The sequence below is a fragment of the Bacillaceae bacterium S4-13-56 genome (assembly GCA_040191315.1).
Lineage (GTDB): Bacteria > Bacillota > Bacilli > Bacillales > JAWJLM01 > JAWJLM01.
The window spans coordinates 1-57,671 of the sequence record JAWJLM010000017.1 but is presented as its reverse complement, the minus strand read 5'-3'; the positions used below and the strand labels follow the sequence as shown (position 1 = coordinate 57,671).

At 38.5% G+C, this 57,671-nt stretch carries 41 protein-coding genes (1 of these 41 running past the window's edge); 13 read left to right on the top strand and 28 right to left on the bottom strand.

Features of this window, described 5'->3' with window-relative positions; genetic code table 11:
• Positions 1 to 889, bottom strand: the 5' portion of a protein-coding gene (locus RZN25_07000; GenBank protein MEQ6376575.1) for a 2-oxoacid:acceptor oxidoreductase subunit alpha. Its footprint begins 875 nt before the window's first position; only the first 889 of its 1,764 coding nucleotides appear in the window; its start codon is at positions 887 to 889; the stop codon falls past the left edge of the window.
• 879 nt (positions 890 to 1,768) lie between these two features.
• On the opposite strand from RZN25_07000, the gene RZN25_06995 reads away from it, so the two are divergent.
• Entirely contained in the window at positions 1,769 to 2,170 is a 402-nt protein-coding gene (locus RZN25_06995) for a collagen-like protein (protein ID MEQ6376574.1), read from the top strand.
• 39 nt (positions 2,171 to 2,209) lie between these two features.
• On the opposite strand, the gene RZN25_06990 is transcribed toward RZN25_06995, so the two are convergent.
• The 3 genes from RZN25_06990 to RZN25_06980 all read right to left on the bottom strand — a co-directional run bounded on the left by RZN25_06990 (position 2,210) and on the right by RZN25_06980 (position 7,037).
• Entirely contained in the window at positions 2,210 to 4,456 is a 2,247-nt protein-coding gene (locus RZN25_06990; protein MEQ6376573.1) for an EAL domain-containing protein, read from the bottom strand.
• A 387-nt stretch (positions 4,457 to 4,843) separates the two neighbouring features.
• Entirely contained in the window at positions 4,844 to 5,896 is a 1,053-nt protein-coding gene (locus RZN25_06985) for an LLM class flavin-dependent oxidoreductase (GenBank protein MEQ6376572.1), read from the bottom strand.
• Positions 5,897 to 5,999: 103 nt separating this feature from the next.
• Positions 6,000 to 7,037, bottom strand: a complete 1,038-nt coding sequence (locus RZN25_06980; protein ID MEQ6376571.1) for a lactonase family protein — start codon at positions 7,035 to 7,037, stop codon at positions 6,000 to 6,002.
• 202 nt (positions 7,038 to 7,239) lie between these two features.
• Here RZN25_06980 and RZN25_06975 point away from each other — a divergent pair, with 202 nt between their 5' ends.
• The 3 genes from RZN25_06975 (at position 7,240) to RZN25_06965 (ending at position 10,900) form a co-directional block, all read left to right on the top strand.
• Complete coding sequence (locus tag RZN25_06975) at positions 7,240 to 8,160, top strand: DUF4349 domain-containing protein (GenBank protein MEQ6376570.1); 921 nt, start codon at positions 7,240 to 7,242, stop codon at positions 8,158 to 8,160.
• A 641-nt stretch (positions 8,161 to 8,801) separates the two neighbouring features.
• Positions 8,802 to 9,956 carry a thiolase family protein gene (locus RZN25_06970; GenBank protein ID MEQ6376569.1) on the top strand — a complete coding sequence of 385 codons (1,155 nt, stop codon included), beginning with the start codon at positions 8,802 to 8,804 and terminating at the stop codon, positions 9,954 to 9,956.
• 176 nt (positions 9,957 to 10,132) lie between these two features.
• Positions 10,133 to 10,900, top strand: a complete 768-nt coding sequence (locus RZN25_06965; protein MEQ6376568.1) for a 3-hydroxyacyl-CoA dehydrogenase — start codon at positions 10,133 to 10,135, stop codon at positions 10,898 to 10,900.
• Between the two features lie 286 nt (positions 10,901 to 11,186).
• Here the strand turns inward: RZN25_06965 and RZN25_06960 are convergent, their stop codons facing one another.
• The 5 genes from RZN25_06960 to RZN25_06940 all read right to left on the bottom strand — a co-directional run bounded on the left by RZN25_06960 (position 11,187) and on the right by RZN25_06940 (position 19,642).
• Complete coding sequence (locus RZN25_06960; protein ID MEQ6376567.1) at positions 11,187 to 12,800, bottom strand: long-chain fatty acid--CoA ligase; 1,614 nt, start codon at positions 12,798 to 12,800, stop codon at positions 11,187 to 11,189.
• Between the two features lie 150 nt (positions 12,801 to 12,950).
• Positions 12,951 to 14,612 carry a class I adenylate-forming enzyme family protein gene (locus tag RZN25_06955; protein ID MEQ6376566.1) on the bottom strand — a complete coding sequence of 554 codons (1,662 nt, stop codon included), beginning with the start codon at positions 14,610 to 14,612 and terminating at the stop codon, positions 12,951 to 12,953.
• An 83-nt stretch (positions 14,613 to 14,695) separates the two neighbouring features.
• On the bottom strand, positions 14,696 to 15,853 hold the full coding sequence (locus RZN25_06950; protein MEQ6376565.1) for a CaiB/BaiF CoA-transferase family protein: 1,158 nt from the start codon (positions 15,851 to 15,853) through the stop codon (positions 14,696 to 14,698).
• A 29-nt stretch (positions 15,854 to 15,882) separates the two neighbouring features.
• Positions 15,883 to 17,028, bottom strand: coding sequence for an acyl-CoA dehydrogenase family protein (locus RZN25_06945; protein ID MEQ6376564.1), 1,146 nt, complete (start codon positions 17,026 to 17,028; stop codon positions 15,883 to 15,885).
• Positions 17,029 to 17,632: 604 nt separating this feature from the next.
• Positions 17,633 to 19,642, bottom strand: coding sequence for a M4 family metallopeptidase (locus RZN25_06940; GenBank protein ID MEQ6376563.1), 2,010 nt, complete (start codon positions 19,640 to 19,642; stop codon positions 17,633 to 17,635).
• A gap of 426 nt (positions 19,643 to 20,068) precedes the next feature.
• On the opposite strand from RZN25_06940, the gene RZN25_06935 reads away from it, so the two are divergent.
• From RZN25_06935 to RZN25_06925, 3 genes are all read left to right on the top strand, one after another.
• Entirely contained in the window at positions 20,069 to 20,353 is a 285-nt protein-coding gene (locus RZN25_06935; GenBank protein MEQ6376562.1) for a helix-turn-helix transcriptional regulator, read from the top strand.
• 893 nt (positions 20,354 to 21,246) lie between these two features.
• Positions 21,247 to 22,374, top strand: a complete 1,128-nt coding sequence (gene proB, locus RZN25_06930) for a glutamate 5-kinase (protein MEQ6376561.1) — start codon at positions 21,247 to 21,249, stop codon at positions 22,372 to 22,374.
• A complete protein-coding gene (locus RZN25_06925; GenBank protein ID MEQ6376560.1) occupies positions 22,367 to 23,611 on the top strand; it encodes a glutamate-5-semialdehyde dehydrogenase in 1,245 nt (414 codons plus the stop codon). The genes proB and RZN25_06925 overlap by 8 nt, the downstream gene beginning before the upstream one ends.
• Positions 23,612 to 23,754: 143 nt before the next feature.
• Here the strand turns inward: RZN25_06925 and RZN25_06920 are convergent, their stop codons facing one another.
• Both RZN25_06920 and RZN25_06915 read right to left on the bottom strand, forming a co-directional pair.
• Complete coding sequence (locus RZN25_06920) at positions 23,755 to 24,402, bottom strand: M23 family metallopeptidase (protein ID MEQ6376559.1); 648 nt, start codon at positions 24,400 to 24,402, stop codon at positions 23,755 to 23,757.
• 219 nt (positions 24,403 to 24,621) lie between these two features.
• The gene (locus tag RZN25_06915) at positions 24,622 to 25,467 is read right to left on the bottom strand and encodes a DegV family protein (GenBank protein ID MEQ6376558.1); all 846 of its coding nucleotides are present in this window, start codon (positions 25,465 to 25,467) and stop codon (positions 24,622 to 24,624) included.
• 189 nt (positions 25,468 to 25,656) lie between these two features.
• On the opposite strand from RZN25_06915, the gene RZN25_06910 reads away from it, so the two are divergent.
• Entirely contained in the window at positions 25,657 to 26,316 is a 660-nt protein-coding gene (locus tag RZN25_06910) for an HAD family hydrolase (protein MEQ6376557.1), read from the top strand.
• 89 nt (positions 26,317 to 26,405) lie between these two features.
• Here RZN25_06910 and RZN25_06905 read toward each other — a convergent pair whose 3' ends face one another.
• Positions 26,406 to 27,158, bottom strand: a complete 753-nt coding sequence (locus RZN25_06905) for a MerR family transcriptional regulator (GenBank protein MEQ6376556.1) — start codon at positions 27,156 to 27,158, stop codon at positions 26,406 to 26,408.
• Positions 27,159 to 27,243: 85 nt separating this feature from the next.
• The gene (locus tag RZN25_06900) at positions 27,244 to 27,810 is read right to left on the bottom strand and encodes a hypothetical protein (protein ID MEQ6376555.1); all 567 of its coding nucleotides are present in this window, start codon (positions 27,808 to 27,810) and stop codon (positions 27,244 to 27,246) included.
• Positions 27,811 to 28,148: 338 nt separating this feature from the next.
• Between RZN25_06900 and RZN25_06895 the strand changes: the two genes are divergently transcribed.
• Positions 28,149 to 29,147, top strand: coding sequence for an SEC-C domain-containing protein (locus RZN25_06895; GenBank protein MEQ6376554.1), 999 nt, complete (start codon positions 28,149 to 28,151; stop codon positions 29,145 to 29,147).
• A gap of 230 nt (positions 29,148 to 29,377) precedes the next feature.
• On the opposite strand, the gene RZN25_06890 is transcribed toward RZN25_06895, so the two are convergent.
• From RZN25_06890 to RZN25_06880, 3 genes are all read right to left on the bottom strand, one after another.
• Complete coding sequence (locus tag RZN25_06890; protein MEQ6376553.1) at positions 29,378 to 31,114, bottom strand: phospho-sugar mutase; 1,737 nt, start codon at positions 31,112 to 31,114, stop codon at positions 29,378 to 29,380.
• A gap of 557 nt (positions 31,115 to 31,671) precedes the next feature.
• Entirely contained in the window at positions 31,672 to 33,153 is a 1,482-nt protein-coding gene (locus RZN25_06885; GenBank protein ID MEQ6376552.1) for a methyl-accepting chemotaxis protein, read from the bottom strand.
• Between the two features lie 187 nt (positions 33,154 to 33,340).
• Positions 33,341 to 33,613 carry a hypothetical protein gene (locus RZN25_06880; protein ID MEQ6376551.1) on the bottom strand — a complete coding sequence of 91 codons (273 nt, stop codon included), beginning with the start codon at positions 33,611 to 33,613 and terminating at the stop codon, positions 33,341 to 33,343.
• A 294-nt stretch (positions 33,614 to 33,907) separates the two neighbouring features.
• Between RZN25_06880 and RZN25_06875 the strand changes: the two genes are divergently transcribed.
• A complete protein-coding gene (locus tag RZN25_06875) occupies positions 33,908 to 34,690 on the top strand; it encodes a DUF1643 domain-containing protein (protein ID MEQ6376550.1) in 783 nt (260 codons plus the stop codon).
• A 241-nt stretch (positions 34,691 to 34,931) separates the two neighbouring features.
• Here RZN25_06875 and RZN25_06870 read toward each other — a convergent pair whose 3' ends face one another.
• The 8 genes from RZN25_06870 to RZN25_06835 all read right to left on the bottom strand — a co-directional run bounded on the left by RZN25_06870 (position 34,932) and on the right by RZN25_06835 (position 45,115).
• Entirely contained in the window at positions 34,932 to 35,534 is a 603-nt protein-coding gene (locus RZN25_06870) for a glucosaminidase domain-containing protein (GenBank protein ID MEQ6376549.1), read from the bottom strand.
• A gap of 211 nt (positions 35,535 to 35,745) precedes the next feature.
• Positions 35,746 to 36,921 carry a sugar ABC transporter permease gene (locus RZN25_06865; GenBank protein MEQ6376548.1) on the bottom strand — a complete coding sequence of 392 codons (1,176 nt, stop codon included), beginning with the start codon at positions 36,919 to 36,921 and terminating at the stop codon, positions 35,746 to 35,748.
• A gap of 12 nt (positions 36,922 to 36,933) precedes the next feature.
• Complete coding sequence (locus RZN25_06860; GenBank protein ID MEQ6376547.1) at positions 36,934 to 38,454, bottom strand: sugar ABC transporter ATP-binding protein; 1,521 nt, start codon at positions 38,452 to 38,454, stop codon at positions 36,934 to 36,936.
• A gap of 102 nt (positions 38,455 to 38,556) precedes the next feature.
• Positions 38,557 to 39,672: a sugar-binding protein gene (locus tag RZN25_06855; protein MEQ6376546.1), complete on the bottom strand. Its 1,116-nt coding sequence runs from the start codon at positions 39,670 to 39,672 to the stop codon at positions 38,557 to 38,559.
• Positions 39,673 to 40,030: 358 nt separating this feature from the next.
• The gene (gene xylF, locus RZN25_06850; protein MEQ6376545.1) at positions 40,031 to 41,119 is read right to left on the bottom strand and encodes a D-xylose ABC transporter substrate-binding protein; all 1,089 of its coding nucleotides are present in this window, start codon (positions 41,117 to 41,119) and stop codon (positions 40,031 to 40,033) included.
• Between the two features lie 18 nt (positions 41,120 to 41,137).
• Complete coding sequence (locus tag RZN25_06845; GenBank protein MEQ6376544.1) at positions 41,138 to 42,700, bottom strand: response regulator; 1,563 nt, start codon at positions 42,698 to 42,700, stop codon at positions 41,138 to 41,140.
• Complete coding sequence (locus RZN25_06840; GenBank protein MEQ6376543.1) at positions 42,693 to 44,141, bottom strand: sensor histidine kinase; 1,449 nt, start codon at positions 44,139 to 44,141, stop codon at positions 42,693 to 42,695. Before RZN25_06840 ends, RZN25_06845 begins: the two co-directional genes overlap by 8 nt.
• Entirely contained in the window at positions 44,141 to 45,115 is a 975-nt protein-coding gene (locus RZN25_06835) for a substrate-binding domain-containing protein (protein ID MEQ6376542.1), read from the bottom strand. Before RZN25_06835 ends, RZN25_06840 begins: the two co-directional genes overlap by 1 nt.
• Before the next feature lie 165 nt (positions 45,116 to 45,280).
• On the opposite strand from RZN25_06835, the gene RZN25_06830 reads away from it, so the two are divergent.
• Positions 45,281 to 46,333: an aldose epimerase family protein gene (locus RZN25_06830; protein ID MEQ6376541.1), complete on the top strand. Its 1,053-nt coding sequence runs from the start codon at positions 45,281 to 45,283 to the stop codon at positions 46,331 to 46,333.
• Positions 46,334 to 46,387: 54 nt separating this feature from the next.
• Here the strand turns inward: RZN25_06830 and xylB are convergent, their stop codons facing one another.
• Together xylB and xylA are read right to left on the bottom strand one after the other, a co-directional pair.
• Positions 46,388 to 47,887, bottom strand: coding sequence for a xylulokinase (xylB, locus tag RZN25_06825; GenBank protein ID MEQ6376540.1), 1,500 nt, complete (start codon positions 47,885 to 47,887; stop codon positions 46,388 to 46,390).
• 36 nt (positions 47,888 to 47,923) lie between these two features.
• Positions 47,924 to 49,249, bottom strand: coding sequence for a xylose isomerase (gene xylA, locus RZN25_06820; GenBank protein MEQ6376539.1), 1,326 nt, complete (start codon positions 49,247 to 49,249; stop codon positions 47,924 to 47,926).
• A gap of 133 nt (positions 49,250 to 49,382) precedes the next feature.
• Here xylA and RZN25_06815 point away from each other — a divergent pair, with 133 nt between their 5' ends.
• On the top strand, positions 49,383 to 50,564 hold the full coding sequence (locus RZN25_06815; protein ID MEQ6376538.1) for an ROK family transcriptional regulator: 1,182 nt from the start codon (positions 49,383 to 49,385) through the stop codon (positions 50,562 to 50,564).
• A gap of 275 nt (positions 50,565 to 50,839) precedes the next feature.
• Here RZN25_06815 and RZN25_06810 read toward each other — a convergent pair whose 3' ends face one another.
• Positions 50,840 to 52,654: a 5'-nucleotidase C-terminal domain-containing protein gene (locus RZN25_06810; GenBank protein ID MEQ6376537.1), complete on the bottom strand. Its 1,815-nt coding sequence runs from the start codon at positions 52,652 to 52,654 to the stop codon at positions 50,840 to 50,842.
• A gap of 664 nt (positions 52,655 to 53,318) precedes the next feature.
• Positions 53,319 to 56,405, bottom strand: coding sequence for an efflux RND transporter permease subunit (locus RZN25_06805; protein ID MEQ6376536.1), 3,087 nt, complete (start codon positions 56,403 to 56,405; stop codon positions 53,319 to 53,321).
• 99 nt (positions 56,406 to 56,504) lie between these two features.
• Between RZN25_06805 and RZN25_06800 the strand changes: the two genes are divergently transcribed.
• Positions 56,505 to 57,344: a TetR/AcrR family transcriptional regulator gene (locus tag RZN25_06800; GenBank protein ID MEQ6376535.1), complete on the top strand. Its 840-nt coding sequence runs from the start codon at positions 56,505 to 56,507 to the stop codon at positions 57,342 to 57,344.
• Positions 57,345 to 57,671 lie beyond the last annotated feature (327 nt).

Sequence of the window (57,671 nt, the reverse complement as noted above, 5' to 3'; positions counted from 1 at the left end):
CGATCGGCACTTCACTCATACCTGCCAGGCCCATAGCCTCAGTTTTTAGGCTTAGTCCGGGTCCTGAAGTAGAGGTCATGGCTCTTGTTCCTGAGTAGCTTGCTCCAATTGCAAAACAAATTCCTGCGATTTCATCTTCGACTTGCATGACGGTTCCGCCTACCTTTGGGAGTTCTGCGGACAGCCATTCCATGATTTCACTAGCTGGTGTAATCGGATAAGCACTAAGGAATCGACATCCGGCCATTAAACTCCCAAATCCTGTTGCTTCGTTACCAGACATGAAGAGCTGTTTTTCTAAGACTGGAGGAACAACTCCTTCCACCTTATCGGCTACATTTTCGTTAGTAATCTCAAAACCTTTCCCTACGGCTTTCTGGTTGGAGTTAATGACTTCGGCTCCCTTTTTACCGAAAATGTCTTCAATTAAACTATTAAAGGATTGTTGTGGGAGATCGACTAAAGCTGCGCTAATTCCGAGCGCGATCATGTTTTTCGCTAAAGGATTTCCAAGGTCGGTTGCTATTTTTTTCAAAGGTACGGTAAAAATGGTATAAGGTATCCCTTCTTGATTTTGGGCTTGCTCAACTGCGATTTCTTTTCCTTCTTGGATCACGATGGCTCCTTTGTTAAGAGTTGACTCGTTGCGCGGAAGAGTTTCCTTATCTAGACATAACAAAATATCGATACCGTCACCGGAATAATAATTTCGTTCTGCAGTCGCTTTGATTTTATAGTTCGTATTCCCACCCTTTATTCGGGACATGAACTGTTTATAAGTTGATACCGAGTATCCATGTCTCACTAGAGTTTTTGCAAATAATTCTCCTGTAGAATCGACCCCTTCCCCTTGTTGTCCACCAACCATCCATTCGAGTGATTTTCTCATCTAATTAGATAACCTCCTTAAAAGAGTCATAGAATTGTTTTTTTGCTATGTGATACAGTCTAGTGTTTTATGTTTAGTTCCCTCCTTTCAATTTTTCGTTCTGAGGTTCATATTAAGCTATTAACTGTCTCAATTTTCCGAATGTTGTATATAGTCTATTTTACGAGCAAATTCTAGAAAAGACAACACTTTTTTACAACTGTATCACTGGTTGATTTTATCTGTAATAGTCTAAAAAGAGATTTGTAATGATTAATCTTATTCAAAATAGGTGGTTTAATCGCATAATACAGAAAGCGCTTACACTATATTTTTTTATTAATACAGTTTTATATAGTTTTGGCTGGTTCGTGATCATAAAGTGAAACTTCAATCAGTGGCCATCCCCCACTGATTGTTAGTGCCCAAGGGTATGGCCTAAAGGGCTTGAACCAATCGGACATTTTCGGGCAGTTTATCCCCCACCTACTCTTTGCGTTTCCCTTAAGACTTGATGTGGGGGGTATTGCTCCCATGAAAATAAAACATTAAATTTTTCATTCTTGTTGGTGAAGCTTGCTTCTTGGTTGGCTGACGGTTGAGGCAGGATAAATACTAGATACTAAAAACAGTATGTTGAAAGGGCATTGTAAGATGGTCTTTAACTATCACCCCGTTAGGCTATTAGCCATACATTAAAATGAGCACCTTCCTATTTCAGGGAAAGGTCTTAGAAAAGAATGAGGAGGAGAAATATTGCACAGTCCGTTTTCTTATTACCCATTGTTCAACGGGAATAATCTGAGTGCGCCAACTGGTAATTCTTTTGAGGATTATGGAGATTTTACGGATCATTATGGCCGAGTTACAAATTTTCCGGGTTGGGGCAATTTTCAAGGGTTGCCTGGCAATCAAGGAGGGTTCCCTGAATTTCCAGAGTTCCCTGAATTTCCAGGAGGAGGATTCCTAGGAAACCCACCATTTAATCCACCTGGATTGCCACCAAGCGGACCCTCACCTGGTGGGCAAGGTCAAGGACAACCTCCAACGACTCCACCACCTTCATTTGTGCCTCAAAGCCAGCCACAAGGTCAAGTGCAACTTTATGCAGTAGATCCTGGTGCCATACGGAGATGCTTGTTTAAATTTACCTATGTGTGGTTAGAGAGAGGCAGACGAGCATTCTGGTTTTACCCGACATATGTAGGCCGTCGATCTATAGCAGGTTATCGTTGGACTGGATTCATGTGGGTATATTACGGCATTGACTTAGACCGGATTGAGTCTTTTCAGTGCTACTAGATTATAAATAAAAGATAAAGACCTCGTGGAAAGAGGTCTTTATCTTTTATCAGTGTTGCTAGTGCTGACAAGAACCGTCCCCATCAACACGTCTATTTCATCAGGCGGGGCTGGTCTAGCTAACAGAAAGCCTTGACCAATTTGACATTGATTTTGGGTTAGAATGTGTATTTGATCTTCGTTCTCTATCCCTTCGGCAATGACCCTGAGATTCAAGTTGGTCCCAATAGCTATGATCGTTTTGAGCATGGATAGATTCGTTTGATTAGACAGATCAGTAATAAAACTTTTATCCATCTTAATAGTATTTATGGGGAGATCTTTTAAAATAGATAAAGAGGAGTATCCCGTGCCAAAATCATCTAATGAAGTGCTTACCCCAAATTCCCGCAATTCTCTTAATACTTTTGCTGATTCCTCTTTATTTTGAAGAATCGATTCTGTAATTTCTAAATCAAGCAATTTAGGGTTTAAACCCGTATCTTCCAAAACTCTTTTTACAACGTGGACAAATCTATTATTATGAAGCTGACGAGCAGAGACATTGACTGAAATTGAAAAAGTTCCGTTCCATTTCATCAATTGCGAACAGGCTTCCCTCAAAACCCATTCTCCAATGGAAACAATTTGTCCAGTTTCCTCAGCAATCGGAATAAATTCAGCTGGTGAAATCGACCCTAAAACCGGATGTTCCCATCTCAATAAAGCCTCCATCCCTACAATACTGCCATCCTGAAGATTATACTGGGGCTGATAGTGAATCCTTAGTTGGTGATTTGATAAAGCCTTACCTAACTCAATTTCTATATTCATTTTTCTCGTTTGCTTTTCATTTAACTCTAAAGAAAAAAGTTGGAAGGCATTTTTTCCTTTCTCTTTAGCTAAATACATCGCAGCATCAGCATTTTTTAATAAAGCATCCCCATTTTCACCATCTAGAGGAAAAAAGCTAACTCCAATACTTGCAGTTATTAAAATTTCATGATTTGAAATAAAGAAGGATTGATTAAATCTATTAAGGATCAATTGGGCACATTCAATACATTTCTGTTGGTCGGCATTAGGCAGTAAAATGACGAATTCATCTCCACCTAATCGATAAATCCTATCTTTTTCAATAATTGCACACAATCGAGAAGTCGCTTCCTTGAGTAAAATGTCTCCTGAATGATGCCCTAAATTATCATTAACATTTTTAAATCGATCTAAATCAATTAAGAGAAGACCAAACGTTTCACTTTTCTGATTAGCAGAACGCGTGATATTTGCTAAATCTTGCGTAAAACTGCTTCTATTTTTCAGTCCTGTTAACGGATCATGAAAGGCTAAATAGATATATTCATCCATTATTTTTTCATTTTTTCGCAAAATGAAAACCTGCCTACTTATAAGCAGAAGAAAAACAGTAACCAGTCCTATACTTAGAGAATTAAAGTCCAATTCATAAACTTGCATAGCTAAGAGAAGAAGAATAAAAACGGCTATATATGGAAACAAATTCCTCCGATTTTTTAGCGCTTCTCCAAAATGGAGGTGACTTTTAATTGAATCCTTTTCAGAGAACTGACTGGAGAAACCAATCAATAGAATGGATAAAATCCATAATGGATCAAGAAAGCCTGCTAATTCATACGTTTCTAGTAAGGACTGAAAAATAAATATAGAATCTGCTGAAACCTGAATGAAAAAAGCTGTGTTCAACCAATAGTAGACTTGTGCGCCCTTTTTATTCTGTATCAAGTAAAAATTAGTGATAATCAGCAGGAATATACTTAAGCTCAGCATAGAATACACCAATGATAAGTAAGCTGCAGTCCAGTTATTGTCTAATAGTTCTAGAATAGGTTTGATTAAAAAGTAATAACTAGTACTTGCACTAACTATAATAAAAATTCCAATATTATATAGAAGATCATTAGTAAACTGACGGTGACCCATCTTTCTCATTTCTTGGATAAGTCCCAAAGCAAAAAAAACATACCCTATGGTCCAAAGAAGATTGGATAGGTCAGGGAAAGATGCATTACCCTGTTTAGTTATTGATATAAACCAAATTACACTACCAATGATAAATAAACTAATGCCAAATCCTAAAAAGATCCAAATTTTATTTTTATGTTTTCGATACCCGTTCCATAACAATAAAAGGCTGGCTAGTCCCCCTAAAGTATAAAATAAAGAAGTTCCGGTTGCCCTCACTTGATAATTATCCCAGAAAATCCATATCAATAAATAAAACAAGCTAACAAAAAGCCCAATTCCCAGTAACAAGAATCGTTTATTCATGTCTAGAGCCCCCAGCCTATTCACAAATGATTTCCCCTAATTTTTTCATAAAAGATGTTCGACACACTATTTTTGATAAAATATCACATTTTTCTCATGATTAGTTCTATTTTACCATATACGCCTATTGAAAATGAAAAATAAGCGCACTTTTTGAAAAAACATACAAGATTTTACACTTACACATTGCATGAAATTTAATGAAATACTAGAAGTTTTTATTTTAATTTTTGCTCAATTTTCCAACTTGAAAAAGGTTATTGAAAAAGGTTGTGATTTTTTTAATATGGGGGCACGCGCAAAAAAAAATATGCGATTCAACTCCCGCCTAAACACTGTCGTGATTGAGGAAGGAGTCTTCTCGCATAAGACCGATAAATCCAAGACTTATTCAGCCTCGGATTCCAATCTTTTTATTTCCTTTTTCACTCGAGGAGCTACTTCTGTTCCTAACAATTCAATGGCTCTCAAGATTTGATCATGGGGCATTGAACCAACCGGAACGTGGAGCATGAAACGCTCAACTCCTACATTTTTTCTTAAATGAATAATTTTATCTGCAACTGTTTGAGGATCTCCTACATATAAAGCCCCCTCGAAGCTGCGCATAGCATCAAAAGTAGAACGGTCATAATACCCCCAACCACGTTCCCTACCAATAACATTCATAGCATATTGTGTGGAAGGGAAAAATTTATCAGCCGCATCCTCTTTGTTTTCGGCAATAAACCCATGAGAATGGGAGGCAACCGTAAGTTTGGATGGATCATGACCCGCTTGTTCCGCTGCTCTTTTATAAAGTTTTACAAGTGGCGCAAACTGAGTCGGTTGGCCTCCAATGATAGCAAGTACTAATGGTAGTCCGAGGGTCCCCGCACGAGCTACAGACTCTGGGTTCCCTCCGCTCCCAATCCAGACAGGTAGAGGATTTTGTACTGGACGGGGGTACACTCCTAAATTGTTAATGGCTGGGCGATGTTTCCCCTGCCAGGTAACTCTTTCAGATTCCCGAATTTTGAGCAAAAGGTCTAATTTTTCTTCAAAAAGCTCGTCATAGTCCTGAAGGTCATAACCAAATAGCGGGAAGGATTCTATGAAAGATCCACGTCCAGCCATAATCTCAGCTCGACCATTCGATACAGCATCGAGTGTTGAAAACTCTTGAAAAACTCGAACTGGATCCGCTGACGACAAAACTGTAACTGCGCTTGTCAGACGAATATTTTCCGTTTGAGGTGCTGCAGCTGCCAGGAGGGTTGCTGGGGAACTAGCCGCATAATCCTTTCTATGATGCTCCCCTACCCCAAACACATCAAGACCCACTTTATCCGCTAACACAATTTCCTCAACCACCTCACGGATCCGCTCAGAATGACTCTTCACCTCACCAGTCTTCACATCTGGAGTCGTCTCAACAAATGTACTTATCCCAATTTCCATTTAAAAATACCCCCTTGTTTGGTGTGTTGGTAGGGACGGTTCTTGGCAACACGGTACTATATTGCAAAGTACCGTGCAGGTGAGAACCGTCCCTACTAACCCACTATCTAAATTTCACACAGACAGGTTCTGGTACATAAACATCTGATTGTAATAATGTTAGTGATCCTTTTGTTTTGTCTCGTTGGAAGAGTGTTAGACTATTTGATTTTTGGTTGCTTGCCACAAGAAATTCTTCGGATGGATCAAGCGAGAAATCTCGCGGCCAGTCCCCTTCTGTTGATGTCCACTCAACAAAGTTTAAGAAGCCACTTTCTTCATCTACTTTAAATACGGCAATGCTGTTATGCCCTCTGTTTCCTGCGTATATGAAATTTCCGTCTGAACTGATCTGGATAGCACTTCCATCATTGACTTCGTTAAAATCGTTGGGAATCGTAGGTATGGCCTGAATCTCGTTAAATCTGCCATCCATCTGATTGTATTCAAAAACAAGAACTTCTGAACTAAGCTCGGTCATCACGTAAGCAAAATTCCCATTGGGATGAAAGACTATATGCCGAGGTCCTGAACCAGGACTTGTTTGGAAAACATTTTTCCGCTGAAGTTTTCCCCCATTTACTTCATAAGTAATGATGCGGTCACTTCCTAAGTCCACGACAACGGCATATTTTTCATCTGGAGAAAAACCCGCAAAATGTAGGTGGGGCTTTTCTTGCCTCTCATGCGGGCCGAAACCTTCATGTTTAATTATCTCTTCTGGTGTTTGCAAGGACCCATCTTCATTTGTCAGATAAGAAGCGATTACCGTGGTATGGTAATTCGCAGTTAAAATGTTGTGGCTATCATTACTGATACTTAAATGGCATGGAGGTGAACCTGGCATCATTTGGTCATTTAATTTGATAAGATTCCCTTTTTCTCCAATAGAAAAAGCAACAATGCCTCCACTGTCCCCCTCCTTAGCAACAGAATAGAGAAAATCCCCGTGATTACCCAGTGTAAGATATGTAGGATTATCCAACTCGGCTGCAAGAGTTACCTCTGTAATCCTCTGTTTCTCCGTGTCAAGTGTAAATTTATAAACCCCTTTACTTTTTTCTTTCGTATATGTTCCTATGTATCCTGTAAACTCTGTCATAATGCACCCCTAATTCAGTAAAAGTCTTGAACCACTCAACCAAAAAACCACTTAGAAAACAACAGACTATTGATTTCCCACCATTATACTAAAAAACAATCTAATAACAAAAAGTCTTGATTGGAATGATTTTGTTAGACGTTTTGAAACGAATCAGCAATTGGTTTCGTCTACATGGCAAAGACAGGAAAGGGTGGTTCGATTGAAAAAGTGGTTTTTAGGTATTTTAATAGTTCTGATTACTTTTCTTGTGGCTTGTAGTAGTGAAGATACTAACGAATCTGCTGGCAATGATGCTGCTAATAGAGATGTTGCATACAATGAATCAGAAGAGAACACTGGTAGCAAAGGTATGGACGGTGGCGAAGCTGAGCAAGCCGAAAAAGAAAATGGAAGTGCGAATACTGATTCTAACCTCTCAGCACAGGATTCAAACAGAAAAATCATCTATGAAGCAAATGTAAGGATTGAAGTAAACGATTTTGCCAAAGCTGAAAATGACATTCAATCTGAAATTGATAAAGTAGGGGGCTACATGGTCGAATCTCAAATCTACGGAGGCGGAGAGGATTCCCTTAAAGAGGGAAGAATCAAAGCGAGAATTCCAGTGGAGAAATTTGATGAATTTCTGGCAATAGTTGAAAACGGAGGATGGAAACTAATTGAGAAGCACGTAGACAGCGACGATGTAACCGAAGAATACGTTGACCTTGAATCTCGACTAAAATCGAAAAAGATAGTGGAAGAGCGCCTTTTATCTTTTATGCAAAAAGCTGAAAAAACAGAAGACTTACTAAAGATCTCAAATGATCTTGCGAAAGTACAGGAAGAAATTGAACAAATCACAGGAAGAATGAAATACCTACAAAATCGCTCTGACCTGGCCACCATTACGATAAATATCCAAGAAAACAGAGTCAATATCCCAAGCGTAAAGAACGAAGAATTAAATACTTGGGAGAAAACCCAGCAACAATTCATGAACAGTATTAACGGACTTCTCGCATTCGGATCTGGTTTAATCGTGTTCTTCATTGGAAACTTACCTGTTATTATTTTAATTGCTGCAGCCGCCCTTATTGGATACAGAATATATAAAAAAACAAAGAAAAATAGTGAATAAGAAAAGCGCAAGCGCCCTTCGAAACAAGAAAATCACTTGTTTCTGTGAAGTAAATTCTAAGAAGCTTTTGTTGTGGTCATCGACGTAAGGCGATGAGGCCCACATAACAGAGAATGCTACCATGAGCTTCTACACACGAACGAAAAAGCGAGATTTTTCGAGGATGTGGGTCACGTGAGCGTTGCGAATCATTTCGGTGGGCCGAGTAACCGCAGGCCCACAATGCCGCGGTTTTGATTGGTTCAACTAATAATGGTTGGGGATGAAGAAAATCCCCAACCATTATTAACACCAAGGGTATGACCTGAAGGCTCTTGACCCAATCGGACTTTTACGGGCAGTTCATCCCCCACTTACTCTTCTCATTTCACTTGAGGGGGATTACTCCCATGAAAATAAGACATTAAATTTGTCATCCTTGTTGGTGAAGCTTGCTTCATGGTTGGCTGCCCATTCATGCAGGATAAAATCCAAGCAACGTAACCAAACGAGGTAATAATCCGCTTCCCGCGCTTACATCTGGTGTATCAAAAATTAGTGATAAGCCTTCCCAAAAAATATAGAGAGAAATCCCAAACTTTGCTATAATAGAGACAGTTAGTGTAAGGGCTTTCAAAAAAAGGTTAGAAGGGAGAAAGTAAATGAGAGAAGTGGTAATCGTAGAAGCTGTTCGAACACCGGTTGGCAGGCGTAACGGTATGTTAAGTCATATTCGTCCTGATGATCTAGCTGCTTTAACGTTACAAGAGCTAGTGAAAAGGGCTGGAATTACACCTGATCTTGTGGAAGACGTTATTATGGGGTGCGTATCGCAAATTGGAGAACAAGCTGCAGACATCGGTCGTGTTGCTTCCTTAATCGCAGGATTTCCGATGGAAGTACCAGGAACGACGATCGATCGCCAATGTGGATCAAGTCAACAAGCTGTTCATTTTGCGTCCCAAGCAATTTTAAGTGGAGATATGGATGTGGTCATTGCAGCTGGAATCGAAAACATGTCTCGTATTCCAATTGGCTCAAATATGAATGGCGCTTCATTCAGTGATCAACTCACCAATAAATATGAAATGATTAACCAAGGTCTATCTGCAGAACGAATCGCTAAAAAATGGGGACTAACAAGAAGAGAATTAGACGAATATTCTTATGAAAGTCATCAACGTGCCATCAAAGCTCAAGATGAAGGTCGATTCACCCGTGAAATTTTTCCGGTAAAAGTGACTCTCCCTGATGGGAATAAAGAAACTCTTTATGCAGATGAAGGACCAAGGCGCAATACTACAGTAGAAGCACTTAATAATTTAAAGCCCGCCTTTAAAGAAGATGGCATGATTCATGCAGGTAATTCCAGTCAAATAAGTGATGGGTCAGCAGCCATTCTTTTGATGTCCAAGGAAAAAGCTCAGGAACTAGGACTAAAAGCTCGATTTCGTGTAGTTGCTAGATCCGTTGTCGGTTCTGATCCTACCCTCATGCTTACTGGGCCAATTCCAGCCACGGAGAAAGTACTCAAAAAAGCCGGTTTATCTATAGACGATATCGATTTGTTTGAAGTAAACGAAGCCTTTGCGCCCGTCCCATTAGCATGGCTAAAGGAAACAGGAGCTGATCCCAACAAATTAAATCCAAATGGAGGAGCTATCGCATTAGGGCATCCTCTAGGGGCGAGTGGGGCAAAGCTTATGACCACTTTAATTCATGAATTAGAGAGAACAGGAGGACGTTATGGTCTCCAAACTATGTGCGAAGGACACGGCATGGCCAATGCAACGATAATTGAGCGACTAGAAGATTAAGATTTTAATAGATAGATATAGATGACAGATTCAAATATTGAGAAGCTCCTATGAGTGGGGTTTTCTAAATTTCGCTGATTGTTATTTTACGGAATTTTCCCCGCTCTGCTTCTCATATATTTTAAAGTTACACAAAAAGTTACACCATCTAATTTGAAATAAGAGGAGGAATTTTTTTGCATCTAAAAAATCATATTGGGTTGATCACAGGTGGCGCCTCTGGATTAGGGGAAGCTACTGCACGCCAACTAGTCTCAAGTGGTACAAAAGTTATTATTGCTGATGTTCAAGAAGAAAAAGGAACAGCTTTGGCAAACGAGCTTGGGGATCATGCTCATTTTGTCCAGACAGACGTTACAGATGAAGATAGTGTCCTCCATGCAATGAATATAGCTTTAGAAAAATGGGGCGGACTTCATTTTGCAATTAACTGCGCAGGAATCGGGGTTGCACAAAAAACCCTAAGCAAAAAAGGAGCTCATGATCTTGCCACTTTTCAAAAAGTCATTCAAGTTAATTTGATTGGGACCTTCAATGTAATTCGTTTAGCTGCTGAGAAAATGGCTGTTAACGAAGCCAATGAGGAAGGGGAAAGAGGCGTCATTATCAATACTGCATCCATTGCTGCCTTTGAAGGGCAAATAGGGCAAGCAGCATACAGTGCTTCAAAAGGTGGAATCGTTAGCATGACCCTGCCTATCGCACGAGATTTGGCACAACATGGAATTCGAGTGATGACCATTGCACCCGGCTTATTTGAAACACCTCTTTTAGGACAACTTCCGGAAAAAGCTCGTGAATCTCTTGGGGCGATGATCCCATTTCCTTCCCGCCTAGGGTATCCTAGTGAGTACGCTAAGCTAGCTCAAAGCATTCTGGAAAATCCAATGCTAAATGGAGAGGTTATTCGGCTAGATGGAGCAATTCGGATGCAGCCAAAATAAAGTAAAACTTCAATCAGAGGCCGCGCCCCACTGATTGAAGTTTTACTTTTTAACTTTTAGTCGGTTGATAGTACATGAAAAAAACTAGGCTTTCTCCATTAACACTTGGCGAAAAGCCTAGTTTTTCTAACAAGATAAGAAAGTAAAAAAATTGTCTTGCTCCAACGGAAAAGTTTCATCGAGTGATCTTCGAAGTTTTTGCCCCGAGTCAGGAAAGCTACTTAGAGGTACTTCGCAGAAACAAGCGATTTTCTTGTTTTGAAGGGCGCTTGCGCTTTGCTTAATTTTATACAGTTAAATGATCCCTTAACTTTTCTCGTAAGTTGGCTTTCAAAAATTTCCCTACCGATGTTTTTGGAATTTCGTCTACAAACAGAATATCATCAGGAAGCCACCACTTAGGAAATTGCGATGTTAAATGAGCTATTAATTCCTCTTTATTAGCGGATGCGCCGGGCTTTAAAACTACTGTTGCAACAGGTCGTTCCTGCCACTCTGGATGTGGTACACCAACTACCGCAGCTTCAAAAACAGCATCATGGGCCATCAATGCATTTTCCAAATCTATGGTAGAAATCCATTCCCCACCACTTTTCACGAGATCCTTTGTCCTATCTGCAATTTTTATTACACCTTCTGAATCAATAGTGACAATATCTCCCGTATAGAGCCAGCCATCTCTCATTGCTTCTTTTGTACGATCATCCCGATAATATTCGTCTGCTATCCACGGGCCACGGACTAACAGTTCCCCCATGTCTTCTCCATTCCATTCTGCTTCACCTTTTTCGTTAATTACCTTTAACTCTAGACCAGGAACTACATAACCTTGCTTTGCTCTACTAGCAAGCTTTTCCTCTTCAGGCAAATCCATTTGATAGCTCTTCAAGCGGGACAACGTAACAAGAGGGGTTGTTTCCGTCATACCATAAGCGTGAATAAATGGAATACCATATTTTGTTTCGAAGGCCTTGATCATTCCGAGCGGTGCAGCTGAACCGCCACAGAGAACAGCTCGTAGTGAACTCGTATCATAAGCCCCATTCTTACTTTCTAGTTCATTCAATAGTCCTAACCATATTGTTGGAACGCCAGCTGTTAACGTCACTTTTTCACTTTGTATGAGTTCGGCTAATATCTCTGGTGTAAATCGTGGACCAGGAAGTACTTGAGTGGATCCAAACCAAGTGGACGCAAAAGGCATTCCCCATGCATTGGCGTGAAACATCGGCACAACAGGCATGCAGACATCAGACTCAGAAACTGCGGCAGAATCTGCTAATCCTAACGCCATACTATGAAGCGAAATACCACGGTGAGTATAGACGACCCCTTTGGGTAAACCCGTTGTTGCAGAGGTATAGCACATTCCAGCTGGATCATTTTCATCTAAATCTTCTGGGAATTGAAAGTTTGCATCCCCACCTTCTAACAATTTTTCATAAGAATAGAGAGGGGAAAGATCGGAATCTGGTAATTGATGATGGTCCGTTAACACAATAATCGCTTCTACCGTTTTCAACTTCTCTTTAATGGCTTCAATCAATGGTAAAAACTCTTGGTCAACCAGTAACACCTTATCTTCTGCATGATTGATAATATAAGAGATATGCTCTGTTGATAAACGAATATTAATCGTATGAAGGACTGCTCCCATACTCGGAATCCCAAAATAAGCTTCCAGGTGTCGATGATCATTCCAAGCTAGAGTTCCTATTTTATCTCCTTTTTGTACGCCTAACTGTTGGAGTGCACTTGATAAACGCCTCGTCCTCTCCCCCATTTCTTTATATCCATAGCGAAAAATCCCTGTGGATGTTCTTGAAATAATTTGCTTCTTTGGAAAAAGTTTTTCAGCACGTTCTACCATTTTATTTAAGGTAAGCGCTCCACTCATCATAAATTATCTCCTCCATTCCTCTTAAGTTATGAACATAACTTCTTTCACTTTGACTATTTTCGCATTCCTGACAAATTTATTCTGTTCGTTCGATTCCCCTAAGATCAAACATTTTAAAACAACTATCTTTACGATAACAGACGTCTTTCTTTAAACACCTGAGCGCTGTTTCAAGTCTTGCCTTAGTGACGCCTTTAGAATTTTTCCGACAGGATTACGAGGAATACTCTCTACTATTTCCATCCGCTCTGGACTTTTATAAATAGCTAAACCCTGATCTTTTATGAAATCTTTAAGCTCTTCTAAAGTGACATCAGCATCCTTTTGTGGCACCACATATATACAAACTCGTTCCCCCATCACTTCATCTACATAACCGACTGCGGCAACATCTACTATTTTTGGATGAGCTAATAGGCAGTTTTCCACCTCCTGTGCACTAATATTGTAGCCTCCTCGAATAATGATATCTTTTTTTCTATCAAAAAAGCCGATTGTATCTCCTTCCTTTATTTCAAAAAGATCTCCTGTATAAAAATATCCTTCTTCATCAAAAGCTTTGACGTTTAGATCTGGACGCCTAAAATAACCAGGCATCACATTTGGCCCTTTATATGCAAACTCGCCAACCTCTCCTACCTCTGTTACTATTTCACCTGTATCAACAGAAACTATTTTAGATTCAATTCCCTCCACATTAACACTCCATTTAACACCAGGCTTACCGAATTGAGGGAGATTATCAACTCGCTTCTCGATATCCGGAATATCTTTTGGCCCAGAGACGATGGCAGTACCTTCATTTTGCCCCCATATGTTACCAATTTCAATTCCCCAGCGTCGTTTAAATTCTTTAATGGTAAACAGGGATGGTGGTGCTGAACCAAGAGTAATAGCACGTACATTACTTAAATCAAATTGATCAACTTGTGGGTGCTTCACGATTATGTTAGCGATTGCAGGAACAAGGAGCGTGTAGTTAACTTTTTCTGTGATCATTTGTTGAATAAATATTTGAGGGTCAAAGGGATGATGCAGGACAAAGGTCCCTCCTGTCATAATCCAAGGGATATAGGTAGTACCAACAGATGCCATATTAATTAGTGGACCAGCAGTAAATAAGACGTCCCCTTCTTGTATATCCGTCGCTTCAATTTCCATTCGACATTGAAAAATCCAATTGTTATGACTTAACGGGCATCCTTTAGGGTCCGATTCCGTGCCCGACGTCCAGCAAAGTGTGAAACTATCGTTAGCATCAACTTTTACTTGGCCTAATAAGGAATCGTCAACCGGTGTGTTTAGTAACTCTTGCAATCTTTCTAGCAGGATTACCTCTTGGATGTAAGATGCTTCATTCATAATCTCACGCATCATCTCGCCGTGCTTAAAGCCTTTAAAATCTTCTATTGTAATACAAAATTTGGCTTCCGTTATGGAACAAACATACTTTAACTCTTTACTGCGCCATTGGAGAGGAACTGGCGAAATTAGTCCACCTGCTTTAGAAATGGCCAAATAAAGCATCGCCAACTCCCACGTGTTTGGTAGCTGTACAACGACAACATCATCAGGCTTTAGCCCCCTCTTTATTAATCCAGTAGCCACCGCATCCACCGCTTGATCCAATTGATGAAAAGTAATTCGCTCCGCCTCTGTTCCTGTTAAGTCTTTACGATTGAGGGGATCTACTATTGCTGTTCGTTCTGGATGTTTTTCCACATTCTCATTAAAAAAATCTAACAATGTCTTTGTACCCCAGTAGCCTTTAGTTGTATAACTTTCAATCTGCTTCTGATCAGCTAAAATCACATCAATTCCACCTTTCTACTTTTTCATGAATCATTTACCTTGTATCCAAAAATCTCCTCACACTAAAAGTTTAAAAAATTCAGTTACGGAATTTTGTTCCATGCTAATACAATTCCTTGGTCACACCACTCCCTTATCTCCCCTTTCTGTTTATGAAGCAAATGCGTTAAAATTTCCTCTGTATGCTCCCCTAAATGCACAGAAGCATCGGAAGGCCTCACTGACGAATTGAAATAGGTTTGCGTGAATAGAAAAGGAGTATTCCCTACTAATTGCATTAATTCTCGTTGCTTTACATAAGTACTAGATACAGCTTCCTCCACATCAAGTACTGGAAATAAACAACAGTCGTGTGCTTCCCCAAGCCTTATCCATTCTTCTTGGGTACGTGTTAGAAATAGTTGCTTAACCTGTTCATAGATAGAATTTGAGATTTTTAATTTACTAGGATACGCTTCCACCCACTCTGGACACTCCACAGCTAAACAAAAATTTCGCCAAAACTTAAACTCTAATGCTCCTAAACTCATGTAACGATGATCTTTTGTTTCGTAAAGATGATAATTCACCATAGAGCTATCAAGTACAGGCAACCCGTGACGATGACCAGTAAGATGTGAAATCGCAGCATGATTTCCAATCATCCCCAGCAAAACATCTAATATAGCTAAATCAATATAGGTACCTTTACCCGTTCGTTCTCGCTGTAATAGTGCTCCAAGGATTGCTTCACTAGCAGCCATTCCTCCAATTAAATCAGCCAACGTGATCGTTGGATGTGTGGGAGGTCCATCTTCCTCTTGAAATTGATTTAACACACCACTTAACGCCAAATAATTTAAATCGTGACTCCCTAATTGCGAAAGACTACCATCTTGTCCAAATCCAGTGAGAGATAAATAGATTAAGTTTTCCTTATACTTTTTCAAACTCGTATAGTCTAATCCGAGTCTTTTCATCACACCTGGACGAAAGCTTTCGATTACAACATCTCCTTGTTCAATTAATTCACGAGCTAATTGCTGCCCTACTTTCTCCTTTACATTTATCGCAATACTTTTCTTGTTTCGATTATTAACAGAAAATAGAAAATCACTTTCATTTGTTCCCATTTCTCGAGCTGGGTCTCCATGAAGCGGTTCCACTTTGATGACTTCAGCTCCTAAGTCCGCAAGTCTTAATGTTGAAAATGGACCAGGTAAGTATTGCGTAAAATCAATAATTCGAATCCCTTTAAGCATGGCCTCTCCCCTTTTAAGCTGAAAATTTCTTACAAGCCCATTTTTTTAGCAATAATATTTTTCATAATTTCATTGGAGCCTGCATAGATAGAGGCAACTGGAATATCCCGATACCTCCTTGCAATTGGATATTCCTCCATATAACCATAACCACCGTGGAGTTGCATACAGGTTGTGGCTGTACGCCTAGCCATGTCGGTAACCCACCATTTCGCCATGGAAACCTCCTTAACAATTTCTTCCCCATTCATATGCCGGTCAATGACATCATCAACAAATGTCCTACCAATTTGAATTTCGGTTGCCACTTCAACAAGCTTGAACTGGGTATTTTGAAACTTAGAAATTTTTTGACCAAATGCTTCTCGTTCCTTCACGTACTCCATCGTCATCCTTAGCATCTCTTCTGCAGCAACTTGGGCTGCAATGGCAACCGTTAGCCGCTCCTGCTGAAGCTTCTCCATCAAATAATAAAAACCGTTCCCTTCCTCCCCAAGTAGATTTCCAACCGGTATCTTGGCATCTTCAAAAAATAATTCGGCAGTATCTTGTGAATGTAGACCTATTTTGTCTAACTTCCTGCCTAATGAGAAACCTGGTGTATTTCGTTCAACTACTAATAGACTAATCCCTTTATGGGGAGGACTTGCATTTGGATCCGTTTTACATACTACAACGATTAAATCAGCATGAACCCCATTTGTAATAAATGTTTTTTGACCGTTTAAAATATAATAATCTCCCTTTTTGATCGCAGTAGTTTTAATCCCTGCCAAATCGGAACCAGCCCCTGGTTCTGTCATCGCTATAGCAGTAATTGCTTCCCCGCTAATACACTTTGGCAGCCACCTCTCCTTTTGTTCCGGTGAACCATAGGAATTCAGATAAGGAACCACAATATCATTATGTAATCCAATTCCCACTAACCCTGTACCTACGCGCTCTAGTTCTTCATTTAAAACAACCGAGTATCCAAAATCAGCGTTCAATCCGCCATACGCTTCGTCTATCCATGGACATAGAAAACCATTCTCCCCCATTTTCGTCCATAGTTCTCGAGGAATAAGCCGTTCTTTTTCCCACTTATCAAAATAAGGTACCGCTTCTTTTTCTAAAAATTTACGAAAAGATTGTCGAAACAGTTCATGCTCTTCTTTCATATAGTTCGCTGTCATCTTCCTCTTCCTTTCTTGTGAATTATATTGTACAGGGTTGTTACCAATAATCAGGTGAGCACCTAAGATGATTGAATACTCTGTTAATTTTCTATGCAAAAATATGACCTATTACTATTCAATATGAATTAAAATGTAATAGTAGTACTGAAAAATCACACTAGATGGTTCGCCTTCTCCCCCAGCAAAGCCAACCCTTAATATATATGGGGCCCTACTTAAACTGCTCTGGTTCCTCACTTGATTACCTAGATTCATAACTTGTAACCGTTTTCATTAAGTAATATTTTACCACCTAGAAGTTCTAGGGTCAATTAATTGTATGAATATTTTTTACATTTAGACTATTATGTGAAAAGCGCAAGCGCCCCTCGAAATAAGAAAAGTACTTGTTTCTGCGAAGAAGGTCTAAGTAGCCTTCCTTCGTGCGATTACTCTGGGCAAAAACTTCGAAGATTACTCGAGGAAGCTTTTTCGCTAGAGCTAGACAAATTTTATACTTTATCTTTTAAAAAAGAAGCCCAACAGACAGCTAATGCCGCTGGGCTTCTTTGCATGCAAAACTTTTGGTTTTTCCCTAAAAGAACCGTCCCTACCAACACACCTAATTGCTCTTTCTGTTTCCTTTGCTGCCTTTAGTATTTGTCTCGATGGTAACTGTTAGATGGTATGGCGTGGTGGTGCTCATGGCTCCATTCCATCCTACAACTTCAACGTAGTAGGTTCCCGTTTGTCCAGCTGAGTGCGAGATCAATTCATTTCTGCTCCAGGCATTTTCAGATGCGCCAACCAATGAACGATTGGAGTCATATAGGTAGAGGTCATAGTCTCCAGGCAAGTTACCTAATTCTACAGAAATGGATTGCCCAATCTCCGCTTCAAACATATAAAAATCAGAATCTGTGGAAGTAGAAATATAAGATCCATAGGTTGTTCCACTAACTAACGGACCGTAAGCTTCGTTAAAGGAATTATTAGGTTCAAAGGTATCAGAATCAGGAGTTTCATTCCCTCCACTACTAGATCCGTCAATACCTACGGCTAAAAAGCCATTATTGACCGCATTATACTCCACGCTACCTTCTCCATATAAATCAGTAGCTGCTTGGAGAAGTCCATTCCTAGCATCTGTAAAATCCGATTGAGAAGTCAAATAGGTGGTTAATGCTCGATAGTATATTTCTGCAGAAGCATCCAAACCAATTGAAGTTGCGATATTATAGAACGCCTTATTTGGAATCCCACTATTGGTATGGACCCCACCATTATCATCAGAAGTTACATAATAGTGATCCATATGGGCAGGCTGATCATAAAGCTCAGGGTTAGAAAGACTACGCAATGCATCTCCTTCTACACCTGGTGTATAAACATCCTCTCCCATTAGCCAATCAGTATCCCCATTGTAAGCTTCAACAATCATCCCAAATACATCAGACATAGATTCATTTAAGGCACCAGGTTGATTTTGATAAACTAAATTAGCAGTTTCCTCAGTCACTGCATGAGTTAGCTCATGGGCAATAACATCTAACGCACCAGATAACGGACTGAACGTCGAACCGTCGCCATCCCCATAAACCATTTGTGTTCCATTCCAGAATGCATTGTTGTAATATCGATCATAATGAACAGTCGAGATTAAGGATGCACCATTGTTATCATAGCTATTACGATTAAAAGTTTCATAATAGTAATCATATGTGATTCCTGCATTCACATGGGCATCAACAGCAGCTGCTTGGACAGAGCTATCAAAAACATTATTAGAATCACTAACTATGCTCCCTGGAAGTCTCGTTCTATTATTTGCCGTATACGTTTCAATAACTCCACTCATAGGCTTCGTTGTGTCTTGTAAATAATAGGTTCCACCAGATTCAAATGTATTAAGCTGTACAGTTGTACCGTCCAATGTCACCCCTGTACCTGTAGATGTAGCGTCTGCTAGAGCATCATATGATTCTAGTATAGACCCATCTTCCGCACTAACAAATGTAAATTGTCGTGCAGCATGGGGTTCTAGAAAAGCCAATTCTACCAAATACGCTGGTTGCCACTTTTTATCATTCTTATATAAATAGAGGCTTGAATCTTTTGCTGTATATTCCATTGAAGAGGGCAGATCTAAGTACTCTTCTGCTTTTGCAAGAGCTTCATTACCAGTCAACTTCACTTTCTGGTTCCACTTTTTATTTTGTAACCTTGGCTCCGCCTGACCGTTTACAGCATAAACATCACCATTTGCATCCACGTGTACATATAAATCCGTACCATAGACCGGAATTCCATCCACGGTCATCTCCGCCCGAAAATGAGTCATTCCAAGTTCATCTGTACTTTCAGACTTCACACGGAATTCACCGGCACCAATTTTAAAAAGACTTTTGTTTTCCTCTAAAAATCGTACGGCCTGACTTTTACTCGCCACCTTTTTATCGGAGAGCTTTCCTATTACAAAATCCGGAATTCCCTTTTTGCTATCCCAGGATACTTTTTTATGTACCCCATCCTGGATTCCTTCTGCTCCTCCTACTGCCGGAAAACTCATTCCACCAATCATTAACGAGAGTGCTAGAGTAATAGGAAAAATCTTCTTGAAACTCCTTTTCATAAAATCCCTCCCAGAATTATGATACGTATTACTATACACGAAGAATTTTAAAATAAAACCTATTATTCTTAATTTTCTAAAAAATCATTCTATTCACTCGGGAAATTAGAACTATCGAATTATTTTTTCGACCTTGTTCGACAAGCGACACCCATTCCGGACCTAACTCTCTCCATATGAGACTCCCTATTGCTTGTCTTACAAAACAAATTGAAAAACAAAGGATTTCTGTGGCAGTTTTTATAAAAACTTGGCTTATCGCCAAGTCCCGATATCGAATGCCCAATTTTTTCATGTACCATCACTCGACCAAAGTTATTAAAAGCTGATAGTACAAAAAATACGAGAAAAACGTTAAAAGAGTGTTCTAAAACGTGTTTCTTTCTTTTTATGCATTAGATAATGGGCAAAAAAGGAAGAATAGCGTTGGAAGATAAATCTATTGGAATCATAATTGGAAGAATTATACGAAAAAAAAGAAAAGACTATCAGAAAAAAGATAAGAAATGGACTCAAGAATATGTAGCAGAACAAGCCGATGTTGATTACCCTCATTACGGGAAATTCGAAAGGGGGAAAATTGAACAACCTCAATTTCTAACGATAGCTAAACTAGCAGATGTCCTTAACATGAGCCTTGATGAAATATGGGAAGAATATGAAATTGAGAAACAGAAATACTTAGAAGAAGAAGACAGAAAAAAACAATAAGAGCTGCCTCGCCGTTATAAAATTCGGCTTGGCAGTTTTTCTAATTTAATGTGTTTACCTTTCTATTGGTTGTCTATTTTCTAGCATAGCTTCGGCCCTCTGTCAGCCGCTTTTGTAGTTTCGGCGGCACTGTGTCTTTTGTACCTGCTCCTAGATATAATAGAAGTAAACGTATTCCCGGGGATGAGAACGGCATAAAGTATATAAATAACCAATAAATTGGAAATTTGGATATGTGGAAAAAAGTGGTTCTCTTTCAGTTTTCTGTTTTTCATTCGAAGCATCCTCTTGTTTTTTGTTTAAAACAGGAGGTCTGTGTGTAGGTCAAACACGATTTTTTATAGTATCAGCTATTATCCCGCATGAACCGGCAGCCAACCATGAAGCAAGCTGGGATAAAAAATTTAATGTTTTATTTTCAGGGAGTAATATCCCCACTTCTACCTTGCCATGAATAGTGCAGCGTGTTGACGAGAACCGTCCCTATCTGCACACCACCAGAATAGCGGGCAAACTTGGTCTTGACGTTTGGGTTGGTGGGTCATATAATATGTTTTAATATATTGGGTCGGCTTTGATGGGAGTTAGTATATTTGTGTATGTGTTCAGAGAGTGGGGTCCATGGGCTGTGAGGCTTCGCCACCGATGACAGATAGAACCTTTCCCGGAGCTGTTAGTGAAAGCTAGCCGTTTCCCCACGATACGGGGACATGAGTTGGTGCTTTGTGGCCACATTGATGAACGTTTACGGTTCTGAAGAATGTGGTGGCCATTGAATGCGCCAAAAAAGGTGGTACCGCGGATCATACTCCTTCGCCCTTTACTAAGGGTGAAGGAGTTTTTTGTACTATTTTTTTCGAAAATCAAAATCAATTTGCGAGAAGGGATACAAAATGGCAAAGCAAAGGATCGTAGTCAAAATTGGGAGTAGCTCATTAACGAATGATAACGGGGGATTGTCACTCGATAAGATCACAGAACACGTCGCCGCCATAACAGCATTAAAAAAAGCAGGACATGAAGTTATTATTATATCATCTGGAGCTGTTGCAGCAGGATACACGGCCATTGGATATCAAACCCGCCCAGTTACACTTGCAGCAAAACAAGCTGCAGCGGCTGTTGGACAATGCCTCCTCATGCAAGCCTATTCCGATCAATTTCAAAAAGAAAATCTCGTCACAGCACAACTTTTACTTACTCGCCTTGACTTTTCTCAAAAAGAAAACTATCAGAATGCCTACTCCACCCTAAACGAGCTCCTGAAGCGTGGAGTCATTCCGATCATAAATGAAAATGATTCCATAGCTATTGATGAATTAACGTTCGGTGACAACGACATGCTCTCTGCCCTAGTGAGTGGTTTCATCCACGCCAACAAGCTCATAATCCTAACAGACATCAACGGCTTGTATGATGCCAATCCCAACCTCTACCCTTCCGCAAAAAAAATAGACTTTTTGACAGAAATCAACGAGGAATTGGTGTCCAAAGCCGGGGAAACCACTAGTAAAGTTGGCACAGGCGGGATGAAATCCAAAATAGAGGCTGCAAAAATGGCCCTCTCTTTTGGAGTAAAGGTATTCATCGGAAAAGGATCAGGGGAAAACAAGCTATTAGAAATACTGGAAGGCAACGGGGACGGTACTTATATTGGTTTTTCATCATTACCATCTTTAAAAAGTAATAAACAGTGGATCGGTTTCCACTCCCCTGTGGCAGGACGAATTACTGTCGATGCTGGAGCAGAACAGGCTCTCATTTTTGGCGGAAAAAGTTTATTACCTGCAGGTGTGAGAAAAGTTATAGGTGATTTTAAGGTCGGCGATGTTGTAGAAGTAATCAATGAAAACTCCGAGCTTATCGGCAAGGGTAAAGTGAATTTTTCTTTGGAGGAGCTTTCTGAAATTAAAGGTCTTACTAGCACGGATGTAAGAGTGAATACCCAAACAGCACGAACAGAGGTCATCCATCGCAATCATTGGGTAACGTTAGCAAAGGAGAGGATCATAAGTGAGTGAGTTACTGGAGAAGGCGCGTCGGGCAAGCGAAATTTCGGTTAGGGTTGGAATTTGTTCTACAGAACAAAAAGATGTGGCATTGAGATTGATAGCTGATCAATTGCTGGAGGAAATGAATTTTATCTTATCTGAAAATCAGAAGGACCTGGAGGAAGGGCGAGCACGAGGGATGAGCGAGAATCTTTTGGACCGTTTGAAACTCGCGGAGGAAAGATTGCGTGATATGGCAGAAGGTGTGCTACAAGTAGCGTCTCTCTCGGATCCGGTTGGAGAAACCTTGGAAAATTGGGATCGTCCGAATGGCCTTCATATTGAAAAAATCCGGGTCCCACTTGGTGTGATCGGTATGATTTATGAAGCTCGTCCAAACGTAACCGTAGATGCCTCAAGCCTTTGTTTGAAAACGGGGAACGCGGTTCTTTTGAGGGGAAGTTCGTCTGCAATCCATTCCAATAAAGCGTTAGTTGCAGTGATTCACCGAGCTCTTGAAAAAAGCGAATTGCCTGTTGAGGCAGTTCAATTGTTGGAGGATACAAGTAGAGACACTGCATCGCAAATGTTTAAGCTGAATGAATACTTGGATGTACTAATTCCTAGAGGCGGTGCAGGGTTAATCAAGACAGTTGTTGAGAATGCTTCGGTTCCGGTTTTAGAAACAGGAGTTGGAAATTGTCATGTTTATATTGATGAATCTGCAGAGTCCCAGATGGCGATTAATGTGGCTGTGAATGCGAAAACACAACGCCCTTCTGTCTGTAATGCAGCGGAAACGATTCTAGTTCATAGAAACTGGGCTCAGATACATTTACGTGAATTACTTGAGAAGTTGCTAGTACATGGGGTTGAAATCCGAGCTGATGAAAGAGCTAGAGAGTATGATCCTAGGTTGTCAGTTGCTACAGAAGAGGATTGGGAAACAGAATTTTTGAACTTAACTGTTGCGTTGAAGGTAGTAGATAATTTGGAGGAGGCTATTCAGCATATTCAGAGATACGGATCCAAGCATTCTGAGGCCATCCTTAGTGAGAGTGATGAGAGTGTAAGCACATTTTTCAAATTGGTAGATGCAGCAGCACTTTACCATAATGCCTCCACCCGCTTCACCGACGGATTCGAGTTTGGCTTTGGTGCAGAAATCGGCATCAGCACACAAAAGCTCCACGCCCGCGGACCCATGGGACTAACAGCACTAACATCCACCAAATACACCATCCGAGGCAACGGGCAGATTAAATAATGTTGATGGGTGTTGATAGGGACGGTTCTTATCAACACGGTTCCATTTTTTGGGATGCTGTGTTCATGCGGGTTTGGGTAGGGTTTCCCTTATATTGGCGTGTTGGCGAGAACCGTCCCCACCAACACGCTCACCAACACGCCCTATCTTACAATGGCACCTGTTGAGGGGTGGGCGTATATTTTTACAAGTCCAAAGTTTTTTGTTTTGATAAGGTAGACATGCGGTTCGGTTTCATCTAGGATTTTATAGGTTAGACCTCCAAATTTCGCAGGATTCAGAAACGCTTTTTGATTCCCTTTAATAGGTAGCTCTTCAGGGTCGTAAACCCGCCATGAGCTTGCAGTCGAAGGCAGAAACAAGGTTCTTTCTGTCTGAATCAATCCCCCATGGGTCTTTTTTTCACCAATATAAAGAAGTGGGTCAACAGAGCCCGTCCGCTGAGAATTCCATCGATCTTTGTGAATTTCAAAATGGAGATGTTGGCCCGTTGAGTTGCCTGTGCTCCCCATCCAGCCAATTCTTTCACCCTTTGAGATCCGCTTTCCATACGTGACATTCCGTTTGCTTAAATGCGCATAAACGGTCTCGTAAATATCCCCATCAATATCGTGGATCAAGAAGATAACTTCTCCATAAGAGCCCATGTGCCTAGAAAGCGAAACTGCCCCATCTGCTGCAGAAAGAATAGGCACAGCCCCACTGTCAGCCCAATCAACACCCGCATGATCCGGTCTTTCTTTCGTACGGTAACCACTAGTTAAACGACCTGTACAAGGTTTAATGAACATGAAAAATCCTCCTTTATGATTTACTCATGCTCATAATCGAAAAAACTAACATAAAAAGACACCAGACAGGCTGGTGTGCTGGTAGGGACGGTTCTTGTCAACACAGTTCCATTTATTGGTATGCTGTTATAATGCGGGTTTGAAGGGTATCTACCATTAATTGGCGTGTTGGTGAGAACCGTCCCCACCAACACACCCACCAACACAAGTGCTCCCGCTTTATCGGGTGGTCCAGAATAGTGCGACAGTGCCTTCTCCTACGTGGACCGCGACGGATGAGCTGATTTCTCCTATAGTAAGGTCGAGATTAGGGTAGTCAGCTTGAATTTTTGATTTAATTTCCTCTGCTTTTTCGGGTGCGTTTCCGTGCATGATAGCTGCACTCTGAACGGAGTTTTTCTCACAGTCTTCCTTAAATAGCTCGATAACCCTGCTCACAGCCTTTTTCTCAGAACGGATTCGTTCATAAAGTACTAGTTCCCCTTCCGAGTTAACATTTAAGATTGGCTTAATTTGAAGGATATTTCCTACTAAAAATTGTGCTCCGGACATGCGACCTCCCTTATAAAGCTGCTCCAAGCTTCCAAGTAAAACCAGATTCTTCAAGTGACTTATATCATCACGCAGTTCGTCAGCGATTGTTTTCGCATCCCCACCTTGTTCAGCTAGTTTTAATCCTTTTTCAAGCAAAATGGTCATTCCGTAAGAAATAGAAAGAGAATCGATCACTTCCACATCAAATCCAGCGTGATCTTTTCCTGAATTAGAACTTGAAACGGCGCCACTTAGTTTGTTAGATATATGAATAGCAATGGCCTGGTCGTAATCCTCCTTCAGCATTTCATAGAGATCAGCAAACTGACCCATCGATGGTTGCGAGGTTTTGGGTATTTTTTTATCCGTACGAATGATTTCATATAGTTGGTCTGAAGAGAGTTCGACCCCGTCTTTATATTCCTGTCCCTCGGAGATGATGATAATAGGTACCACAATTACATCAGGATGATTTCGCAGTTCTTCAGATATAAAAGCCGTACTATCTGTAACAAATGCAATTCTAGGCATAATTTACTCCTTTACACTGTGAATTTATAGAAAACGCTTTCTTTATATTATACTAAATCCTATGAATAATACCAGCATTTATGACCTGATACTAAAAATAGTTTTCACAAATCCACATTCCCTTTTATTTACATCGGCCTCTCTTTCCTTTATACTCTTTATAAAGCGAGGTGGACAAGGTTGGCAATTGTGACAGTGGATTTTGATGGAACCTTATACCAAGGTAATTCTTTTAAAGCGATGTTTCAAGCTGGAAAAGAAAAGTTTACGAAAAAGCAGTGGTTTCAATTTGGATCTAGTTTGGCAAAAGCTAGTTTTATAGGACTAGCTAAAGGAAAAACTGCCTTTCATCATGAATTTTTCAAAGCATTTGCTAGAACATTTGAAGGGATGACCAATGCAGAACTTGATGAGTTTTTCAAAGAATTAGTAGAACTTGGAATGAAAGAAGTTCACCTTAACCTAGTGAATCAAGTCCGTCAGCACCAAGAAGCTGGTGACACCGTTCTAATTTTATCGGGTACCCTACAACCATTTTTACGTTTGTTTGTGAAAGAACTCGATTTAGATGTCCGCGTAATTAGCACAGAGCTCTTATTTGATGAAAACGGGAAGTGTACTGGAGAAATCGGAATTATCATTAATGGTCAGGAAAAGGTGAACAAAATCCGCGCATGGATGGACGAGATCTCTTCCAATGAGGGACAAGAACTAGGAGAAATTTGGGCTTATGCAGATAGTGAAAGCGACATTCCTCTTTTGGATTTTGTGCATCGACCTGTTGTGGTAAACCCTGGACCTAACATGAAAAAAGTGGCTGAAGAAAAACAATGGCCAATTTTTGCGTGAACGAAAATGTAGCGGTGCTTTTAGCATTTAGGTTAAAAGACTGTTACATACCAAGAGACAAGTGAAAACGATCCTAAAAATAGGATCGTTTATTCTTGGTTTTGATCAGCATACACAGCCATTGCATCACACATAAATTGTGCCAGCCCCTCACCGAATTGGTCAACATTGTTCGTAAAGCGCTCATCTTGAACATACATCTGCCCCAAACTTTTAAAAGCATCAAGAGTATAGTGATGACCAAAATTCTGATTTAAGAAGTAGTACCACTCCTCGATCGCTGCCTGCGCCTCATCAGAATTTGGTGATTGTTTTCGAATATCTGTCAAGTTGCGATAAATTTCGTTCATCCGTTCTCCTATGACGATTTTGTCCTCTTTGGACATATTACCAACCGCAGCATTTGATTGATCAACTGCTCGATCTCCCCAGCGTTCCCGGGCCTCTTTTTCATAGGGATTAGAGTTAAAATCAAATCCCTCAAATTTTTCCTTGTTAGTCATAGTTATCTCCCCTTTCATATATCGAGTAGTCTTATCGATCGTTGAAATCATTTGACCCAGACGTCTCTGTTTTTCAAGTAGCATATTTTTATGCATTTCCATTGTTTCGAGACGATCAAATGACGGACTATTGAGAATCTCTTGAATTTTTTTCGGTGGAAATCTAAGTTCTTTGAAAAACAAGATTTGCTGCAAGGTTGCAAGATTTTCATTAGAGTAAAGACGATAACCTGCCACGGTTACCTCCTCTGGATGGAGCAAGCCGATTTCATCATAATGATGGAGTGTGTGCACACTTATCCCCACTAATTCAGCAACTTCCTTCACCTTCACCTTCATCGTAATTTTTTCAGCCCTTACAAGACCAATATAAATTATCACGTAACATTAGAGCCGATTTTTTTCGTGTTGGTGAGAACCGTCCCTACCTCCTTTTCTGTAAGAACAAAAAGAAGTTGGTCATGAGACGAGCAAGTAAAAAAATTAGGCAATAAATCAAAAAGAGATGAAAGTAGTTTGTTTGGCCGAATAATACAAATAAGTCTGCTGCTACTAGAATTGGTTTAAAAATAAAGGAAAGGAACGCGGAAAGCAAAAGAGAGTATAAATAAAAGTTTTTATTTCTATTTAACGTCCATTGGTAGGTCAATATAAAAGCAACTGGCACTAAAGAAACATCTAAAGAAACACTATACGTAAAAAATGGTGTCAAAAAATACGGATAGCTCCAGAAGTCATTGTGTGTTCCAAAAGAATCAATATATCCAAATAGTATATGAACGGAATAACCGTAAAACAATAATAGAAAGAGTTTTTGCTTGTCGAGAACTAAAACTAATACGACAAGAGGAATCACTAACATGAGTAACATTACCCAAAACTGCCAGGAATCAATATTGATATAACTCCACCAATACTCCTCTTGTAGCTGTGTAACCTCTTTTTGCAAAGAATTAATCTTGTCAAATAACTGCTGTTGCCCCTTAGTCATACTAAATGCACACTCCTCCTACTGATTTGTTTTTATGATTTCCAATGGATTGAAAAAATATGTTATTAATCAGCATTCATAACTAGCGCTGGAAGTTGTACATATTGTACCAAGAACGCTTCTCTTTACAACATAATCCAACTTTATAGTATACTAGGAAAGTTGGTGAAAATAGTCAGAAAAAAAATCTCTTGTCATATTTTGGAGAAATTTTTCGAGCTCAGATGATGCTATATTTATCGACAGGAAAGTGGTTGGAAAATTTTTGTCACTTGAACTAACAATTAATTGCCTTCATAATTTAATGGAGGACTATAATGATCAAGAGGTGTCGACACATGAGTAAGATTAGAAGAAATGATCCTTGTCCATGTGGAAGTGGAAAAAAACATAAAAAGTGTTGTGGAGCACAGAGTAAAAACGATGTAAGAGAGAAACTGATTAATGAAGATCTCGATCGTTTAGAAAAAGGACTAATTTCCTTTGCTGTTCACACATATGGTGAAGAAGTGAATAAAGAAGCCGACGGTTATCAAGAAATACATCTTTCTAATAACACAGACACCTCAGAAGTATATAAAACCGGATTAGCTATTTGGATTATATTTCATAAAATTCTATCAAACCTTTCACAAACCATATTTCACACATTTTTTAATAAGTACCAATCAAAGCTTAGTGCCCCAACAAGAAATGTTTTTAGTCAGTGGGAAACAACCGTTCCATCTGTCTATAAAGTTTTAGACATTGATCGTAACACGAAAAAAATGATTTCCGTTGAGGACATTTTAACTAAAAAAAATTATCAAATCCCCTTTCAAGATGGTGACGAATACACCGTCGGTAGTTTAGTTATTGGCGCGTTGGTTTTATACGCTGATCATCACAAATTCATATATACGGTTATCAAACTTTATCGTCACGATGAAAGTTCTGTGGTTCGCTTATTGGAGAAATACTCTAAAAAAGATGACGGAATTGCTGCCCACTATCCTGCACTTTTAGCCGAAATCCTACTTTTAGGTGTTGATGAGGATGAATGGAAAAATCCACTTTATGAGGAAGTTGCCCAATTAGTAGCCAACAACATGTCTGCTAAAGATTATGAAGATAAAGTTATAATAAAAGCCATTACTTTGTGGAGAAAGTTCTGTCATAAAACAAATCCTTCCTTCAAAAAGCCTTCTGCTTATGCAGCTGCTTTGGAATATTTTGTTCATAAAATCATTCTTAAGGAAGAAAGTATCACACAAAATCAAATTGCCCTTGAATACGAAGCTTCACCTGTTACAGTTTCCAACAACTATAGGAAGCTACTAACATTTGATGCTTCCTAAGCAGCATTTATTAAAAAAGAGAAGCGACCGCAACGTGGGCTCTTCTCTTTTTTTATCGGTCATGTGCGAGAAGACTCCTTCCTCAAAACACGACACTGTTTAGGTAGGAGATGAATCGCATAGTTTTTTTAAAAATTAATATGATCAAACAACATGAAAATCTTTTTGCTGTTCATTAGTTCAATTGGAAGGATTCGGTCTATTCACATGATTCTTGAAGCTTAATTTAACTAAAGCCCCTGTTTTACAATATCCATTACTTGTGTTTTTAAAGTTGATAGCTTTGCTTCACTGTCTTCTAGGGAAGTTCCTTTCACACTAAAATACACCTTTAGCTTAGGCTCGGTCCCTGATGGGCGTAGTACGAACCATGAACCATCTTCCAAGAAGAATTTTAAAACATTTGATTTCGGCAATTGGATTTCTTCTTCCTTGTCTGCACCAAGGTCTTTGCGCAAGCTCACTTTATAGTCTTCAATGACCGCGACTCTTTGTCCTCCAACTTCAATTGGTGGATGGTCTCTAAATTGTCCTATTGCTGCTTGAATTTTTTCAGACCCTTCTTTTCCTTTAAGTGTCAAGGATTCAAGACCTTCACGGTAATACCCGTATTTTTCAAATATTTCAAGCAATCCTTGGTAGAGATTTTTATCTTTGGATTTATAATAAGCAGCCACTTCAGAAACAACTAAAGCCGCTTGAACTGCATCTTTATCGCGGACAAAATCACCAACAAGATACCCATAACTTTCTTCGTACCCAAATTGGAATTCAAATTCTCCACTCTTCTTATATTCATTGATTTTTTCCCCAATGAACTTAAAACCAGTCAACGTGTCAAACGTTGTTAATCCGTAATGAGACGCAATCGCTCGTCCAATATCAGAAGTAACAATAGTTTTTAATACAACACCATTTGTAGGCAAGATCCCTTGTTCCTTTTTCTGGGACAAAATATATTCAAGCATTAGGGCCCCTGTTTGGTTACCTGTCAAAACCTCATAGTCACCATTTCCATTTTTTACGGCTACCCCAAGGCGGTCAGTATCAGGGTCTGCCCCAATTAGTAAATCGGCGTCGATTTTCTTTCCATATTCAATGGCAATTTCAAAGGCTGCATGTTCCTCTGGATTCGGTGATTTTACAGTAGAAAAATTAGGGTCTGGAAGCTCCTGCTCTTTTACGATAGTTACATTTTTAAAGCCGTAAGCCTCAAGGCCATCACGGATCGGCTTATTCGATGTTCCGTGTAGAGGAGTAAATACTATCTTTAAATCCTCTGCCATTTCCTGTATCACATTTGTATTTAACTCAAGAGTTTTTAATTCTTTTAAATAGGCTTTATCTATTTCGGAACCGATCATTTTGAGAAAACCTGTTTCCTTCAATTCTTCTATTGAAGCGACTTCAACAGCAAGTTCGTTCTCAACTTGGTTAACAAGAGAAATGACTTCGTTTGCTGGCTCTGGCGTGAGCTGGCAGCCTTCTTCGTCATACACTTTATATCCATTATACTCAGGTGGGTTATGACTTGCGGTAAGGACGATTCCGCCGAACGCGTGTAGGTGTCGGACAGCAAAAGATAATTCTGGAGTTGGTCGAAGCTCCTCAAAAACATAAACCTGGATGCCGTGTTTTCCTAAGACACTTGCTGCTTCCATTGCAAATTCAGGGGATTTATGTCTGCAATCAAAGGCAATTGCAACCCCTCGCTTTTTGGCCCCTTCCCCAAAAGAAGAGATATATTGCGCAAAACCTTCTGTTGCCTTTCTTACTGTATAAAGATTCATCCGATTGGTACCAGCACCAATCTCACCTCGCATACCACCTGTTCCAAACTCCAAATCCTTATAAAAAGCATCCTCCAACGCTCTTTCCTTTCCCTTTAAACTCTCCAACTCACGCTTCATCTCTCCATCCAACGCTGGCTCATTAACCCAACGCTCATACGCTATCTTCCAATCCATAATCCTAACCTCCTAAAGTCCTGTTGATTAGTGTTGGTGTGTTGGTGGGGACGGTTCTCACCAACACAGTGCTACGATTACCCTGTCTGCCCTCACCTTATTCTTAGTTCGCCAGTTCCTACCAACGCTATCTTCTTTGTTAAAATGCACTTAAAGTATGTATATTTTACTTACTTATTACTTAGCTCTCGTTTAATATTTACCTCTCTTATTTTATTAGAAAACTTGGCATTCGCCAAGCCTTTGTATGGTAAATGCCTTAGTTGCCTATAAAAACAAGCAATTGAAATCTTCCAAAAAAAGGACTTTTTAGGAATGCTTGCTTTTATTGAATTTTATTTAATGTTACACGTCAAAAGCCTTATTTTGAAGAATCGTATTGGAGGAACCCTACAACACATCTATCAGCAAAGTCAGCCAGCCGTGTGGATAAGAACCGTCCCCACCAACACGCCAACACCACACTTGAGGTGGGGCATTACTGCCTGTTCATGCGGGATAAAAAACAGCGTGAATCATAATAGGATCCACACTGCTATGCTTTGTTTTATTAGCTTTTAATTTATTAAGCTGAAGCTTTCCTTAATGGCCAATGTTCTCTTTACGGTTTGATCCATAATTTTAGATACATCATGATTACTTGCTGTTAGGTTGTCGACGGTTGCATTCATTTCTTCAAGGCTTGCGGTAGCTTCTTCAATAATAACAGCAAAATCATTGGTAGAGTTTTCAACAATACTAGTCTGAGTCTTGACTTTATCAGCTAGAACCGTAAAATGTTTCAATTCTTCACTAAGTTTTTCCATGGTACCGGAAAGCTGATGAAAATAGCTGGTGACATCATTAGAAACTCCTATACCTCTATCAATATTTTTTCGGCTTTCCTCCATTTGGGTAATGGCTTGTTTGTTACTAGCATTTAACTCCGACAAATTTTTTGTTATTTTTTCTGTAGTCTGGCTAGTTACTTCCGCCAGTTTACGAATCTCATTAGCAACAACAGCAAAACCTTTTCCAGCATCGCCAGCACGAGCTGCTTCAATGGAAGCATTTAGTGCTAATAAATTGGTTTGCTCTGTAATATCTTTAATGCTTCCTGCAAACTGATTGGTCTCAACAATTTTATTTGTGAGCTCTGTAAAAGTTTGGTTTAGATTAGTTATAACCTTGATAAGCTCTGCATTATTGTTGTTAAGCTCAGTGATTTTCACTTTTCCATTTTCAGTGAACTCTTTCGCTTGTATAGATTCATTATATAAATCTGTAGATTTGTTATAAACTTCCTCGACATTTTTCATTGTTCCTTGAGTGTTCTTGATTATAGAAGATATCTGATCTGACTGTGATTGGCTTCCTATTGAAATTTCGTTAATGGCAACAGCCATCTCATTTTGTGAGGAAACATTTAATTGAAGGGTTTGATTGACCTCGGAAATATTTTCAATAACGGCAGTTACATCCTGTTCTAATTGGAGTTTCTGTTCCTCCTTCCTTTTAGCCTCTTCTGTAGATTGTAGAAGAAAGTCCTCAATCTTTTTAGACTGAGCTGTTGTAAGACTAATAACTACTAAGAAAACAATACCAATTAAAAAATAACTAAGAAAAGAAATTCCAATTAATGATTGGACCGCTTCATCGGATGTTGAAAAACTATTAAGAACTAAAACAGCCAAACCAACACTATAACCTAAAAAGAAAATTCTCCTTTTCAGCTGGATTGCCGAAAACACAGATAATAACAGTACTATAAATATATTATTAAGATTCCCTCCTTTAACCAATACAGATGTCAAACTGGAGGCATACATTAACGTAATGAGTATGTATGGTAAAAGATGTGGTTTTTTCCAAAGTTTTTGAAACAAAAAGTACGTTAGAAATGCAAGAATCATAGGAATTACGTAATAGTAAATAGATGCATAATCTTCGTTCACAACGACTAATCCAGTCCCCGCTGTTAGCAAAACGGTCATGGTAACTAGCATTAAAGTATTCTTTCTCATATTATCAAGCAAATTTGTTTCTTCAATAACATTCATTAAACCATCCCCCTCATGGAAATTGTCTCATTTACTTATGTATTGAAAGGTGTGTTGGTGGGGACGGTTCCTACCAACACGACATCGCAGCAACATGCCCCTTATCCAAAAATGCCATGAATTAGGTAAGAACCGTCCCTTCAAACACACCCAATAAGAATACTTGCTCCTGCATTAATAGTCCATTTTATGTGTTTAACTGCATTTGTTTTAGCTTATGGTTCATTTCTTCCTTTACTCTATTTACAATAACTTTCACTTCTTCTTTAGATAAGAACTCTCTCTTTGCTAGAAATTCCTCAACGTTTACAATCTCCTGATTCCCATCCGTTTTCTTATCCAATATTAATCTTAGTTCCTCGATCTCATTTCCATTTTCATCTACTTTAACTTCTAATCTATTTATTCTCGATATCAAATCGTAAATATCATACTCTTGGGCACCGCCCACTTCCATCACCCACCTTTTCGCACTCCTATAAACCATCCTATTTGAAAAAGAAAAAATTGTTCATGTGAATAGCTAAAAAAGGCTGACTCATTGGTTTCTATGTGTGCTGATAGGGACGGTTCTTACCTACACACCCAATGCTCAACTTAGCAAATGGGAACTATTTTTAAAGTATACGTGTTCTTTAAGTTTGGGAAGGTTAGACATGCAGATATTTTAAATTCTCTGAATTCCTCTGCATAATATATTTTGCTATACTGCATGTATTAAAGCATTACCCCAAAAAACAAAGGAGGAATTTTCTTGCAACTTATATTTAATGGAAGTATTCAATTCAGTTCTGACGATTTAAATTTAAATTTTCAAGAACAGCTAGAGAAATGGATAGTAGGAAACGGATGGGAACTTAATAGTTTCCTATCCACTGAACTTCCTAATGCCACGATTGCACCTATTCAAGTGGGAATGGGAACAGCCATTTTCCATCCAGGTTACAAGGCGAAAAAGGATTGCCCAAATGAAGCCAAGAAAAGATTCTTTTTAAGCAGAGTTTGGGACAATTCACTACCAACTCTAACTATTTTTATGATGAACCCCAGTTCAGCAGATGAGCTTTCGGGTGACACCACGGTTGAATTCATGATTTCATTTGCTAAAAATCATAATTTCGGCTCCCTTAGCATCATTAACACTAGTCCAATCATAAAAGGCAGTGACACTACTCAAAATCATTTTGAAGTTGATGATGAGCAATGGAAACTTATTGAATATGCAATTAAAAAAGCTGATTCAGTTGTTTTAGGTTGGGGAGAAAAAGGACAGAGATTTGGAATTCCTCTTTTAATGGAAAACTATCCCCTTAAAGAACTTCTATTTCAAAATCTATCTAAACTTAAAGTCTTTGACTTTGGAAAAAGCAACTACTGCGAACTTTACCCCAAACACCCTCGCCCTAAATTAGTCCACCAAAGATTTTCCGTTGATCACCAACTTAAAAATGTTACTGAAGATGATCTTATGAATCTCATTCCTTCAAACTCCGAAACTAAAAGAGAAAAACAGTTTACTATTAGTTACGGAGTTTGATACACCGTACAGCTTAAACAAAAAGTGCTAGTCCATACTCCATCAGGCAGTATGTACTAGCACTTTTATTTATGTTCCTGAATCTTTCCCGAAACTAGCACTTTTATTTATGTTCCCACTTTGTTTGTAAGATCTGTCCCTACTAACACGCTCGACAACCCATAAATCCCGTTATATCAACATTTGAGTGTGAACGTCGGAACCGTCCCCACCAACACACCCGCCAGCACGCACCAACCACCTAGGCTTTGGTGCGTGCAAGTCTCCAGTTTTCAACTACTTTAGTTAGCCAGTGTTTATTAAGGTTATTTGGGTCATTGGCTGCGTTTATGGGTGCGTATAACTGTTGAATTTCTACTGGTGTATCGCGCTCATTTTGTACGTAGATATCTCTTAGGACACGGGCCAATCTATAGATGGATTGGTCAACAGAATGAAAGGACATAAGCCCCCCTGTTCTTTTCATCATACCGCCAACGTTATTTTTGTATAGGATTGCTTCACTTTTCCCATTCCCTGTTTCATGAATGGAAACAGCAACAAGAAAGGCCGGGTCAATACCGTATTCTCTTCCTGCCTCAATAAAAACTCTTCCTTTATTTGAAAGTTTTCCATCTAACAACTGGTTTAACGACTCTTCAGTAACTCTGGATAAATTTTGTACATCCGCATACTCATTAACTACTATTTCTGTTGGAAAAAGAGATTCAAGGGATTTTGGCTTTTTCTCCATAAAGACCTCATGAATACCTTGGTTTTCCATTACTAAGGAATCAGATGTAGAAGGAATCCACAAACTACTTACTAACAGCACAACGACAACAAAAAGTAAGCTCCTTAACATGCGAGATTTCCTTTCCTATCTAGTATTTTTAGCATTATCGACAAAATAACTAGAGTTTATTCAGAAAGAAAATTCGAGATTAACATTTTTACCTCAAGTGAAAAGCCCAGAGTTCAATACTCTGAGCTTTTTTTAATCCATAAGTTTCATGAATCCAGGATAAAATTCATCATGAGAACCGTCCCTACCAACACACCAACACGCCAACACATTATGCTCTTTGTCTGCGTGTCATTACGTCGAAGATAACAGCTAGTGCTAGTACTCCTCCACGAATCATATATTGTGGGGCAATTCCAACTCCCATTAGGTTCATACCGTTTGTTAGGGTTGCCATAACGATTGCACCAATAACTGCCCCTGTTACTTTACCTACACCACCTGCTGCGGATACTCCACCAACGAACGCTGCAGCGATGGCATCAAGCTCAAATAAAGTTCCTGCTGTTGTTGTGGCAGATTGCAAACGAGAAGTAAATAAGATACCAGATAATGCAGAGAGCATACCCATAGAACCGAACACAATAAATGTAATTTTACTAACACTGATACCTGTTAAATGTGCAGCTTCTGGGTTACTACCTACAGCATAAATATGGCGTCCAAGAACCGTTTTTGTAGTAATGAAATGATAAACAACAACCACAAGAAGAATTATGATAACTGTCCAGGAGAAACCATTGTAACCAGCTAATAGCCATGTAATATAAGCTATGATAGCTGAGACGAACACTAACTGTAAAACAAAGATTGGTTTAGAGACAACATCGAAGTCATATTTTATTTTGTTTCGACGATTCTTTATCGAGCTATATACGTAAAACAGAACTCCAAGTCCACCAAGAATTAAGGAAAGTAAGTGTAATCCCCCAACTTCAGCTATGGCAGGAATATATCCGTTACCAATAGCATTAAAGGCATCATTATCTACAATAATTGTTCCTGTCTTTTCAGTTGCAAGAAGGATAGCACCACGGTAAATGAGCCAACCAGCTAAGGTAGCAACGAAAGCAGGTATTCCAACTTTAGCTACAAGAAAACCAGTAACTCCACCTGCACAAATCCCTAAAACAAGGATTATTGGGATAACGATATAAACAGGCATTCCATATTGCATAAGAAGAATAGCTGCAATCGCTCCAAGAAAACCTGCCAAGAATCCAATAGATAAGTCAATATGACGGATAACAATAACCAGCATAACACCTACAGCCAGTACTGCAATATAACCGGCTGAATCTAGTAGATTACTTATGTTACGAGAGGACATGAATAGTCCGTCTGTTAAGATTTGAAAAGTAAACATAATAATGATTAAAGCAATGTACATCCCATAATCGCGAATGTTTACTTTTATTAGATTTAGTAATTCATATAAATATTTCATAAGTTTTACCTCCTATTGCGTCGCAAGTTGCATGATTTTCTCTTGATCGGCTTCTTCTGCTGACAACTCACCTTTAATTTTGCCTTCTGCCATTACATAAACGCGATCGCTCATCCCTAAAATCTCACCAAGCTCGGATGAAATCATAATAATACTCATACCTTTATTAATCAGTTCATTCATAACAGTATAGATTTCAAATTTTGCACCAACGTCGATACCACGGGTTGGTTCGTCTAAGATCAATAGTTTTGGCCCTACATATAACCATTTTGCTAAAGAAACTTTCTGCTGGTTTCCACCACTTAGATTACCAACAAGTTGTTGTATGGATGGGCTTTTAACTCCCAGTGACTCTCTGTACTCTTCTGCAATTTTTATCTCTTCATTTTCATTTACGATTCCTCTGGAGGAAAGCTGTTTTAGATTACCAATGGAGATATTATTTCTAATATCTTGAAGTAAAAATAAACCGTCACCTTTTCTGTCCTCTGTTACATATGCAATCCCAGATTTAATCGCATCACTAGTATGCTTAAATTTTGCAGGCTTTCCTTCAACATATAAATCACCTTGCAGCTTATAGTTCTCTGCATTACCAAAAATACTTAAAGCAAGCTCAGTACGGCCTGATCCCATTAGGCCAGCAATACCTATAATTTCACCCTGCTTTACATGGAGATTTACATTTGAGGCAACATTTCGTCCTAGCTGAGGATCATAGGCTGTCCAGTTAGATAATTCAAGAACTGTATCACCAAACTGTTGCTTTGGTCTCTTTGGAAAAATATCCTCAATTTCACGCCCTACCATATTTTTTATTATGGCTGCTTCTGTAATCTCACCTTTGGATTTATCCAAAGTACAAATGGTTTCTCCATCACGAAGTACAGTCGCTTTATCTGCAATGGCAATTACTTCTTTTAACTTATGAGAAATCATAATAGAGGTAATACCTTGTTTTTTTAATTCACGTAATAGTTCTAAAAGATTATCACTATCATCTTCGTTAAGAGCCGCAGTTGGCTCGTCTAAAATTAGTAATTTCACTTCTTTACTTAACGCTTTTGCAATTTCAACAAGCTGTTGTTTCCCCACCCCTAAATTCTTAATTATGGTTTCAGGATTTACCTTTAAGCCTACCTTGTCTAACATTTTCTTGGCTTCCACGATGGCTCTGTTCCAATCGAGAACGCCACTTTTTTGTATTTCATTACCTACGAATATATTTTCATAAACAGAAAGATCCGGGAATAATGCTAGCTCCTGATAAATGATTGCAATTCCAACATCAACACTATCACTTATTTTGCTAAACTTTTGGACATTGCCATTAAAAACAATATCACCTTCGTACGTTCCAAAAGGATAAACACCGCTTAAAACCTTCATAAGTGTGGATTTACCAGCGCCGTTCTCACCGACTAAACAGTGAATTTCTCCTCGTTCGACTTTAAAATTGACATTAGAGAGCGCCTTCACACCTGTAAATTCTTTCGTTATCTGGTTCATCTCTAAAATATAATCGCTCATCATTATGCCTCCTTAACCATACAGACTTTACAATTAAGGAACAGTGCTAGATATAGATCCAACACTGTTCCTACCCATTTTACTCTTGAATCCAAGATTCTATTACTCTAGTCCTTCAAACTCACTAGCTTCATAGTATCCAGACTCAATTAACTCTGCTTTTACGTTTGCTTGATCTACAACAATTACATCAGTTTGTTTTGCTGGTACTTCAGTAGCACTGTTATCGTATGAACCAGTTGTTTCTGGAGTCTTTCCATCAAGTACATCTACAGCCATGCCCATTGCATCTTTTACAAGTGCACGAACATCCTTAAATACAGTCATAGATTGCTTTCCGTCAATAACGTATTGAATTGAAGCTTTTTCGGCATCTTGACCAGTTACAATGTAGCTAGAAATTGCAGGGTCACCACCGAATACGTCAGCGATAGCACGCGCAGTTCCATCGTTTGGAGCAAGGATAGCTACGTCACCTTTAAGATCTGCACCAGCACCTGTTAAGTGAGTTTGAGCTTTGTTCTTAGCTTCGTTTGGATCCCAGTTAGTAGTAACCTGACCTAGGATTTTACCCATTTCATCACGAGTAAGTTCAGCTTTATCTTTTAAAGCTTCAGCTTCACTAGAGTTTGCTATTATGAAAGTTCCGTCAGCAATTTTTGGTTGAAGAGCATTCCATGCACCTTCGAAGAACAAGAATGCATTGTTATCAGAAGCAGCACCAGCATATAGGTATAGAGGAACTCCAGTGCCTTCTGCGTTGTCAATTAAGAATTGACCTTGTGCTTCTCCTACAGCAATACTGTCAAAAGTTACATAATAGTCAACAGCATCAGTATCAGTGATTAGACGGTCGTAAGCAATTACAGTTACGTCATCTTTCTTAGCAGCTTCAACTGCAGCACGAGCAGCAGCGCCATCATGTGGGGCAATTATTAGAACATCGATTCCTTTATTTAATAAAGTTTCAACATTTTCTTTTTCCTTAGCAGAAGATCCTTGGCTAAATAGAATTTCAGTAGTGTATTCAGAATCAGCTAAAGCATCTTTAAAACGCTGCTCATCTTGTACCCATCTTGGCTCATCCTTAGTAGGAAGAACGATACCTACGCTAACCTCACTATTACCGGAACCGCTTTCATCTGAACAAGCAGCAAGTACTCCGACAAAAAGCATAGAAATAAGTAACATAACTAATAATTTAAAACTTCTTCTCATTGACTAATTCCCCTTTTCTTAATAGTCTTTTTCTTACATTCCAAATATATCACCCGTCCATATCTATGAAAACGCTTTAGTTTAGCACTATTTTATTATTACCTACACTTTTTTAATATTTGTGAAAACAATCACATTATGACTCTGTTTTAGAAAACTTGGCATTCATTATAGGAATCTTGAAAACGTATTTTTCTTACTTAGAAGCACATATACTCTTGTGTGCAGGTTTTTTTTGCAAATGTCTTAGTTGCCCCGATACATATAGGAACTTTTTACACTTTTTCACCTGCCAAATAAAAGAAGACCCTTCTTATGAGGGGTCTTCTTTTATTCCCATTTGTAAAGTGACTTTTTCCTAGTCCTGCTCTACATTCTTATACACATCTTCTCTTGAATGAAAGCCATCGGCGATGATGGTTTCATTAATGTTATCCTTAGTTACTGCTATAGGAGGAAGTAAAACGGATGGTACTTCGATTTTTCCATTGTTTACTTTCTTATTGGTCACAATTTCCTCGCCCTTAGCCATTTTTACAGCAATTTCAGCAGCTTTCTGTGTAAGAACATGGATTGGTTTGTATACAGTCATCGATTGAGTACCTTCCACGATACGCTGAGCAGCTGCAAGGTCGGCATCTTGACCTGCAACAGGTATCTTTCCAGCAAGCCCACGTTCAGCCAGAGCTTCAATAACCTTCCCAGCTGTGGCATCATTACCGGCAATTACAGCATCAATGTTATTATCATTAGCATCTAGTGCCATCACCATATTAGCATAAGCGTTAGTGGGTAACCAATCCTTCGTCCATTGGTCATAAACAACTCTAATATTCCCTCTATTAATAAATGGTTGAAGGACATTAAAAACCCCTTCTTTCACCAAGTGAGCGTTGTTATCCGTATTCGCTCCTCCTATGTAAACATATTTTCCGTTAGGAGAGAGCTTCATTATTACCTTTGCTTGAAGCTCTCCCACTTTTTCGTTATCAAAAGAAACATATAAATCCACTTCTGAATTTCTAATTAAGCGATCATAAGAAAGAACTTTAATTCCAGCTGAATGAGCTTTGTTCACGATGGATGCCATCGCTTCAGCATTATGGGGAACGACGACGAGAAGATCTACCCCTTGGCTGATTAGTGTTTCGGCCTGGGATATTTGCAAAGCATCATCCCCATTTGCAGCTAAAACTTCAATCTCAGCTCCTGAATTTTCTACTGCCTGTTTAAAAAACTCCCTATCCTTTAGCCAACGTTCCTCTAACAAAGTGTCCATAGAAAAACCAATTTTGATGATCCCATCTGAAGCCCCTTTATCATGTATACTTTCCTGTTCCTTTGGAATTTTAGTCTCTACAATTCCATCATTGCTTTCGGAAAAGTCACAAGCATAAAACATAAAAGGGACGAATAAGGTTATTCCCAATAACAAAAACTTTTTCATGAGTCAAAAACTCCTATTCTAAGAGCTTCTATCAGGTATATTCCCTTTGTTACCAAGAAGCTGCTTTCGATAATCCGTTGGCGAAATGTTACACATCTTCTTAAATACTTTGCTAAAGTAGTTTGGATTATGGTATCCAACTTCATATGTGATTTCCTTCATACTCTTTTCGGGGTCACTCATCAATTTTTTAGCTTTTTCAATGCGACACTCTGTTAGAAAGTTAATATAATTCACACCTAATTGTTCCTTGAAAATTTTACTTATATAAATTGGACTTAACCCCACTTTATTTCCAATAGCTTCTAACGAAATATCCTCATGTGAATGCTCCATAATGTACTGCTTAATTTCATGAATAACATCAGGTTCAAATCGGCTATAGCGCTCCCAAAATACTTCTTTCATTTGATCAAGCAACTCATTTGTTTCAGAACGCAATTGTCGATAATCCGATGCTTGAAACGAATATAATGGAGGTTCAATATCCACCCCTATTTCATTTAGGATTCTGGAGGCAATCCAGAGCAATTCTAAAATACGCTGTTGAGCTTGGACTAAATCCACTTTTTCCGACTCATAACGCTGGATGAGATTCATAATATTAGAAGAAACCTCATCCCATTGCCCACTTCTTATATGGTCAAAAAATTCTTTCTCTCTATGTTTCGATTGATATTCACTTGGACTACCTAGAATCGGTACATCATTATAAAAACGATATTTTGCTGGAATGTTTGTATCCATGGTTGCAATTAGTGACTCTTGGTAGGACTGCCGAATTTTATCCAATGACTGATAAACATTTCCTATACCGACAAACCAGCCGTGAACGCTATCTGATGGAGCAACAGATAATATGTCCCTAGCTAAAGCTATAGCTTGAGACCTATAGGACACATCTGGTTTTCTAAAAACGATAATAGGTAATTGATTACTATACAAAGCCCCTACCCATCCACTTCCTGACTGCCTAATTTTATCCTTAACTAAGGAATATAAATGCTCACTCCCTTTTGGAAGCAATACACTGATAACAAACTTCTCTTTCGTTGTTCGCATATCTAGTAATCCAACTAGTTCATTTAGATGTACCTCATGAACGTGGTCAAATAATAGCTGAGTCACCACATCCGTTTCAACCACTGTTAGAGCTTTTTGCAAAGCCTCTTGTTGAACCTTGGTTTTAACCTGTTGCTCTTTTTCTTCCTCTATTTCCTTCAGAACTTTACCAACTGTCGCAACAATTTCACTTGCTTTACTTGGCTTAAGAAGATAATCTTTAACACCTAGTTTCAAAGCCTGTCTCGCATAGTCAAACGTATCGTAAGCGGTTACCATAATGAATTTTATATCTGAGTTTATCTTAGTTATTTCCTCAATGGCTTGGAGTCCGTTAATAATCCCTGGCATCTTAATATCCATTAAAATAAGATCTGGTTGAAATTCCTTCGCAATCACAATGGACATTCTTCCATTTTTAGCTTGTTCGATGACGAGATCCGGGAAGCCTCTTGATAAGATGACTTCCATCCCTTCACGTTCAATTTGTTCATCATCAACAATAAGGAGTTTAATCATGGTTCTGAGGTCTCCTTTTACTTGGAATTTTTAATGTTACTTTTGTGCCAAAACCCATTTCACTCTCTATGTCAATAACATCATGATTTTCATAAAAAAGTCGTAATCGTTTTACTACGTTCGTGAACCCGATTCCCGTTGAATGTCCTTCCGACTTTATAGGTATTTCCTCTAAGATTTGCCTAACTTTAGAATCTGGCATTCCTGGTCCATCATCTATCATCTCAATTAAGATCCATTCTCCAGATGCATGAATTCGGATCCAAATGTTCCCTCCCTCTTCCCTTGGCTCTATCGCATGAATAAGGGCATTTTCAATAATAGGTTGTAGGGTTAAATGAGGGATTTGGGCATTAAGACAAGATTCATCAATATCCTTATGAACATTGAGCCGGTCCGTAAACCTAGCTTTTTGAATCTCAATATATTGCCAAAGAACATGAACTTCTTCTCGAAGTGTAATGGGCTTATCTAATTGCTTTAAGTTATATCGGAGCATTCCGGCCACATTAACAAGAAGATCACTTGTTTCCTCAGACCCCTCTAAATAGGCTTTTTTGGAAAGCGTATTTAAAGTATTAAATAAAAAATGAGGATTAATTTGACTCTGCAGACTTCTAAGCTGACTTTGATGCAACAACAGCTTACTTTCTTGAAGTTCCTTTTCTAGCTGTGCTTTATGCTGGATTTCTGAAATAAGACTATTAATGTTACTCCGCATACGATCAAAAGTTTTAGCTAAAAAAGATATCTCATCATTGGATTCCACTTCAATTTTTAAATCAAACCTTCCTTTTGATAATTCATGTGCTGCATAAGTAAGGTTTTTTATAGGCCTTGTAATACTCATTGAGAACCAATACGTAAACAAAAGCAATAAAAAGGTAATTAAGAGAAATAACCATATTCCAAGTTCTTTCAAACTTTCCGATTGGTCAATCATACTTCGATAGAAAAGGTCATAGGTTTTAAATTCTGTATCAATTAACGTGAGTGTCATTTCAGATATATATTTAGAAATACGCGTTGCTTCAGAAAAAGCAATCGTGGAATCTTGAGTCTCTCTTTCAGACTGAAACATTAAGGATCGATCAATGGTTTCTATCAGACTTTCTATTAAGTTTACATAGTTCGTTAATTCAAAATGATTTTCCTCGTTTCTTAAAGTAACTACTTCATTTTTTGCCTTTTCAATAATATCCATATTCAACTTTAGCTTTTCCCAGTTAGACAAAGAAGGATCCAATAAATAATTGTTCAAAGAAGCTACTACCTGTTGGCTTTTAACCGGTACATCATTCATTACTAAGTACCGCTCTAGAATATCATTGTACTGGTCCTGCATTTTTTGATTGTAATAAGTGAGGGAAACCCAAATCACCGTCATTATGAACAGCACCGTTAGGGCAAACCCCCATATTTTCTTCTGTATGCTGTTCATCATTCTTCCATCGCCTTTACCATTCGAATATCAGTCAAATACCCATTAATGTTAAGGGGAATAGTTTCATTTGTAAGCCAGTCCACCATTAAACTTACACTCTTTTGGCCCATATTTTCAGGAGACTGCTCAATCATGCCATCCAGAATCCCTTCCTTTAAAAGAGTAAATGATTCTGGATCATCATCAAATGAGTAGATATAGTAAGGTTCAATTTGAGAACGTCTGCTAATTTCCTGGATCATGGTACCTGTAATATTTGCGTTTACTGTCACAAAAGCATCAATATCAGGAACACGGTTCATGACATTTTTGGTTGTTGCAATAATATCTTCCCTTGAATCAGTAGTCTCACCATTAATGATTTTAATTTCAGGATAGTTCATTAGAATATCCTGGATCCCTTTCAGACGTTGCTTTTGAAAATATTCTTGACGGCTATCATACATTAAAACTACTTTTCCAACTTGCCCAAGATCGACTAGTAGCTGTCTAGCAATCACTTGTCCAGCAACATATTGATTAGAGCCAACATAAGTTCTCCTAAGACTTTCTTCCATTGGAACATCATTAGCAACTGTTATGATTGGAATTCCTTCAGAAGCCGCTTTAATCTTAGTTAAGTACTTGAACTCTTCTGTATCCAAGCCTTGAACAATAATTCCATCAACTTTTGAATCTATAGCAATTTCTATTTTCTTTAAAAAATCCTCTTGGTTATTATCATAGCTCCCCCATACTTCAAGGCTGACTTTATCCCCCGTCGCCTGCTCTGATGCTCCCTTAGCAACCTTGTCCCAAAATGGAGTATCAAGCTCTTGAGTTATTAACACAATTCGGTATTGATCTGGCTCCTGGACTAAAGCTTTAGGGTGTTCCCAATCTGGGCGAAACACCTTCATCGCTGACTCAAATGTAAAATAAAACAGGACAGCGCTTACACCAACTAAGATGAGGATTGTAAAATTTCTCAACAAGAAACTCTCCTTTTATACCTAAACTATTTTTAAATTATATCATATGAGATGAGAAAGATTTCCCATACATCGCAAAATATTGAGCATTACTGTGACTGATAGGATTGATATGATAAACTATCCTTAAAGGATGGATTTACCAACTTTTTTGGAGATGATGACATGAAGATTCTGACAGAAGATGTATTAGGAATGTGGCAGTTATTTACTTTACAAAATGATCATGGGATGGAAGTCGAAATACTTAATTACGGAGGAGTAATCACTAAAATAAAGACTCCGAATAAAAATGGAGAAGTGGAGAATGTTGTCTTAGGATACAAGGATATACAGGACTATGAAACTAACCCCTTCTATTTAGGTTCAGTAATTGGTCGTGTTGCAGGAAGAATACAGGATGCAGAATTTGAATGGAACGGAATAAAATATCAACTTGAACAAAATGATGGAACAAACAATTTACATAGCGGCTCCAATGGATACCATAGGCAGGTTTGGGAAACAGAAACTTTTCAAGGTGATAGTGAAGTTGGAGTTGTCCTATCCTATTTAAGCAGAGATGGGGAGAGTGGATTTCCTGGAGACGTCCATGTCAGGATGACCTACACTCTTACGAATGAAAACAAGCTAATTTTAGATTATCAGGCAACTTCGGAGAAAGATACACCATTAACCCTCACGAATCACACCTATTTTAATTTAAGTGGAAATCTTAAAGAAACCATTCATGATCACCACGTTCAATTACCAAGTTCTCAGTTTGTGGAGTTAGATCACTCTCTTATTCCAACAGGAAAAATTGTTGATGTCGCAGAGAATAGTACTTTCGACTTCCGACAAGGTCGTCGAATTAGACAAGGAATTGAGCGTGGTTCTGAGCAGAATAAGATAGTTGGCAATGGTTATGACCATTACTTCATTTTTGATACTAATGAGGATAAAAAAGTTTTGGTGGAGGATCGAAATAGTGGAAGATCTCTAACCGTTGAAACCACCCAACCCGGGATGGTCATGTATACGGGAAATAAACTTTTAGAAGGAACTGAACTAAATGAAAGAAAGTCAACCAAGCATTTAGGAATTTGCTTTGAAACACAAGGTTCACCTGCTTCCCTACACCATAGTAACCTTCCAAACATTATGGTAAAGGCAGGAGAGAGGTACAAACATCAAACCACTTTCACGTTTCATCCCCTTATTTCACCCTCAAAATAGGGGTAACAAGCACTGCTGATATGATATAACATCATACAGCAGTGCTTTCCTATTTTATTTACGAAATGCCATTAAATCCTCATTGATCTCAGATGTTTTTCTATAGACTTTTTGATATATCGAAAACAGTTGTTTATACTTCTCGACATTTTCCTTAATTGGCTCAAAAACTTCAGATTCCTCTAAGATAGCACTGGCACATTCCTCTAAAGAACTGTAGAATCCACATCCGTACAGTGCAAGAATTGCTGCACCCATTCCTGGTCCTTGTTCACTAGCAAGCTTAACAACCTTTGCATCAAATATATCAGCCTGCATTTGCAACCAATGGGGATTCTTAGCACCTCCTCCAATGGAATAAATAGATGAAATTTCTTTACCATTTCCCCTAAAGATTTGAATGGATTCATTCAGAGAAAATGTGATTCCTTCTAATACCGCTCTCACAAACTCATTTTTCGTGTGGGAACTGTCCATACCTACGAAGCTTCCTCGAATGGTTGAATCAGCATGAGGAGTTCTCTCCCCTACGAGATATGGAGTAAATAAAAGTCCATTCGATCCGACTGGAACTTCTCCAATATCTTTTAATAAGGTTTCAAAGTCTTCATTTTTAGCAAATACATTTTTAAACCAGTTTAAGCTATGCCCTGCTGAAAGCGTTACACCCATTGTGTAATACGCAACAGCTTTTGCATGATTGAAGTAGTGAACTTTCCCTTTGAAATCCCTTTCACCTGATTCTTCATAAGTAAGGACGACTCCGGACGTTCCAATACTACAAAACGTTTTTCCTTCTGACAAAATACCTGAACCGATTGCTCCACATGCATTATCAGCACCACCTGCAAAAACAGCAGTTTTTGGATCTAGCCCTGTCACCTGAGCAAACTCAGTAGTAATGGTCCCCACTTTTTCATGAGACGGAACCAATGGAGGACAAATTACAGAATTGATATCCAGCAATTCACAAATTTCTTCACTCCATTGATTGACACTAATATCAAGCAAACTAGTTCCTGCAGCATCGGAGTAATCCATGTGTATTTTTCCAGTCATGCGATACCTTAAGTAATCCTTAGGTAATAAAAACTTAGAGACTTTTTGATAGATTTCGGGTTCATTTTCTTTCACCCATAAAATTTTGGGCAAGGTGAAGCCTTCGAGAGCCATATTTTTTGTAATAGAAATAAACTTTTCTTTTCCAACCTTTTCATAAATCTCTCGGCATTGCTTAGTAGTACGAGTATCATTCCAAAGGATAGCATTTCTTAATACTTGATGTTCTTCATCAAGTAACACTAGGCCATGCATTTGTCCTGAAAAGCTAATCCCTTTAATATTTTTTACATCACCATTAAACGAATCAACTAAATCAGATAATCCTTCCCGCGTTTGCACTACCCAGTCTTCAGGGTTTTGTTCACTATATCCTGTCTTTTCTTGAATTAAAGGGTAGTCTTTTGATACTTCCTTCTCAATTTGTCCGTTTTGATTAACTAACAAGATCTTAACGGCACTCGTTCCCAAATCAACACCAATTACATATTCCATAGAAGAACCACCTTTAACTATATTAAAAAACAGGATTTATTTGTTTCCGTACAGTTGAACAAGATATTGATTGATCGTAGCTTTGATGGATTCTAGACGGCCAGATTTATTTTGAATTTCGTTTAATCCTAAAGCGTATGCCTCTAATTTGTGAAAGTCAGTCTTCCCCTCGATAATATCCTTACCGATTCCTTCCTTATAACTGCTGTAGCGATCATCAACGATATTTTCAAGAACACGATCCTCAATTAGACGGTTAGCCAATTTCAAGCCTATTGAAAAACTATCCATTCCAGCAATATGAGCACGGAATAAATCTTCTGCTTCAAAAGATCCTCTTCTAACTTTAGCATCAAAGTTTAGACCACCAGAACCTAATCCACCATTTTTAATAATTTCATACATTGCTAGGGTGGTGGAGTATAAATCAGTTGGAAATTCATCTGTATCCCATCCTAATAATGGATCCCCTTGGTTTGCATCCACAGAACCTAACATCCCATTGATTCTTGCATAGCGTAATTCGTGCTCAAATGTATGTCCCGCGAGAGTTGCATGATTAGCTTCAATATTAAATTTGAAATGATCTTGAAGATCATACTTTTGTAAGAATGCAAAGCTTGAAGCCACATCAAAGTCATATTGATGGGTAGTTGGTTCCTTAGGTTTTGGCTCAATTAAGAACTGTGCATCAAAACCAATTTCCTTCGCATAATCAACTGCCATATGGAAGAATCGTGCTAAATTATCTAATTCTAGCTTCAAGTCAGTATTTAATAAAGTTTCGTAACCTTCACGACCGCCCCAGAACACATAGTTTTCAGCACCCAATTGTTTTCCAACCTCTAATCCCTTTTTCACTTTTGCAGCAGCATATGCAAAAACATCTGCATTACTTGATGTTGCTGCACCATGAACCCAGCGTGAATGAGAAAACATATTCGCTGTATTCCAAAGAAGTTTAACTTTACTGCCCTTCATATATTCTTGAATCATGTTCACAATAATATCAAGATTTTTATTAGATTCCCTTAAGCTCCCGCCTTCAGGTGCAATATCAACATCATGGAAACAGAAATAAGGAACTCCAAGCTTTTCAAAAAATTCAAAAGAAGCTTCCACACGTGCTTTTGCTAAGTCTAATCCAGTATAATTAGCCCAAGGACGAATAGCAGTTCCTTCACCGAATGGATCAGTTAAATCTTGAGTCATAGTGTGCCAATAAGCAACGCCAAAACGCAAATATTCTTCCATTGTTTTTCCATTAATTATTTCAGATGGATTATAAAATTTAAAAGCAAGTGGATTTTTAGAGCTCGCTCCCTCAAATGTAATAGTGTTAACGTTTTCAAAAAATGCCATATTTAAGACCTCCATAAATAGTTGATATCTAACTTGTCTATATTATAACAAATTTTCATATAGTTCGTCTACCGAATAAACTAAGTGTATGGTAAAATAATATTAGAAATATAATGAGAGAGCTGATGATCAATTGAGTAAAATATGGAACCAATATGAAGTAAAAAAAGAAAACAAAACCCTAGTATTAGAAGTTATTAAAAGTCGGTCTCCTATCTCCCGAGCAGATATTGCAAAAATTACTGGACTCAATAAGGGAACAGTCTCCTCTCTAACAAGTGAATTATTAGATGAGCACCTAATTTATGAATCTGGTCCTGGTCAATCAAGTGGTGGTAGAAGACCCCTTATGTTGCTATTCAATCACCTAGCGGGCTACTCCATAGGGATTGATGTAGGAGTCAACTATCTCCTCGGTATTTTAACCGATCTCAAAGGAAATATTGTTACAGAAAAGAAAAGATTGTTTACTGAGCTTACTTATGAAGAGATTCTTGCTCATATTATCGAAATCATTTACGACTTAAAATTATCTTCTGAAAATAGTGTATATGGTGTAGTAGGAATTGGTATCGGTGTTCCTGGAGTCGTTAGTAATAGTGGTGAAATTTTATTCGCTCCAAACTTGGGATGGAGAAATAAAGATTTGAAGAGCTCTATGGAGCAAGAATTTAATGTTCCAGTAACGATTGCAAACGAAGCAAATGCTGGTGCGTATGGCGAAAAAACGTTTGGTGCAGGCAAGAATGAGCAAGATATCATTTATGTAAGTGTTGGAATCGGTATAGGTGTGGGACTCATACTTGATGATAAACTCTACAAAGGAAATAACGGCCTTTCTGGAGAATTTGGCCATATGACTATAGAAAGTAATGGACTACTTTGTCGATGTGGAAATCAAGGGTGCTGGGAATTATATGCGTCTGAGCAAGCCTTAATAAAAAAAGCTAAAAAGATAGATTATTTAGCTACAAGAGACGACGTAACATTAGAATTATTATGTGAGCTTGCAGCCTCCGGTGATGAAAGAATTAAAACCCTTTTTAGTGAAGTAGGAGAATACCTTGGTATCGGTGTCACTAACATTGTGAATGGATTCAATCCTAGAAAAGTAATCATTGGGAATCGAATGGAAATAGCTGAACAATGGATAAGGGCTGCTCTCGAACTTAAAGTTAATAATAACTCTCTTAGATTTCATCGAAATGATGTAAAAATTGATTTCTCCCACTTAAATTCACATTCAACGGCATTAGGCGTTGCAGCTTTTTCGATCGAGAAATTTCTTGAAATTGATGTTGTGAAAGGAACCTAATAAGTCTAAGAAGGAGAGACGATCTCTCCTTCCTCTAATTTGTTCCTTAGAAAAACTCAGCTTATCGTTAAAGGGATTCTTGAAAGCATATTTTTCTTAAAATCCCTTATACTCTAGAGTGCAAGTCCTAATCGCGAATGCCTTAGTTTTACTTATACTATCACCTACTAAAGTTATAAATTATGATAGCATAAAAAGGTAGACCCCTTAGCGTAGCGAGCATAAGGGTCTACCTTTTTTATATTTATTACTTTTTGTGTTGGTAAGAACCGTCCCTACCAACACACTTTGAATAAAAGGGCTCCTGCTGCTAATAGGGTAAGTCCTAGAAGAATAATGTTCATGGTGTTAGTTGCTGTGTCTGGGAGTTCATTTCCTGTGTCTGTATTTGTGTCTTGTTCATTGGCACTGCCTTCATCATCAGTACCTGTAGTTGGAGATTCCTCGCCATCTTCTCCTTCGTTTTCTGTTTCGTCAGTATTTCCATAGTCTGTGCCGGTTAGGTTTGCAATTCTTCCTTCAATTTCAGGATTGATTGTACCTTCAGCTTCAATAGTTTCAATTATTAGATTAGATAGTAATGGACCTGAGTTAGCATTGATGAGATACGTGGACCCTTCAAAAGAGGCATATCCGTCTCCACCCTCGGCAATGAAATCGACAGTTGCAAGTGTGTATGTTTTATTTTCGTCAATAGGTTCGCCATTGATGGTAGCTTCAATGATTCTAGAACCGACAGGCTGATCTAAATCAAAGCTATAGTTAATCCCACTAACTTGTGCAAATCGGCCTGCTCCATTCTCAACCTCACTTACTGCATTTTCTAAAGCATCTTGAATAGCTTGTCCAGTCACTTCAATTTTCACGACATAGTTTGTATATGGGAGAGCATCCATTATGTCACGTTTAGTTAGATCACCTACTGGAAAAATTCGATCGGCACGTATACCGCCACCATTTATTAAAGCAGCATCGGCATCTGTATAATCTTTGATAACATCAGCAACAAAGTTACCGATTTTTGTTTCTTCCTTTCTTTGATTTGCTTTCATGACATCAAGCTCTGTTTCAGTTTGACCAATGACTACATTTAAATCTGTATCAAGCTGAGAATTATAATTATCCATTACCTGTTTTACATTAGCGTCTGGTTGCAGGCCATTAGCAACCTCATCCTCTAATGAATAACGAGCAAAATTATAATCAACAACTTCCCCGTTTTCAATTTTAAGATTAATTTCACCTAAAAATTCAAATTCGTCTCCAACAAAACCAAGTAGTGTATCATTAATGACTTCTAGGCTTTCATTAGCAACTGCGACATGGTCACCAACCATAACATCGATGCCATCTACTTGTGCCGCTACCTCTCTCGCTCTTGAGCTTGCTAAGTGAGAGGATACAACAATAATTTCTGCACCCGCTGTTTCCATTTTTGGAATAACAGCCTTCATAGCTTCCACCGCATCAAGCACCTGTGCATTTTCTCCCATTGATGTAACATACGGCGCCTCTTCTGTAATTAAACCAGTGAGACCCACTTTTACACCATTCACTTCTTTAATAATAAAAGGCTGTACACCCTGTTCCTGTCCAAAGGTATCACCAGTGCGTTTGTCAATGACGTTTGCAGTAACCCAAGGAAATTCACTTTTTTCTACAAGAGTTAAAAGTTGGTCTGGTCCCATATCGAAATCATGGTTTCCAAATGTATCCACATCGATACCACCAGTATTGAAAGCTTCGATGATATGCTCTCCATTAAAAACGGAAGAAAGAACGGATGTAGCAACATCGTCTCCATTCGCAATCATCAAAGTATTGGGGTTTTCTTGCTTAATTTTGTTGATTAATCCAAAGTAGTTGGCAATGTTCTCAGCCCCATCTTCATCCCCAAAATTACCATGAAGATGTGTATCGTGAAGTAAAGTTAAAGTTGTTTCATCTAGGGGATGTTGATCTTTGTTGTGATGTGGTACGAGGTTTGTTCCTTCTTCAAAATCTCCTCCATGGGCAAATACTAGATTTCCAGAAACAAGAAATAAAGCAATAACAACATTAAAAAAGACTAAGAACGATTTTTTATTCAAATGCTTCCCCTCCACTTTTTTATTTTTTACAGTTTGAATTATATCAGACTTTCAAACATATTCACTGTGAAAAGGTAGAATTTACATAGATTTAACAGTACAGTATTCTATCTAAGTTTCGCAAAAATGCTTCTGTCTATCTTGGATCGTAAGTTAGGGTATCAAGGTCTTTCTTTAAAAAAAATAGTAACTTATGCTGTAAAAGCAAGTCAGTTTAATCATATAACAGTTATTTATCTTTAGTCGATTAATAGTAAAAAAGCGAAACTTCAATCAGTGGCCGTCCCCCATTGATTGTTAGCACCCAAGGGCATGACCTAAAGGTCCTTGAATGAATCGGACATTTACGAGCCCATGCGTGCTTCCCCCAAGAGGGATCGACAGTTGTTGGTGTACCTTGGTCGTTGGTGTCAGACTGCCCGATGGACTCGAGGTACCACAATAATTCGACCTTCCTCTCCAGCCGTAGTATCAGTATGGGCAACTTAAACTTAGTTTCATCCTTGTTAGTGAAGCTTGCTTCATGGTTGGCTGCCCGTTCAAGTGGGATAAAAAAAAATGCTAGAACCCTTCGAAACAAGGGTCTAGCATTTTAAAATTTTTGGTTCGTGTAATCGTGTTGGTAAGAACCGTCCCCACCAACACACCCACCTAAAATGTGAGATTAGTTTTCTTGGATGTTTTTCCGATCTTTTTTCACCATTTTTGATAGAGTTTCATAAACAATTGGTACTATTACAAGGGTTAGGAGTGTGGCTGATATCAGACCGCCAATAACAGTGATGGCTAGTCCTTTTGATATTAAGCCTGACCCTGCTCCACCGAATAACATCGGCGTCATTGCTCCAATAGTTGCAATGGCAGTCATTAAAATTGGTCGTAAACGAGTAGCCCCTGCTTCAAGAATGGCTTCACGCATGGATAATCCATCACGTTCCATATGAATGATTCGATCGACAAGGACGATTGCATTCGTTACAACGATACCAATCAGCATAAGAAGACCCATCATAACGGAAACAGAGATCGTTTCTCCAGCAATTAGAAGGCCAACAAAGGAACCAATAACAGCAAACGGTAACGAGAATAGGATAGAGAATGGTGCTAATCCTTCCCCAAATGTGACCACTAGAATGAAGTAAACAATTAACACAGCTGCAATCATAGCAATCCCCAATTGCTGGAAGGTCTCATTCATATCAGCTGCTACACCAGCTACGCCAATGGAAACGCCTTTTGGCATATCAAGCGCATCGATTTTTTCTTCCGCACTTCCAGTTGCCTTCGAAATATCTTCTGTAACAACCGTACCAGAAACAGTTGCAAAGAATTGACCTTCACTACGTGATAATGTATTTAGTGTTGTTCCATCTTCAACAGTGATTAGTTCCGATAAAGGTAAGGTTTGACCCTGTGCAGTCATGATTTCTTTTTCTAACAACTCGTCAAATGTAGATGGAGTTTTGGCTGCTTCTTGTTTAATTATAACGTTAATTTCTTTTCCATCACTTTCAACTGTTGTTAAAACATTTTCACTTTGATTAGAACTCAATGCCATCATAATCTGAGCTGTAGTTAAACCGTATTGTAAAACATGCTTTTGATCCACTTTTAATACATGTTCAACATATGGATCTTCTGCATCAGACGTAACGTCTTCTAAATCATCTACTTCTTTTAAAGTATCTTCCACCTGTTTAACGGATGATAATAAATCATCTAAATTTTCACTATAAAGTGTATAGCTGACCTCATTTGTGCCCATTCCCATAGTAGCAAAGTCTTGGGATTTCCATTCACCTGAATGGCCAATGTTGAACACATAATCTTCTACTTCTTCTTTTACATCCGCAAAATCTTCCGTATCATTGTCGAAAATAAGGTACATTAGTGCCCCACTTCCGCCACCAGTCATTATGGAAGAGATATCTGCGCTGCTTGAATCATTGATTGAAAATTGTAGAATATCAAGATCTTCTAGTTTCATTAACTCTCTCTCGACTTCTTCCACATTTTCTAAGGTTACATCCTGTAATTCACCTGTTCCAGGTGTATAAGTTAGATAAATAACTTTTTCTTGCTCTGTCCCTATAAAACTAAATCCAATGATTGGAGTCAGTGCTATCGAACCACCTAGTAAAAGAATGGCAATTGTTGATGTGATTATTTTGTGATTTAATGCCTTTTTAAGGACTCCCTTATACCAGGTCGCCATCTTTCCAACGCCTTTATGATTGACCTCATCTTTTTTCCCATATAACTTTTTACGGAATAGGAAATGAGATAGAGCTGGAACTATAGTGATTGCGACGAGCAATGACGCACCAAGGGCAAAAGCCATGGTTAAGGCAAAAGGAGCAAACAATTCCCCTACCATTCCACTCACAAACATTAATGGTGCAAAAACAGCAACAGTAACTAGTGTGGAAGATAAGATTGGTTTAAACATTTCAATAGTTGCTTCACGTATTAAAGCGCGCCCCTGCAATTTCTCTTCTTTCAAATGCATGCGCCGGTATATATTTTCCACAACAACAATAGAGTCATCAATAACACGCCCTATAGCTACCGTGACGGCACCTAACGTCATAATATTAAGCGTAATGCCCATCGAGTTTAAAAGAAGTAATGCCATAAAAATAGACACTGGAATAGAAACGATGGAAATTATGGTTGATTTGAAATCTCGTAGGAACAGTAAAATTATTAAAACGGCGAAGAGGCCACCAAATACTGCTTTTTCCACCATTGTAAATACGGATTCTTCAATAGGTTCCCCCTGGTCAAGAGAAACGTCGATTGCTAATCCATCAATGGTTTCTTCCTGTTCTCCAATTAAATCTTTTACAGCATTTACAACCTCTACTGTATTTGCTTGCTGACCCTTAACGATTTGAATTGAGATGGAGTCTTCTCCATTCGTACGGGAGATAGACTGAACTTTTCCCACTAATTCAATATTAGCAATATCAGCTAAGGTAACAAACGGGGTTGGATTCGCTTGGGAAGGTGTTACTGGTATTAACATCCCTTTCAAATCATCAATGGATGCAAAATTCCCATCAACCGCAATGGCTTGTTCTCCTTCTTCAAACTCATATAACCCTAAAGACACACCCAAATTACTAGCTTGAACCATTTGTTTTACTTGATCTTCCTTCAAGCCTAGTTCAGCCATTTTTTCTTGGTCATAAGTAATTTGAACTTCTTCCATATGTTGCCCTGTAATCGTTGTGGATGCTACTCCATCAATTTTTTCAATTTCAGGTAAAAGAACATCTTCCACTGTCGATGTTAATTCACTAATGTCTTCTTCCGTGCTACTGACGGACAGTGCCAAAACAGGCATCATGTTCATACTAATTGCCATAATAGATGGTTCTTGAGCATCTTCTGGCAACGTTACTTTATCGAGAGCTGACTCTAGTTCGCGCTTTTTCTGATCCATATCCACCCCATAATCATATTCAACCTGGATTTGGGATATACTGGATGAAGAACTTGAAAAGACCGCTTTGACATCTTCCAATCCTTCAATATTTTTCTCTAAAGGTATAGAGATTTCTTCCATTACTTGTTCTGGCGCTGCACCAGGATATACATCCATCACTATTAAATAAGGGATTGATATATCTGGGATGGTCTCCATTTTCATTTTTGTTCCAGAATAAATACCAGAGACAATAATGATAATGGTCAAAAGCCATACCGCAAGTTTATTTCTCAAGACGAAGTTTACTAGATTTTTCAATTTAATACGTTCCCCCTAAATTGACTTATAGTTTACAAGTATATATAATAATGACTACACGGTCATTTGTCAAATTAGTTTTTATCGGGGGTGTCTATATTGGCAGTAAAAAAACAAATAATCATGGAAAAAGCTTTAGAATTATTTGCTGAAAACGGGATAGAATCAACATCTATTCAACAAATAACACAAAGATGTGGTGTTTCTAAGGGAGCATTTTACTTAGAATTTAAATCAAAATCAGAGCTCGTCTTAGGATTAATTGACCATTTTATGACAGAAATCATTGTGGATATTGAACAGTCGGTCAATAAAGACTCATCTCCTAAAAACGTACTTTATCAATTATATCAATCTATATTTATTTCCTATCAAAAACACTCTAAATTCGCCGAAATACTTATGAGGGAGCAGTCTTCTAATATTAGCAACAAAGAATTGTTTGAGGTATTCGCCAAGTATGATGGATCTTTCAATCTAATAATTGCCTCTGTTATTAGGAGACAATTCCCCGATTTACGAGAGGAAATGGTGCCTGATTCGGTTTACTTCATAAAAGGGTTAATAAGAACTTATTCTGAATTATTTTTCATTTATAAATACCCTATAGATCTTCACTTGCTTTGTGAATCATTAGTTGAAAAAACAACCCTTACAACAAAGAATTCTTCTATTCAACTCATATCGGAAAATTTCTTATCCTTAAATAAATTTGAACATTTAGAACCAACAAGAGATGGATTAATAAAAGTTCTTGAGCAAAAGGTAAAAGAAGTAAGTGATCCCATTGTTCTGGAATCATTAGAACTTTTACGTGCCGACCTGCAAAATCCAAATTTGCCTAAATCCGTCATTAAAGGCCTAGTGCGAAACCTTTACATAAACTCCCACACCAAATGGGTTGCCTACCTTTATGACCTATATCTTCAGAAAAACTAAGGGTGTCTGGTGTGTTGGTGTGTTGGTGTGTTGGTGGGGACGGTTCTCACCAACACGGATGGCTTCTATTAAATTAATCTAAGACTAATAGGATCTTCTATTTACATGTTTTATCTTGTCGATTTGGAAAATCAGTCAATAGCACGTTTCTATTTACTTATTTTGCTTTGTTGATCTGGAAAATGAGTCAATAGAGCATTTCTATTTACTTATTTTGCTTTGTTGATCTGGAAAATGAGTCAATAGAGCATTTCTATTTACTTATTTTGCTTTGTTGATCTGGAAAACCCGTCAATAGAACAAGTCTATTTACCTCTTTTGACTCCC

Coding starts and splice junctions, on each gene's coding strand:
- RZN25_06990 (MEQ6376573.1), bottom strand. CDS start 4,456: ATGAATAAACGATTCTTGTTACTGGGAATTGGGCTTTTTGTTAGCTTG.
- RZN25_06985 (MEQ6376572.1), bottom strand. CDS start 5,896: ATGGAAATTGGGATAAGTACATTTGTTGAGACGACTCCAGATGTGAAG.
- RZN25_06980 (MEQ6376571.1), bottom strand. CDS start 7,037: ATGACAGAGTTTACAGGATACATAGGAACATATACGAAAGAAAAAAGT.
- RZN25_06970 (MEQ6376569.1), top strand. CDS start 8,802: ATGAGAGAAGTGGTAATCGTAGAAGCTGTTCGAACACCGGTTGGCAGG.
- RZN25_06960 (MEQ6376567.1), bottom strand. CDS start 12,800: ATGATGAGTGGAGCGCTTACCTTAAATAAAATGGTAGAACGTGCTGAA.
- RZN25_06950 (MEQ6376565.1), bottom strand. CDS start 15,853: ATGCTTAAAGGGATTCGAATTATTGATTTTACGCAATACTTACCTGGT.
- RZN25_06945 (MEQ6376564.1), bottom strand. CDS start 17,028: ATGACAGCGAACTATATGAAAGAAGAGCATGAACTGTTTCGACAATCT.
- RZN25_06940 (MEQ6376563.1), bottom strand. CDS start 19,642: ATGAAAAGGAGTTTCAAGAAGATTTTTCCTATTACTCTAGCACTCTCG.
- proB (MEQ6376561.1), top strand. CDS start 21,247: ATGGCAAAGCAAAGGATCGTAGTCAAAATTGGGAGTAGCTCATTAACG.
- RZN25_06920 (MEQ6376559.1), bottom strand. CDS start 24,402: ATGTTCATTAAACCTTGTACAGGTCGTTTAACTAGTGGTTACCGTACG.
- RZN25_06915 (MEQ6376558.1), bottom strand. CDS start 25,467: ATGCCTAGAATTGCATTTGTTACAGATAGTACGGCTTTTATATCTGAA.
- RZN25_06905 (MEQ6376556.1), bottom strand. CDS start 27,158: ATGAAGGTGAAGGTGAAGGAAGTTGCTGAATTAGTGGGGATAAGTGTG.
- RZN25_06900 (MEQ6376555.1), bottom strand. CDS start 27,810: ATGACTAAGGGGCAACAGCAGTTATTTGACAAGATTAATTCTTTGCAA.
- RZN25_06895 (MEQ6376554.1), top strand. CDS start 28,149: ATGAGTAAGATTAGAAGAAATGATCCTTGTCCATGTGGAAGTGGAAAA.
- RZN25_06890 (MEQ6376553.1), bottom strand. CDS start 31,114: ATGGATTGGAAGATAGCGTATGAGCGTTGGGTTAATGAGCCAGCGTTG.
- RZN25_06885 (MEQ6376552.1), bottom strand. CDS start 33,153: ATGAATGTTATTGAAGAAACAAATTTGCTTGATAATATGAGAAAGAAT.
- RZN25_06870 (MEQ6376549.1), bottom strand. CDS start 35,534: ATGTTAAGGAGCTTACTTTTTGTTGTCGTTGTGCTGTTAGTAAGTAGT.
- RZN25_06865 (MEQ6376548.1), bottom strand. CDS start 36,921: ATGAAATATTTATATGAATTACTAAATCTAATAAAAGTAAACATTCGC.
- RZN25_06860 (MEQ6376547.1), bottom strand. CDS start 38,454: ATGAGCGATTATATTTTAGAGATGAACCAGATAACGAAAGAATTTACA.
- RZN25_06855 (MEQ6376546.1), bottom strand. CDS start 39,672: ATGAGAAGAAGTTTTAAATTATTAGTTATGTTACTTATTTCTATGCTT.
- xylF (MEQ6376545.1), bottom strand. CDS start 41,119: ATGAAAAAGTTTTTGTTATTGGGAATAACCTTATTCGTCCCTTTTATG.
- RZN25_06845 (MEQ6376544.1), bottom strand. CDS start 42,700: ATGATTAAACTCCTTATTGTTGATGATGAACAAATTGAACGTGAAGGG.
- RZN25_06840 (MEQ6376543.1), bottom strand. CDS start 44,141: ATGAACAGCATACAGAAGAAAATATGGGGGTTTGCCCTAACGGTGCTG.
- RZN25_06830 (MEQ6376541.1), top strand. CDS start 45,281: ATGAAGATTCTGACAGAAGATGTATTAGGAATGTGGCAGTTATTTACT.
- xylB (MEQ6376540.1), bottom strand. CDS start 47,887: ATGGAATATGTAATTGGTGTTGATTTGGGAACGAGTGCCGTTAAGATC.
- xylA (MEQ6376539.1), bottom strand. CDS start 49,249: ATGGCATTTTTTGAAAACGTTAACACTATTACATTTGAGGGAGCGAGC.